General features: G+C 73.4%; 51 protein-coding genes and 2 riboswitches (2 of these 53 running past the window's edge). Of the genes, 30 read left to right on the top strand and 21 right to left on the bottom strand.

The features are described from left to right. From qcrB to AC1Z4A_RS07435, 3 genes are all read left to right on the top strand, one after another. A protein-coding gene (qcrB, locus tag AC1Z4A_RS07445) for a cytochrome bc1 complex cytochrome b subunit (protein WP_483677050.1) crosses the window boundary here: on the top strand, positions 1 to 1,248 show its 3' portion. It extends 378 nt beyond the left edge of the window; the window shows 1,248 of its 1,626 coding nt (coding positions 379-1,626); its start codon lies beyond the left edge, outside the window; the stop codon is at positions 1,246 to 1,248. Between the two features lie 174 nt (positions 1,249 to 1,422). Further along, positions 1,423 to 2,487, top strand: coding sequence for an anthranilate phosphoribosyltransferase (trpD, locus tag AC1Z4A_RS07440; RefSeq protein WP_483677049.1), 1,065 nt, complete (start codon positions 1,423 to 1,425; stop codon positions 2,485 to 2,487). A 190-nt stretch (positions 2,488 to 2,677) separates the two neighbouring features. Then, positions 2,678 to 2,794: riboswitch (SAM riboswitch) on the top strand. A 134-nt stretch (positions 2,795 to 2,928) separates the two neighbouring features. Next, a complete protein-coding gene (locus AC1Z4A_RS07435; RefSeq protein ID WP_483677048.1) occupies positions 2,929 to 4,275 on the top strand; it encodes an aminotransferase class V-fold PLP-dependent enzyme in 1,347 nt (448 codons plus the stop codon). A gap of 57 nt (positions 4,276 to 4,332) precedes the next feature. Here the strand turns inward: AC1Z4A_RS07435 and AC1Z4A_RS07430 are convergent, their stop codons facing one another. Continuing rightward, a complete protein-coding gene (locus tag AC1Z4A_RS07430; protein ID WP_483677047.1) occupies positions 4,333 to 4,614 on the bottom strand; it encodes an Lrp/AsnC ligand binding domain-containing protein in 282 nt (93 codons plus the stop codon). Further along, the gene (locus AC1Z4A_RS07425) at positions 4,611 to 5,330 is read right to left on the bottom strand and encodes a rhomboid family intramembrane serine protease (protein WP_483677046.1); all 720 of its coding nucleotides are present in this window, start codon (positions 5,328 to 5,330) and stop codon (positions 4,611 to 4,613) included. The genes AC1Z4A_RS07430 and AC1Z4A_RS07425 overlap by 4 nt, the downstream gene beginning before the upstream one ends. Positions 5,331 to 5,484: 154 nt before the next feature. Between AC1Z4A_RS07425 and AC1Z4A_RS07420 the strand changes: the two genes are divergently transcribed. From AC1Z4A_RS07420 to AC1Z4A_RS07400, 5 genes are all read left to right on the top strand, one after another. After that, positions 5,485 to 5,724 (top strand): hypothetical protein, encoded by a 240-nt coding sequence (locus tag AC1Z4A_RS07420; RefSeq protein ID WP_483677045.1) that lies wholly within the window; start codon positions 5,485 to 5,487, stop codon positions 5,722 to 5,724. A 23-nt stretch (positions 5,725 to 5,747) separates the two neighbouring features. Continuing rightward, positions 5,748 to 7,121: an NYN domain-containing protein gene (locus tag AC1Z4A_RS07415; protein ID WP_483683532.1), complete on the top strand. Its 1,374-nt coding sequence runs from the start codon at positions 5,748 to 5,750 to the stop codon at positions 7,119 to 7,121. A 254-nt stretch (positions 7,122 to 7,375) separates the two neighbouring features. Next, positions 7,376 to 8,461, top strand: coding sequence for a C40 family peptidase (locus AC1Z4A_RS07410; protein WP_483677044.1), 1,086 nt, complete (start codon positions 7,376 to 7,378; stop codon positions 8,459 to 8,461). Positions 8,462 to 8,699: 238 nt separating this feature from the next. Next, a complete protein-coding gene (locus AC1Z4A_RS07405; RefSeq protein ID WP_483677043.1) occupies positions 8,700 to 9,776 on the top strand; it encodes a C40 family peptidase in 1,077 nt (358 codons plus the stop codon). Between the two features lie 48 nt (positions 9,777 to 9,824). Continuing rightward, on the top strand, positions 9,825 to 11,069 hold the full coding sequence (locus tag AC1Z4A_RS07400; protein ID WP_483677042.1) for a hypothetical protein: 1,245 nt from the start codon (positions 9,825 to 9,827) through the stop codon (positions 11,067 to 11,069). 81 nt (positions 11,070 to 11,150) lie between these two features. Here the strand turns inward: AC1Z4A_RS07400 and AC1Z4A_RS07395 are convergent, their stop codons facing one another. Next, positions 11,151 to 12,392 (bottom strand): glycosyltransferase 87 family protein, encoded by a 1,242-nt coding sequence (locus tag AC1Z4A_RS07395; RefSeq protein ID WP_483677041.1) that lies wholly within the window; start codon positions 12,390 to 12,392, stop codon positions 11,151 to 11,153. Between the two features lie 135 nt (positions 12,393 to 12,527). Here AC1Z4A_RS07395 and AC1Z4A_RS07390 point away from each other — a divergent pair, with 135 nt between their 5' ends. Further along, the gene (locus tag AC1Z4A_RS07390) at positions 12,528 to 13,670 is read left to right on the top strand and encodes a glycosyltransferase family 4 protein (RefSeq protein WP_483677040.1); all 1,143 of its coding nucleotides are present in this window, start codon (positions 12,528 to 12,530) and stop codon (positions 13,668 to 13,670) included. A 105-nt stretch (positions 13,671 to 13,775) separates the two neighbouring features. Here AC1Z4A_RS07390 and AC1Z4A_RS07385 read toward each other — a convergent pair whose 3' ends face one another. Continuing rightward, positions 13,776 to 15,572, bottom strand: a complete 1,797-nt coding sequence (locus AC1Z4A_RS07385; RefSeq protein ID WP_483677039.1) for an AMP-dependent synthetase/ligase — start codon at positions 15,570 to 15,572, stop codon at positions 13,776 to 13,778. A 267-nt stretch (positions 15,573 to 15,839) separates the two neighbouring features. On the opposite strand from AC1Z4A_RS07385, the gene AC1Z4A_RS07380 reads away from it, so the two are divergent. From AC1Z4A_RS07380 to AC1Z4A_RS07355, 6 genes are all read left to right on the top strand, one after another. Then, complete coding sequence (locus tag AC1Z4A_RS07380) at positions 15,840 to 16,601, top strand: metallophosphoesterase family protein (protein WP_483677038.1); 762 nt, start codon at positions 15,840 to 15,842, stop codon at positions 16,599 to 16,601. 71 nt (positions 16,602 to 16,672) lie between these two features. After that, the gene (locus AC1Z4A_RS07375) at positions 16,673 to 17,122 is read left to right on the top strand and encodes an SRPBCC family protein (RefSeq protein WP_483677037.1); all 450 of its coding nucleotides are present in this window, start codon (positions 16,673 to 16,675) and stop codon (positions 17,120 to 17,122) included. 88 nt (positions 17,123 to 17,210) lie between these two features. After that, complete coding sequence (locus AC1Z4A_RS07370) at positions 17,211 to 18,449, top strand: ArsA family ATPase (protein ID WP_483677036.1); 1,239 nt, start codon at positions 17,211 to 17,213, stop codon at positions 18,447 to 18,449. A 56-nt stretch (positions 18,450 to 18,505) separates the two neighbouring features. After that, positions 18,506 to 18,982 carry a DUF5304 domain-containing protein gene (locus AC1Z4A_RS07365; protein ID WP_483677035.1) on the top strand — a complete coding sequence of 159 codons (477 nt, stop codon included), beginning with the start codon at positions 18,506 to 18,508 and terminating at the stop codon, positions 18,980 to 18,982. Positions 18,983 to 19,039: 57 nt separating this feature from the next. Beyond that, complete coding sequence (locus tag AC1Z4A_RS07360) at positions 19,040 to 19,981, top strand: ROK family glucokinase (protein ID WP_483677034.1); 942 nt, start codon at positions 19,040 to 19,042, stop codon at positions 19,979 to 19,981. A gap of 76 nt (positions 19,982 to 20,057) precedes the next feature. Continuing rightward, a complete protein-coding gene (locus AC1Z4A_RS07355) occupies positions 20,058 to 20,807 on the top strand; it encodes an endonuclease/exonuclease/phosphatase family protein (RefSeq protein ID WP_483683531.1) in 750 nt (249 codons plus the stop codon). Positions 20,808 to 21,101: 294 nt separating this feature from the next. Here AC1Z4A_RS07355 and AC1Z4A_RS07350 read toward each other — a convergent pair whose 3' ends face one another. Together AC1Z4A_RS07350 and AC1Z4A_RS07345 are read right to left on the bottom strand one after the other, a co-directional pair. After that, positions 21,102 to 21,638 carry a hypothetical protein gene (locus AC1Z4A_RS07350; protein WP_483677033.1) on the bottom strand — a complete coding sequence of 179 codons (537 nt, stop codon included), beginning with the start codon at positions 21,636 to 21,638 and terminating at the stop codon, positions 21,102 to 21,104. Further along, positions 21,631 to 22,404, bottom strand: coding sequence for an alpha/beta hydrolase (locus tag AC1Z4A_RS07345; RefSeq protein ID WP_483677032.1), 774 nt, complete (start codon positions 22,402 to 22,404; stop codon positions 21,631 to 21,633). The genes AC1Z4A_RS07350 and AC1Z4A_RS07345 overlap by 8 nt, the downstream gene beginning before the upstream one ends. A 136-nt stretch (positions 22,405 to 22,540) precedes the next feature. Here AC1Z4A_RS07345 and AC1Z4A_RS07340 point away from each other — a divergent pair, with 136 nt between their 5' ends. Genes AC1Z4A_RS07340 through AC1Z4A_RS07325 form a run of 4 tightly spaced genes read left to right on the top strand, consistent with a single transcriptional unit; the run spans position 22,541 to position 26,413 of the window. After that, a complete protein-coding gene (locus tag AC1Z4A_RS07340; protein WP_483683530.1) occupies positions 22,541 to 23,323 on the top strand; it encodes a lysophospholipid acyltransferase family protein in 783 nt (260 codons plus the stop codon). A gap of 25 nt (positions 23,324 to 23,348) precedes the next feature. Continuing rightward, positions 23,349 to 24,605 carry a MacS family sensor histidine kinase gene (gene macS / locus AC1Z4A_RS07335; protein WP_483677031.1) on the top strand — a complete coding sequence of 419 codons (1,257 nt, stop codon included), beginning with the start codon at positions 23,349 to 23,351 and terminating at the stop codon, positions 24,603 to 24,605. Positions 24,606 to 24,637: 32 nt separating this feature from the next. Then, positions 24,638 to 25,327: a response regulator gene (locus AC1Z4A_RS07330; RefSeq protein WP_483683529.1), complete on the top strand. Its 690-nt coding sequence runs from the start codon at positions 24,638 to 24,640 to the stop codon at positions 25,325 to 25,327. Between the two features lie 54 nt (positions 25,328 to 25,381). Then, entirely contained in the window at positions 25,382 to 26,413 is a 1,032-nt protein-coding gene (locus AC1Z4A_RS07325) for a 6-phosphofructokinase (RefSeq protein WP_483677030.1), read from the top strand. A gap of 200 nt (positions 26,414 to 26,613) precedes the next feature. Here AC1Z4A_RS07325 and AC1Z4A_RS07320 read toward each other — a convergent pair whose 3' ends face one another. Beyond that, positions 26,614 to 28,641, bottom strand: a complete 2,028-nt coding sequence (locus AC1Z4A_RS07320) for an anthranilate synthase family protein (RefSeq protein WP_483677029.1) — start codon at positions 28,639 to 28,641, stop codon at positions 26,614 to 26,616. Positions 28,642 to 28,935: 294 nt separating this feature from the next. Here AC1Z4A_RS07320 and AC1Z4A_RS07315 point away from each other — a divergent pair, with 294 nt between their 5' ends. Together AC1Z4A_RS07315 and AC1Z4A_RS07310 are read left to right on the top strand one after the other, a co-directional pair. Beyond that, positions 28,936 to 30,285 (top strand): class II 3-deoxy-7-phosphoheptulonate synthase, encoded by a 1,350-nt coding sequence (locus AC1Z4A_RS07315; protein WP_483677028.1) that lies wholly within the window; start codon positions 28,936 to 28,938, stop codon positions 30,283 to 30,285. 172 nt (positions 30,286 to 30,457) lie between these two features. After that, positions 30,458 to 30,739, top strand: a complete 282-nt coding sequence (locus tag AC1Z4A_RS07310; protein ID WP_483677027.1) for a (2Fe-2S)-binding protein — start codon at positions 30,458 to 30,460, stop codon at positions 30,737 to 30,739. 3 nt (positions 30,740 to 30,742) lie between these two features. Here the strand turns inward: AC1Z4A_RS07310 and bfr are convergent, their stop codons facing one another. Next, positions 30,743 to 31,231, bottom strand: coding sequence for a bacterioferritin (gene bfr, locus AC1Z4A_RS07305; protein ID WP_483677026.1), 489 nt, complete (start codon positions 31,229 to 31,231; stop codon positions 30,743 to 30,745). A gap of 186 nt (positions 31,232 to 31,417) precedes the next feature. Here bfr and AC1Z4A_RS07300 point away from each other — a divergent pair, with 186 nt between their 5' ends. After that, positions 31,418 to 32,050: a sulfite oxidase-like oxidoreductase gene (locus AC1Z4A_RS07300; protein ID WP_483677025.1), complete on the top strand. Its 633-nt coding sequence runs from the start codon at positions 31,418 to 31,420 to the stop codon at positions 32,048 to 32,050. Positions 32,051 to 32,276: 226 nt separating this feature from the next. Here AC1Z4A_RS07300 and AC1Z4A_RS07295 read toward each other — a convergent pair whose 3' ends face one another. From AC1Z4A_RS07295 to thiO, 5 genes are all read right to left on the bottom strand, one after another. After that, positions 32,277 to 33,185, bottom strand: coding sequence for a deoxyribonuclease IV (locus tag AC1Z4A_RS07295; protein WP_483677024.1), 909 nt, complete (start codon positions 33,183 to 33,185; stop codon positions 32,277 to 32,279). A gap of 7 nt (positions 33,186 to 33,192) precedes the next feature. Continuing rightward, positions 33,193 to 35,190, bottom strand: coding sequence for a Stk1 family PASTA domain-containing Ser/Thr kinase (gene pknB, locus AC1Z4A_RS07290; RefSeq protein ID WP_483677023.1), 1,998 nt, complete (start codon positions 35,188 to 35,190; stop codon positions 33,193 to 33,195). 225 nt (positions 35,191 to 35,415) lie between these two features. Next, the gene (locus AC1Z4A_RS07285) at positions 35,416 to 36,213 is read right to left on the bottom strand and encodes a thiazole synthase (protein ID WP_483677022.1); all 798 of its coding nucleotides are present in this window, start codon (positions 36,211 to 36,213) and stop codon (positions 35,416 to 35,418) included. Positions 36,214 to 36,222: 9 nt separating this feature from the next. Continuing rightward, positions 36,223 to 36,447 (bottom strand): sulfur carrier protein ThiS, encoded by a 225-nt coding sequence (gene thiS, locus AC1Z4A_RS07280; protein ID WP_483677021.1) that lies wholly within the window; start codon positions 36,445 to 36,447, stop codon positions 36,223 to 36,225. Continuing rightward, positions 36,444 to 37,637 carry a glycine oxidase ThiO gene (thiO, locus tag AC1Z4A_RS07275; RefSeq protein ID WP_483677020.1) on the bottom strand — a complete coding sequence of 398 codons (1,194 nt, stop codon included), beginning with the start codon at positions 37,635 to 37,637 and terminating at the stop codon, positions 36,444 to 36,446. The genes thiS and thiO overlap by 4 nt, the downstream gene beginning before the upstream one ends. Then, a riboswitch (TPP riboswitch) is annotated at positions 37,635 to 37,747 on the bottom strand. It overlaps the preceding gene by 3 nt. Before the next feature lie 216 nt (positions 37,748 to 37,963). On the opposite strand from thiO, the gene AC1Z4A_RS07270 reads away from it, so the two are divergent. The 5 genes from AC1Z4A_RS07270 (at position 37,964) to AC1Z4A_RS07250 (ending at position 42,596) form a co-directional block, all read left to right on the top strand. Further along, the gene (locus tag AC1Z4A_RS07270) at positions 37,964 to 39,190 is read left to right on the top strand and encodes an NAD(P)/FAD-dependent oxidoreductase (protein WP_483677019.1); all 1,227 of its coding nucleotides are present in this window, start codon (positions 37,964 to 37,966) and stop codon (positions 39,188 to 39,190) included. Positions 39,191 to 39,354: 164 nt separating this feature from the next. After that, positions 39,355 to 39,720: an Rv2175c family DNA-binding protein gene (locus AC1Z4A_RS07265; RefSeq protein ID WP_483677018.1), complete on the top strand. Its 366-nt coding sequence runs from the start codon at positions 39,355 to 39,357 to the stop codon at positions 39,718 to 39,720. A gap of 104 nt (positions 39,721 to 39,824) precedes the next feature. After that, positions 39,825 to 40,481 (top strand): thiamine phosphate synthase, encoded by a 657-nt coding sequence (gene thiE, locus AC1Z4A_RS07260; RefSeq protein WP_483677017.1) that lies wholly within the window; start codon positions 39,825 to 39,827, stop codon positions 40,479 to 40,481. Positions 40,482 to 40,631: 150 nt separating this feature from the next. Next, a complete protein-coding gene (gene metF / locus AC1Z4A_RS07255; protein ID WP_483677016.1) occupies positions 40,632 to 41,549 on the top strand; it encodes a methylenetetrahydrofolate reductase [NAD(P)H] in 918 nt (305 codons plus the stop codon). Positions 41,550 to 41,588: 39 nt separating this feature from the next. Further along, a complete protein-coding gene (locus AC1Z4A_RS07250; RefSeq protein ID WP_483677015.1) occupies positions 41,589 to 42,596 on the top strand; it encodes a hypothetical protein in 1,008 nt (335 codons plus the stop codon). 28 nt (positions 42,597 to 42,624) lie between these two features. On the opposite strand, the gene AC1Z4A_RS07245 is transcribed toward AC1Z4A_RS07250, so the two are convergent. The 4 genes from AC1Z4A_RS07245 to AC1Z4A_RS07230 all read right to left on the bottom strand — a co-directional run bounded on the left by AC1Z4A_RS07245 (position 42,625) and on the right by AC1Z4A_RS07230 (position 48,085). Further along, complete coding sequence (locus tag AC1Z4A_RS07245; protein ID WP_483677014.1) at positions 42,625 to 44,127, bottom strand: phytoene desaturase family protein; 1,503 nt, start codon at positions 44,125 to 44,127, stop codon at positions 42,625 to 42,627. A 373-nt stretch (positions 44,128 to 44,500) separates the two neighbouring features. Continuing rightward, positions 44,501 to 45,115 (bottom strand): TetR/AcrR family transcriptional regulator, encoded by a 615-nt coding sequence (locus AC1Z4A_RS07240; protein ID WP_483677013.1) that lies wholly within the window; start codon positions 45,113 to 45,115, stop codon positions 44,501 to 44,503. Between the two features lie 35 nt (positions 45,116 to 45,150). Next, positions 45,151 to 47,322 carry a YhgE/Pip family protein gene (locus AC1Z4A_RS07235; RefSeq protein WP_483677012.1) on the bottom strand — a complete coding sequence of 724 codons (2,172 nt, stop codon included), beginning with the start codon at positions 47,320 to 47,322 and terminating at the stop codon, positions 45,151 to 45,153. Continuing rightward, on the bottom strand, positions 47,294 to 48,085 hold the full coding sequence (locus AC1Z4A_RS07230; protein ID WP_483677011.1) for an ABC transporter ATP-binding protein: 792 nt from the start codon (positions 48,083 to 48,085) through the stop codon (positions 47,294 to 47,296). Before AC1Z4A_RS07230 ends, AC1Z4A_RS07235 begins: the two co-directional genes overlap by 29 nt. 207 nt (positions 48,086 to 48,292) lie before the next feature. Here AC1Z4A_RS07230 and AC1Z4A_RS07225 point away from each other — a divergent pair, with 207 nt between their 5' ends. Together AC1Z4A_RS07225 and AC1Z4A_RS07220 are read left to right on the top strand one after the other, a co-directional pair. Next, a complete protein-coding gene (locus AC1Z4A_RS07225; RefSeq protein WP_483677010.1) occupies positions 48,293 to 49,048 on the top strand; it encodes a class I SAM-dependent methyltransferase in 756 nt (251 codons plus the stop codon). A 272-nt stretch (positions 49,049 to 49,320) separates the two neighbouring features. After that, positions 49,321 to 49,713, top strand: a complete 393-nt coding sequence (locus AC1Z4A_RS07220; RefSeq protein ID WP_483677009.1) for a DUF3040 domain-containing protein — start codon at positions 49,321 to 49,323, stop codon at positions 49,711 to 49,713. A gap of 106 nt (positions 49,714 to 49,819) precedes the next feature. Here AC1Z4A_RS07220 and AC1Z4A_RS07215 read toward each other — a convergent pair whose 3' ends face one another. The 4 genes from AC1Z4A_RS07215 to AC1Z4A_RS07200 form a co-directional block, all read right to left on the bottom strand. Further along, the gene (locus AC1Z4A_RS07215) at positions 49,820 to 52,246 is read right to left on the bottom strand and encodes a transglutaminase TgpA family protein (protein WP_483677008.1); all 2,427 of its coding nucleotides are present in this window, start codon (positions 52,244 to 52,246) and stop codon (positions 49,820 to 49,822) included. Next, complete coding sequence (locus AC1Z4A_RS07210; RefSeq protein WP_483677007.1) at positions 52,243 to 53,622, bottom strand: DUF58 domain-containing protein; 1,380 nt, start codon at positions 53,620 to 53,622, stop codon at positions 52,243 to 52,245. The genes AC1Z4A_RS07215 and AC1Z4A_RS07210 overlap by 4 nt, the downstream gene beginning before the upstream one ends. Next, entirely contained in the window at positions 53,622 to 54,617 is a 996-nt protein-coding gene (locus tag AC1Z4A_RS07205; RefSeq protein ID WP_483677006.1) for an AAA family ATPase, read from the bottom strand. The genes AC1Z4A_RS07210 and AC1Z4A_RS07205 overlap by 1 nt, the downstream gene beginning before the upstream one ends. A gap of 163 nt (positions 54,618 to 54,780) precedes the next feature. Further along, entirely contained in the window at positions 54,781 to 55,329 is a 549-nt protein-coding gene (locus AC1Z4A_RS07200) for a beta-class carbonic anhydrase (RefSeq protein WP_483677005.1), read from the bottom strand. 447 nt (positions 55,330 to 55,776) lie between these two features. Between AC1Z4A_RS07200 and rsmH the strand changes: the two genes are divergently transcribed. After that, positions 55,777 to 56,005, top strand: partial view of a 16S rRNA (cytosine(1402)-N(4))-methyltransferase RsmH gene (gene rsmH / locus AC1Z4A_RS07195; RefSeq protein WP_483677004.1) — the 5' portion only. Its footprint extends 734 nt past the window's final position; only the first 229 of its 963 coding nucleotides appear in the window; it begins with the start codon at positions 55,777 to 55,779; the stop codon falls past the right edge of the window.

The raw sequence follows: 56,005 nt of genomic DNA, 5'->3' as shown, positions 1-56,005 counted from the left end.
GTGCACATGATGCGCGTCTTCTTCACCGGTGCGTTCCGCAAGCCGCGTGAGGTCAACTGGCTGTTCGGCTTCCTGCTGTTCGTCCTCGGCATGTTCACCGGCTTCACCGGTTACTCCCTGCCGGACGACCTGCTCTCCGGCACCGGTGTCCGGTTCATGGAGGGTGCGATCCTGTCGTTCCCGATCGTGGGCACGTACATCTCGATGTTCCTGTTCGGCGGCGAGTTCCCCGGCTCGGACTTCGTGCCGCGGTTCTTCTCGATCCACGTCCTGCTGCTGCCGGGCATCATGCTCGGCCTGCTGGTGGCGCACCTGATCCTGGTCTTCTACCACAAGCACACGCAGTTCCCCGGCCCCGGCCGGAAGAACGAGAACGTGGTCGGCATGCCGCTGCTGCCGGTCTACATGGCCAAGGCCGGAGGCTTCTTCTTCCTGGTCTTCGGTGTCATCGCGGCCATCGCGGCGATCGCCACGATCAACCCGATCTGGGCCATCGGCCCGTACCGTCCGGACCAGGTGTCCACCGGCGCCCAGCCCGACTGGTACATGGGCTTCGCCGAGGGTCTGATCCGTGTCATGCCGGGCTGGGAGATCAACGTCTGGGGCCACACGTTCGTCCTGGGCGTGTTCATCCCGATGATGATCTTCCCGGTGGTCCTCGCGGCCATCGCGGTCTACCCGTTCATCGAGTCCTGGGTCACCGGTGACAAGCGCGAGCACCACCTGCTCGACCGCCCGCGCAACGCCCCGACGCGCACCGCGTTCGGCGTGGCCTGGCTCACCGCCTACGGCGTGATGATGATCGGTGGTGGCAACGACCTGTGGGCGACCCACTTCCACCTGTCGATCAACGCCATCACCTGGTTCGTCCGCATCTCCTTCTTCGTCGGCCCGGTCCTCGCGTTCATCGCGACCCGCCGGATCTGCATGGGTCTGCAGCGCCGCGACAAGGACAAGGTGCTGCACGGCCGCGAGTCGGGCATCATCAAGCGCCTGCCGCACGGCGAGTTCGTCGAGGTCCACGAGCCGCTCTCGCAGGAGCAGCTGCACACCCTCACGGCGCACGAGCAGCCCAAGCCGCTCGAGCTGGAGCCCGAGGTCGACGAGAACGGCGTCGCCCGCAAGGCCGGTGCCGGCCAGAAGCTCCGCGTGAAGCTCTCGAAGGGCTTCTACGGCGAGGGGACGCACATCCCCAAGGCCACCGCGGAGGAGTACCACGAGATCACCAGCGGTCACGGTCACCACTGATCACGACACGGCTGATCTCCGCGCACTGATCACCAGACACTGATCGCCACGGCAAGAGCCCCGTCCAGCGCTTGGACGGGGCTCTTCGCCGTCCGCGATCTGGATAGGCTGGACGGGTATATCAGTGGACCCTCGCGCGTCCGTGCCGAGGGCCGACCACCAGGAGTGTGGACCATGAACGTTGCGACCCCGGCAGGCGGCGAGCGCTCGGTGGCCCCTTCCTGGCCCCGCCTCCTCGACGCCCTCCTCAACCGCGTGGACCTGACCGCGGACGACACCGCCTGGGCCATGGACCGGATCATGCGCGGCGAGGCCACCGACGCCCAGATCGCCGGCTTCGCGGTCGCGCTGCGGGCCAAGGGCGAGACCGTCGCCGAGATCTCCGGCCTGGTGCGGGCGATGTACGAGCACGCCAACCTGATCGAGGTGCCCGGCCCCAGCGTGGACATCGTCGGCACGGGCGGCGACGGCGCCAAGACGGTCAACATCTCCACCATGTCCTCGATCGTCGTGGCCGGGACGGGCGTGAAGGTCGTCAAGCACGGCAACCGCGCCTCCTCCTCCGCGAGCGGCGCCTCGGACGTCCTGGAGAAGCTGGGCGTCAACCTGGACCTGAAGCCGCACCGGGTGGTGGAGGTGGCCGAGGAGGCCGGCATCACCTTCTGCTTCGCGGTGAAGTTCCACCCCGCGCTGCGGCACGTGGCGGGGGCACGGCGCGAGTTGGGCATCCGTACGACCTTCAACGTGCTCGGCCCGCTGACCAACCCCGCGCGGGTGCGCGCCCAGGCGACCGGCGTCGCGGACGCCCGCATGGCGCCCATCCTGGCCGGGGTGCTCGCCGAGCGCGGCTCCTCGGCGCTGGTCTTCCGCGGCGACGACGGGCTGGACGAGCTGACCACGACGGCGACCTCGCGGGTGTGGATCGTCCGCGACGGCTCGGTGCGGGAGGAGCCCTTCGACCCCCGTGACGTGGGGATCCCCCTGGTCCCGGTGGACGCCCTGCGGGGTGCGGACGCCTCGTACAACGCGGATGTGGCGCGGCGGGTGCTGGGTGGGGAGACGGGGCCGGTGCGGGATGCGGTGCTGCTGAACTCGGCTGCGGCGTTGGTGGCGTTGGCGCCCACGGAGGCTCCACTGGTGGAGCAGATCACGGCTGCGATGGTCCGGGCGGCGGAGTCGATCGACTCGGGGGCGGCGCGGCGGGTGCTGGAGCGGTGGGTGGCGGCGAGCAACGCGTAGGGCGCGCCTGCGGCGGGCCTTTCCCCACCCCGCCCCTTCCCGTAAACGGGGGCTCTGCCCCCGGACCCCCGGTCCTCAAACTCCCCCAGCTACCGCTGGGAGGTGCCCCCAGACGGGCTGAAAATTCAGCCCGTCCGGCGTTTGAAATGAAACCCCCGCCCACCCCAACCTGTGCCATACTCCTCCGCAAGGTCACGAGTGACAGCGACACGGCCCCGGCCCGCTGTCCGGCAACCCTCCTTCCGTGGCGGGGTGCCCCGGGTGATGACCAGGTCGCAGGCAGCAGAGCCTGTGGCAAGCGCGGATCCCTCGCCAGGGATCCTGGTTGTCGAGGGAGAACTTCCGTGATGCAGCGAATGCGCTAGGGCTCCGAGAGCCCTTTTCCGTACACCCTTCACCCTTTACCCCCTTGAATTCGCCTGCCTCGTACGGGAGTTCGCCATGCCTGTCCTCACCCTCTCCCCGCTGCCCGTTCTGGGAAGCAATGTCCGCGTGCCGCTCGTCACCGGAGGCGAGGTGACGTACGCGGCGCTCGACTACGCCGCCAGCGCCCCGGCCCTGCAGCGCGTGTGGGACGACGTGGCCGCGTACGCGCCCTACTACGGCAGCGTGCACCGCGGCGCCGGGTACCTCTCGCAGCTCTCCACCGAACTCTTCGAGAACAGCCGGGCCGCCGTCGCGGAGTTCCTCGGCTGCCGCCCGGGCGACCAGGTCGTGTTCACCCGGTCCACCACCGACTCGCTCAACCTCCTCGCGGCCGTACTGCCCGCCGACTGCCAGGTGTTCGTCTTCGAGACCGAGCACCACGCCGCGCTGCTGCCCTGGCCCGCCGGCCGCGTCACCTGCCTGGACGCCCCGCGCTCGCCCCGGGCGGCGGTCGAGGCCCTGGAGCGGGCCCTGGCCGGCCGTGACCCCCACGGGCCCGCCCTGGTCTGTGTGACCGGTGCGTCCAACGTCACCGGCGAGCTGTGGCCCGTGCGCGAACTGGCCGCGGCCGCCCATGCCCACGGTGCGCGGATCGTGCTGGACGCTGCGCAGCTGGCGCCGCATCACCCGGTGGACATCGGGGAGTTGGACGTCGACTGGGTGGCCTTCTCGGGGCACAAGCTGTACGCGCCGTTCGGCTCCGGCGTCCTGGCCGGGCGCGCGGACTGGCTGCGGGCGGCGGAGCCGTACCTGGCGGGCGGGGGCGCGAGCCGCCGGGTCGCGCGGCGCGCCGGCGGGGGAGTGGACGTCGAGTGGCACGCCACCGCCGCGCGGCACGAGGCCGGTTCGCCCAACGTCATCGGCGCCTACGCCATCGCCTCCGCCTGCAAGGCGCTCGCCGAGGCGGGCTTCGGCCGGCTGGTCGAGCGCGAGCGGCGGCTGGTGGCGGAGGTCCGGGCCGGACTGGCCCGGGTGCCCGGGGTGCGGGTGCTGTCGCTGTTCGGCGACGACGCACCGCGCGTGGGCGTCATCTCCTTCGTCGTGGACGGCTGGAACAGCTCCCACTTCGCCGCCGCGCTGTCCGCCGAGTACGGCATCGGCGTCCGCGACGGCCTGTTCTGTGCGCACCCGCTGGTCCGCACGCTGCTGGGCGGGGACCGGGCGGAGCCGGGCGAGTGCGGGGCGCCCGACGAGGGGCAGTCGCTGAACGCCGTCCGGGTCAGCTTCGGCGCCGGGACGCCCGACGAGCACGTCGAGCGGTTCGTCCGGGCCGTCGGGGAGCTGGTGGCGAACGGCGCCCGGTGGCTCTACCGCACCGAGGGCGGCCGCTGCGTCCCGGACACCGCGGCCGTGGCGGGCTGAACCGCCGGATCGGGCCGGTCCGTTGCCGCCGTGCGGGCGTGCGGGCCGGCCGGTCCGTCAGCTGTCGAGGCCGATCGCGAACGCGGCCTCGAGGTCGTGGTGGGAGTAGGTGCGGAAGGCAATGTGGGTCTCCGTCGAGGCCACGCCCGGCACCTTGCTGATCCGGCCCGGGATGAGGTCCGCGAGGTCGTCGTGGCGGGCCACCCGCACCAGCGCGATCAGATCGGCCCCGCCGGTGACCGAGTAGACCTCGCTGACGCCCTCGATGGCGGCGATGGTCTCGGCGATCTCGGGAATCCGGTCCACGTCGGTCTTGATGAGCACGATCGAGGTGATCACGTCGCTTTGTCTCCTTCGGTGGACCTGGTTGCGCCCTTCACTTTAGCCGCACGGCTCCCGCACACCCAGGCGAAGCCGAAGCCGAGCGCGAAGCCCACGACGTGGGCGAGATAGGCGACCCCGGGCCGTCCCGCCGCCGTGCCGGCCGCCAGCCACTGGAGGACGAACCAGAACAGCAGCACGGCCCAGGCGGGCAGCCGCAGCGGCAGGAAGAAGAGGAACGGCAGGAGGCTGGTGACGCGCGCCCTGGGGAAGAGATAGAGGAACGCGCCGAGCACGCCGGAGACGGCGCCGGACGCCCCCACGAGCGTACGGCCGGAGTCGGCGTGCACGGCTGCGTAGCCGAGCAGGGCGAGACAGCCGGTCACGAGGTAGCACAGGGCGAAGGAGGAACGGCCCATGCGCGCCTCGGTCATTGCGCCGAAGACATAGAGGAAGAGCATGTTGCCCAGCAGGTGCAGCCAGTTGCCGTGGACGAACAGCGCCGTGAACGGGGTGCCGAGAGCCAGGGGGGAGCCCAGCCACAGCTCCCGCGGCACGACGCCCCAGCGCTCGAAGTAGGCGCTCTGGGCCGCCTGGAGCGCGGCCCCGGTGCCGTAGGCCGGGTTGAGGCCGGACATCGGCCCGACCAGGAAGACCGCGCCGCAGACGGCCAGGATTGTCCACGTCACCACGGGGGTGCCGGTTCTGCCCGGGTGCTCTGCGTTCTCGATCATGGCCAGATCATGGCGTACCGGGCGCAACCGGACCGGAGCGCCTCGCCGGGCGTTCGGCTACGGCCGGTGGCACCGCCCCGGGTGACCACCAGGCCGTAGGGTTACGGGGAGCACCTCGCAGACCGCAGACCACTCGACGAGGACGGACGACACGATGGGCGTACCCCAGCCGACTGCCGGCACCCGGTGGCGCTGCACGCTGTGCGGCAACCTGACGCGCTTCGACGTGACCCGGACGACCAGGTCCGTCGACTTCGTGCACCTGGATCTGGCCGGAGAGCCGACGGTTGAGGAGCGCGAGGTGGTCAGTGAGACGATCGAGTCGGTGCGGTGCCGTTGGTGCAACGCGGTCGACCAGATCGAGCTGGTGGACCGGCCGGGCGCACATGCCTGAAGAACGGGAGCGATGAAGCGGTGGTGGAGCACACGGGCGACGGCGTGGAGGCGGCCGGTGACGCCGGCGGGGCCGACGACGGCGTCAGCGAGGTGCTCGACCGCCCGTTGCCGGAGGGGATCCGGCGCAAGGTCATCGGGCTGGTCGCGGAGGCCTTCGGCGGTCTGACGGTCGCCGAACTCCCGGCCCAGCTGCGGCAGTACGCGCGGTTCACGCCCAGCCGGCGGGCCAAGTTCGCGGGCAACGCCATGGCGGCCGCGGTGGAGGGCGACCCCGCCTTCCGGCAGCGGATCTCCGCGCGGCTGCGCGAGCTGGAGTCCGAGCTGGTCGAGGCGCTGGACGCCGGTTCGCCGCCGGCCGCCGCGGACCCCGAGGACGTGGCGGCCATGGCCTTCGTGCTGCGGCCGGCGGGCTGGGTCAAGCTGGTCACGGCGGCCGGCGAGGAGGCCCAGCGGGCGAGCGCCGAGCGGGCCGGCGAGGAGACCCGGCGCGAGCTGGAGCGGCTGCACGAGGAGCTGGCGGCGGCACGGGCCGAGGCGAAGGCGGAGGCCGAGCGGGTCCGCGGCGAGCTGGACGCGGCCCGCCGGGAGGCCGAGTCGCTGCACCGCAAGCTGCGCAGTGCGCAGAGCGACGTGCGGCGCGGCGAGGCGGCGCTGCGCAAGGTGCAGGCGGAGCTGGAGGCCGTGCGCGCGGAGGCGGCCGCAGAGAAGGCGGCGGCCTCGGGCGAGACCCGGCGGTTCAAGGCGCGGCTGGCAGAGGCCGAGGCGGCCCTGGAGGCGAGCCGCCGGGCCGCCCGTGAGGGGCGCAGCGTGGAGGACGTGCGGCTGCGGCTGCTGCTGGACACGGTGCTGGACGCGGCGCAGGGGCTGCGGCGCGAGCTGGCGCTGCCCCCGGTGTCGGTGCCCCCGGCGGACACGGTGGACGCGGTGCGGCCGGGCACGATGACGCCCAAGGACATTGCGACGAGGGCACTGTCGGAGACCGATCCCGCCCTGCTCGACCAGCTGCTGGCGCTGCCTCAGGCGCATCTGGTCGTCGACGGCTACAACGTCACCAAGACCGGTTACCCGACGATGCCGCTGGACAAGCAGCGGCTGCGGCTGCTGGGCGGGCTGGCGATGCTCGCCGCACAGACGGGCGCGGAGGTGACCTGCGTCTTCGACGGCGCCGAGCTGGCCGCGCCGGTGCTGCTGGCACCGCCGCGCGGGGTGCGGGTGCTGTTCAGCAAGCCGGGTGTGACGGCCGACGAGCTGATCCGGCAGCTGGTCCGGGCGGAGCCGCCGGGCCGTCCGGTGGTGGTGGTCTCCACGGACCGCGAGGTGGCGGACGGCGTCGCCAAGGCGGGCGCGCGGCCGGTCGCATCGGCGCTGCTGCTCAAGCGACTTGCGCGCACCTGACCGGTACCCGGCTGTCCGGCTTGTGCCTATCCGACCGTCAAGTCCCCGCTACTGACCGTCGAGTATTGGCAAAGGATGCAACGGCCGGTGCAGATTTTTCGTCAGAGAATTTGAAAGGATCATATTCCGCTCACTAGGGTCGGGCCTCGAACCTTCGCGCGGTGATCATCCATTCGGGGTGGCGGTGAAGGTCCCGCCATGCGCGCGGAGTCCGGCGCGGCAGGCGGCCGAGAGATGAAAAGGAGCTTGTCTCCGTGGGGTCCCACCGTCGTCCCAAGCCGCCGTCCCGTTCCCGGGTGACCTTCCTGACCGCGACCGCCGCCGCGACCGTCGCGCTCTCGGCCCAGGCGGCGTACGCCGACGGCCCCCAGATGTCCAAGGCGGAAGCCAAGGACAAGGTCGACAAGCTCTACGAAGAGGCGGAGCAGGCCACCGAGAAGTACAACGGGGCCAAGGAGCAGAAGGACAAGCTGGAGAAGGAGGTCAGCGACCTCCAGGACAAGGTCTCACGCGGTCAGGAGGAGCTGAACAAGCTCCGCAACGCCCTCGGCGGGGTGGCCACGGCCCAGTACCGCAGCGGCTCCATAGACCCCACCCTCCAGCTGCTGCTCTCCTCCGACCCGGACAGCTACCTGGACAAGGCCTCCACGCTCAGCCAGCTGAGCGCCAAGCAGGCCGACGCGCTCCGGCTGATAGCCGACAAGCAGCGCACCCTCAAGCAGCAGCGCGAGGAGGCCGCCCGCAAGCTGGCCGACCTCGAGTCCACGCGCAAGGCCGCGGCCGAGCGCAAGGACGAGGTCCAGGGCAAGCTGGCCGAGGCCCAGCAGGTGCTCAACGGCTTCACCGAGAAGGAGCGCGCCGAGATCACCGGCGCGGACAAGAGCGCCGACGGCAGCAAGGGCGGGGACAGCGCGAGTAGCGGCAAGAGCGGCGGCAAGGCCGGCTCCGGCGGCGGCTCCTCCAGCCGCCCGAACATCCCCGCCGGTTCCGGCCGGGGTGCCGCCGCGCTGGCGGCGGCCGAGAGCCAGGAGGGCAAGCCGTACAGCTACGGCGCGACCGGGATGGACTCCTGGGACTGCTCCGGGCTCACGCAGTGGGCGTACGGGCAGGCGGGCGTCTCCCTCCCCCGGATCTCCCAGGACCAGGCCAACGCCGGCACCCGGATCTACGACCAGAGCCAGCTCAAGCCCGGCGACCTGGTGATCTTCTACGGCGACCAGCACCACGTGGGCCTCTATGCGGGCAACGGCCAGGTCTTCCACGCCCCGCGGACCGGTGCGTTCGTCCGCTACGAGGCCATGAGCAACATGCCCTTCCAGTTCGGCGTCCGCGTGGGCTGACGCCCCCGCCGCCCCGCCGCGCCACACCGCCCGTTCGGGCGAATCGCGGCGTCGCGCGCCGACTCCGCGCCCCGCCGGTGACCTGCGTCTCCGGTGGGGCGTCAGTTTTCCCACCCCGTAAGGTCTTTGAACGGAAGGTGAGCGCGCCGCTACTGTCTGCCGCGCGGTGCCCCGTCGGCGACCGCCCGTCAACCGGGTGGACAGGGCCCGCACACAGTGGAAGGAAGTGCGGCACCCCGTGGCGTCCCATCGCCGTCCGATGCATTCCGGTCTCACCCAGAGTGTCCGGGTCACCGTCCTGTCCGCCGCCGTGGCCACCGCCGCGGCCGCCTTCTCGGCGGCCCCGGCGACCGCCCGGCCCGGTGACACCGCCGAGGACGGCCACGGCTCCGGGACGGTGAAGGCACAGCTCGACCGGCTCTACGAACAGGCCGAGCGAGCCACCGAGCGCTTCAATGCGGCGGGCGAGCGGGCCGACGCCCTGAAGGAACAGGTGGAACAGGCCGCGGACCAGGTCGCGCGCGGCCAGGAGAAGGTCAACCGGATGCGTGCCGCGCTCGGCATGATCGCCACCGCCCAGTACCGCAACGGAGCCGTCGACCCGGCCCTCCAGCTGCTGCTCTCCTCCGACCCCGAGGGCTACCTCGACCGCGCCAGCACCCTCGACCGCGTCACCGGCCGCCAGGCCGAGCAGCTGCGTGCCCTCCTCACCGCGCAGCGCACGCTGCGCCAGCAGCGCCAGGAGGCCGCCCGCACGCTCGCGGAGCTGGAGGACAGCCGCAAGGCCGTCGAGCAGCACAAGCAGGAGGTCGAGCGGAAGCTGTCCGCAGCGCGCCGCCTGCTGAACGCCCTGCCGGAGCAGGACCGGGCGGAGTACGCCCGCGCCTCGCGCTCCGGCGAGCGATCCGGTGAGCGCTCCGGCGGCGGTCTGTTCCGGTCCGCCCTGCCGGACCTCTCCGCCCTCGGCTCCGGCCGCGGCGCGGCCGCGGCCATGGCGGTCCGCTCGGCGATCGGCTCCCCGTACGCCTGGGGGGCCACCGGGCCGGGCGCCTTCGACTGCTCGGGGCTGATGCAGTGGGCGTACGGGCGGGCCGGGGTCGGTCTGCCGCGTACCTCGCAGGCGCAGCGCAACGCGGGTCACCACGTCTCGCTGGCCGAGGCCCGGCCCGGCGACCTGGTGATCTACCGGGACGACGCCAGCCACGTGGGCATGTACGTGGGCAACGGCCAGGTCGTGCACGCCCCCTACCCGGGCGCCCGGGTGCGCTACGACCGCGCCGACATGATGCCGATCTCCTCCGTCACCCGGCCCTGACCGTGCCCTGACCCCGGCTCCGGGGCCCCCGGCTCGTACGATGCGGGCGTGACGGGCGGCTGGAGGCGGAGCGGGCGGCGGGCGGCATGCTGCCTGGCGGCCGTGCTGCTCGCCCTCCAGACCCTGGCCGGATGCGGCCCGTCCGGCGGCGGCGCGGATGCCGGGGAGACCAGCATGCAGCGGCTGCTGGACCGGTGGTCCGCCGCGGTCCGGGACCGGGACGAGAGCGCCTATCTGGCCGCCGTCGACCCGGAGGCCGCGGACTACCGGGCCGAGCGGCGCCGGGTCTTCGCGAGCCTGGCGGCCGTGCCGCTCGCCTCCTGGGAGTACCGGCTGGTCCGCACCGGGGGCTTCACCCCCGCGCCCGGCTCCGGCCGGCGGGTCGCCGCCCGGGCCGAACTCCGCTACCGGCTCGCCGGATACGACAGCGCGCCGGTCGCCGCCGGGATCCGGCTGACGCTGGTGGAGCGGGACGGCCGCTGGTACGTGGCCGGGCAGGACACCCGGGAGGGCGGCGCGCAGCTGTGGGAGCAGGGCGAGGTCACGGCCGTGCGCGGCCGGCACAGCCTGGTCCTCGGGGCCGGGCAGGACCGGGACCGGCTCCGGGCGCTGGCGGACCTCGCGGACCGGGCGGTGCCGGATGTGGCCGCCGCATGGCGGGGCGACTGGTCCGGCCGGGTCGTGGTGGAGATGCCCGCCTCGCTGGACCGCATGGCGGCGCTGCTGGGCGCGCCCGCGGCCGGCTACCGGGGCATCGCGGCCGTCACCACCGGGGAGGCGGGTGGCGCCGGGGCGGCGCCCGCGGACCGGATCATCGTCAATCCCGAGGCGTACGGGACGCTCGGCGACTTCGGCCGCCGGATCGTGCTCACGCACGAGACCGCCCATGTCGCCACGCGCGCGGCGACCTCGCCCGCCACGCCGCTGTGGCTCTCCGAGGGCTTCGCCGACTGGGCCGCCTACCGTGGCACCAGCCGCACGGCCCGCCAGGCGGCACCCGAACTGGCCGCTGCCGTGGCCTCCGGCCAGGCCCCGCAGTCGCTGCCGGAGGACGCGGACTTCGGCTTCACCGGGGAGGCGGGGCGGCTGGCGCGCGCGTACGAGGGGGGCTGGCTGGCGTGTCGGATGATCGCGGAGGAGTGGGGCGAGGAGAAGCTCGTGGCGTTCTACCGGGCGGTGGGGGCGCGGAAGGGGCGGGCGGGGGCGGTGGAGGGGGCGTTGCGGGAGGTGCTGGGGACGGATCTGTTGGGGTTGACGGCCAGGTGGCGGTCATACGTGGCCGGCGCCTTTTGATCCCCCACCCCGCCCCTTCCCGTAACCGGGGGGCTCCGCCTCCCGGACCCCCCGGTCCTCAAACGCCGGACGGGCTGGATTTCACCCCGGCACCAGTGCCGACTCCCGTTCCGCCGGCGGCTCCGGCTCCTCCGTTGCCGTGTGTCGCTCCGTCACCGTCTCGCGCCACAGCCGCGTGCACGACAGCAGCGTCGCCACCACCAGCAGCCCGTTCCGCAGCGTCAGTGTCGCCACCCCCAGCTTGTCGCTGGCGACCACGTGCGAGAACCAGATGGGGAATTCGAGCTGGGTCAGCGGTGTGGCCAGGAGCACCAGGAACACCGGGAGTCCCTGCCGGGGCGTACGCATCGTCACGCACACCGCGGCCAGGCCGATCAGCCACACCATGTACTGCGGGCTGATCACCCGGCTCGTCGTGGTGAACAGCAGCACCGCCGCGAACGCCGCGTCGTACAGCGTCGTCGGCGTGAAGCGGCGCGCCCGCACCCGCCACAGCAGCAGCCACGCGAAGGCGAGCACGCTCAGCCCCAGCGCCAGCGCGCTCACCGCGTGGACGTGCCGGCCGAGAAACTCCACCGAGCCGTAGTTCAGCCGCGCCTTGCCGTGCCAGCCGAAGTGCCGCGCCAGGTGGAAGACCAGCGAGCCCAGGGACTCCACCTCCGTGCCCCGGTCCCGCTGGAAGGTCAGGAAGGCCAGCGCCCCCGGCATCGCCGCCGCGAAGAACATCGTCAGCACCATCGCCGTGAGCACCGCCGAGCCCCACACCGAGCGGGTGCGGGCCCCGCGCGAGGTGCCCGCGAGCAGCAGCACGGGCCACACCTTCAGCAGCGCCCCGAGGCCCACCAGCGCCCCCGCCAGCCGGGTCCGGCGCCCGGCGGCCAGCAGGGCCGCGACCGCGACGGCCGTGACCATGACGTCGTAGCGGGCGTAGACGATCGGGCCCAGCAGCGGCACCCCGGCCACCCACACCCACACCCCCAGCGGGCTGCGCGTCCCGCCCCGCACCGCGTACAGGAGCAGGCCCATGACCGCGGCGTCCGCCAGGAAGCACATCACGAAGAACGCCGGGGCGTAGCCGAGGAAGGGCAGCAGCCCGGGTGCGAGTACGGCCAGCGCGGCGGCCGGCGGGTACTGCCACGTCACGTCGTCGTACGGGAAGATCCCGGTGCGCAGCACCCCGTACCAGCCCTGGTAGATCACCTCGATGTCGACGGAGACGTCCGAACCCGGCAGGACCCACACCCGGAACACGCACATCAGCAGAACGGCCCGGGTGACGGCCCACACCACGATCGAGAGCCGCAGACCTGTGCCCGACACCATTTCCCACCTCGCCACCACTCGCCGCACATGCGCCGTCACAGGAAGGAATGATGCCGGTCGAGGGGGCCGGTGCGCGACGACGTGGCGGGAAGCGGCGCGGACTGCGCCCGATCGCACCCGGTACTGTCGGCGGCGATGCACAAGACCCTGATCGTCACCAATGACTTCCCGCCGCGGCCCGGCGGCATCCAGGCGTTCCTGCACAACATGGCGCTGCGCCTGGACCCGGCGGGCATCGTGGTCTACGCCTCCACCTGGAAGCGGAGCCGCGAGGGCGTCGACGCCACCGCCCGCTTCGACGCGGAGCAGCCCTTCCCGGTCGTCCGGGACCGGACGACCATGCTGCTGCCCACGCCCCGGGTGACCCGGCGCGCCGTCTCCCTGCTGCGCGAGCACGGCTGCACCTCCGTGTGGTTCGGGGCCGCCGCGCCGCTGGGCCTGATGGCCCCGGCGCTGCGCCGGGCGGGCGCCCGGCGGCTGGTCGCCACCACGCACGGGCACGAGGCGGGCTGGGCCCAGCTGCCCGGCTCCCGGCAGCTGCTGCGGCGGATCGGCGAGGGCACCGACACGATCACCTATCTGGGTGAGTACACGCGGTCGCGGATCGCCTCCGCGCTGACGGACGAGGCGGCGGCCCGGATGGTGCAACTGCCGCCGGGCGTGGACGAGAAGACCTTCCACCCCGACTCGGGGGGCGATGCGGTCCGGGCCCGGCTGGGGCTGGCCGACCGGCCCGTGGTGGTCTGCGTCTCGCGGCTCGTGCCGCGCAAGGGACAGGACACGCTGATCGAGGCCATGCCGCGGATCCTCGCGGCCGTGCCGGACGCGGTGCTGCTGATAGTGGGCGGCGGGCCGTACGCCGCGGATCTGCAGAAGCTGGCCGCCGAGCGGGGCGTCGCACATGCCGTGCGCTTCACCGGGGCGGTTCCGTGGGAGGAGCTGCCCGCCCACTTCGGCGCCGGCGACGTCTTCGCGATGCCGTGCCGCACGCGCCGGGGCGGGCTGGACGTCGAAGGCCTCGGCATCGTCTACCTGGAGGCCTCGGCGACGGGGCTGCCGGTGGTGGCCGGGGACTCCGGGGGAGCGCCCGACGCGGTGCTGGAGGGGGAGACGGGGTACGTGGTGCGGGGCGGCTCCGCGGCGGAGACGGCGGACCGGATCGTGACGCTGCTCCGGGATCCGGAGCTTCGGCGGCGGATGGGGGAGCGGGGGCGGGAGTGGGTCGAGGAGCGGTGGCGGTGGGACCTGCTGGCGGAGCGGCTGCGGGGGCTGCTGTAGGGGGTTCCGTAACCGGGGGCTCCGCCCCCGGACCCCCGCTCCTCAAACGCCGGAGGGGCTGAAATTGCCCCCGGAACGGGGGCCTGGGGGCGGAGCCCCCAGTTCCTACCCGTGGTAGATCGCCTCGATCTCGTCCGCGAAGTCCTTCGCCACAACGCTCCGCTTGAGCTTCAGCGACGGCGTCACATGGCCGGAGGCCTCCGTGAACTGGGCCGGGAGGATGCGGAACTTCCGGACCGACTCCGCCTTGGAGACGGCCGCGTTCCCGTCGTCCACCGCCTTCTGGACGTCCGCCAGCAGATCCTCGTCGTCGGACAGCTCCGCCGCCGTCAGCCCGGCCGGCTTGCCGTGCTGTTCCAGCCAGCGGGGCAGGAAGTCCTCGTCCAGGGTGATGAGCGCGCCGACGAACGGGCGGCCGTCGCCCACCACCATGCACTCCGCGATCAGCGCATGCGCCCGGATGCGGTCCTCGATCACCGCGGGGGCGACGTTCTTGCCGCCGGCCGTGACGAGGATCTCCTTCTTGCGGCCGGTGATGCGCAGGAAGCCGTCCTCGTCGAGCGTGCCCAGGTCGCCGGTGTGGAACCAGCCGTCCGACAGCGCCTCCGACGTGGCCGCCTCGTTGTTCCAGTAGCCCGTGAACAGGTGCTCGCCGTGCAGCAGTACCTCGCCGTCGTCCGCGATCCGGACCACCGAGCCCGGCAGCGGCTGGCCGACCGTGCCGATGCGCGGCTTGTCCCACGGGTTGAAGGCGGTCGCGGCGCAGGACTCGGTGAGCCCGTAGCCCTCCAGGACCGTGAAGCCGATGCCCCGGTAGAAGTGGCCGAGCCGCTCGCCCAGCGGCGCGCCGCCGGAGATGGCGTGGGTGGCCCGGCCGCCCAGCACCGCGCGCAGCTTGCCGTAGACGAGCTTGTCGAAGACCTTGTGCTTGACCTTCAGGCCGAAGGACGGCCCGGCCGCGGTGTCCAGCGCCCGGCTGTAGGCGATCGCGGTGTCCGCCGCCTTGTCGAAGACCTTGCCCTTGCCGTCCGCCTGCGCCTTGGCCCGGGCCCCGTTGTAGACCTTCTCGAAGACCCGGGGCACGCCCAGCACCAGCGTCGGCCGGAAGCCCTGGAGGTCGTCGGTCAGATTGCGGATGTCGCTGACCAGGCCCAGCCGGATGGGGGCCATCACCGAGCCGATCTCGACCAGCCGGCCGAAGACGTGCGCGGCGGGCAGGAAGAGCAGCACGGAGGAGTCGCCCGTGCGGAACAGCGGCTTGAGCCGTTCGACCACGTTGCCGCACTCGGCGAAGAAGCTGCGGTGGGTCAGCACACAGCCCTTGGGGCGGCCCGTGGTGCCCGAGGTGTAGACGATGGTCGCGGGCGAGTCCGCGGTGGCCACCGAGCTGCGCTCGTCCACCTCCTGGTCCGTCACCGGCTCCCCGGCGGCGCGCAGCCGCTCCACGGCATCGCGCTCGATCTGCCAGATGTTGGCCAGCTCCGGGAGCCGGTCGCGCACGGACTCCACGGCCGCCTCGTGCGCCGGGGACTCCACCAGGCAGGCCACGGCCCCGGAGTCGCCGAGGATCCACTGGATCTGCTCGGGCGAGCTGGTCTCGTACACCGGCACGGTGACCGCGCCCGCGGTCCAGATGGCGAAGTCCAGCAGCGCCCACTCGTAGCGGGTGCGGGACAGCAGGCCGATCCGGTCGCCGGGCTTGATGCCCGCGGCCATCAGGCCCTTGGCCACGGAACGGACCTCGGCCAGGAATGCGGCCGCGGTGACGTCCTCCCAGCGGCCGTCCACCTTGCGGCCTATGACGGCGACATCAGGGTGCTGCGCGGCGTTCCTCCGGATGAGATCCGTGAGGTTTCCGTCGGCGGGGACCTCGTACAGGGCCGGAAGGCTGAACTCGCGCAAGACTGCTGCTCCTCGTCGGGCGCCGGCGCCGCCGCGTCTTCGAGGGGCGCTGCGTCGGCTGCGGTCCATGATCGGGCAGGGGACACAGGACTGCCCGGACGTTACCCACCGGTATGGCTTTCGAATAGGGGGTCGCGTCCAGATGTTCGCTGCGTCACATGCGGCGTGACCGCTCACCGCACCCTAGCCTCCCGTCCGGGTAACCCGGAAGTAACCGCAGGTAGGGGGGCCTTCCGGGCACCTGTCGCACGCCCTAGGGTGATCCGTATGCGAGTCCATGTGGTCAGCGATGTGCACGGCAACGCCGAGGGCCTGGCCCGGGCGGGAGACGGTGCCGACGCCCTCGTCTGCCTGGGGGACCTGGTCCTCTTCCTCGACTACGCCGACCACTCGCGCGGCATCTTCCCCGAGCTGTTCGGCGTCGAGGCCGCCGACCGCATCGTCGAGCTGCGCACTGCCCGCCGCTTCGAGGAGGCCCGCGAGCTGTCCCGCGGGCTCTGGGCGGGCATCGACCGCAAGGCCGCCGTCGAGGCGGCCGTCCGCAAGCAGTACGCGGAACTCTTCGCCGCCTTCCCCACCCCCACCTACGCCACCTACGGCAACGTCGACATCCCGCCCCTCTGGCCGGAATACGCCCGCGACGGCATCACCGTCCTCGACGGCGAGCGGGTCGAGATCGGCGGGCTGGTCTTCGGCTTCGTGGGCGGTGGCCTGAGATCGCCCATGCGCACCCCGTACGAGATCGACGACGAGACGTACGCGGCCAAGCTCGCCGCCCTCGGCCGGGTCGACGTCCTCTGCTCGCACATCCCGCCCGACGTGCCCGAACTCTGCTACGACACGGTGGCCCGCCGCTTCGAGCGCGGCAGCCCCGCCCTGCTCGAGACGATCCGCGCCACCCGGCCCAGGTACGCGCTTTTCGGCCACGTCCACCAGCCTCTGGCGCGCCGGATGCGCATCGGCGCCACCGAGTGCGTCAACGTCGGCCACTTTGCATCCACTGCGGAACCCTGGGTGCTGGAGTGGTGACGCGCGGCCCGAGGTAGCCTTCACCGGCAGACATTTCGAGGCCGCGGATCCGGTACGGAGGAGCCACGCAGATGGCGGAACACACCAGCTCGAGCATCACGATCGAGGCGACCCCGGCCCAGGTCATGTCGGTGATCGCCGACTTCGGCCGGTACCCGGAGTGGACGGGGGAGGTCGAGAAGGCCGAGGTGCTGGAGCAGGACGAGCAGGGCCGCGCCGCCAAGGTGCGCCTGGTCCTGGACGCGGGCGCCATCAAGGACGACCACACCCTGGCCTACCGCTGGCCCTCCGCGAACGTCGTCGAGTGGTCCCTGGTCAAGTCCCAGATGCTGCGCCAGCTCGACGGCTCGTACAGCCTGGAGGCCGTGGCCGGCGGCAAGCACACCGAGGTGACGTACACGCTCACCGTCGACGTGAAGATCCCGATGCTGGGGATGATCAAGCGCAAGGCGGAGAAGGTCATCATCGACCGCGCGCTCGAAGGGCTCAAGAACCGCGTGGAGAGCACCGCCACCGCCTGAGCCGTCTCCCGAACGTCTCCCGAACCACCTCCGGACGCCCGGTCCGGCGACCCCGGACGACCTTGAACCACGCCCCGGAGGCTCCACCTTGCGCACGGTCCTCGTCACCGGTCCCGGCGGCGCGGGCCGCACCACCGTCGCGGCGGCCACGGCACTCGCCGCCGCCCGCGACGGCCTGCGCGTCCTGCTGCTCACCTGCGACCGCGGCCCGGCCCCCGACGCGGTGCTCGGTACCGCGCTGAGCGCCGAGGGGGCCGACGAGGGCCCGGGGACGGCGCTGCCCTGGGCGCCGCCCGTCGAGGCGGCCCCCGGGCTGCGGGTCGCCCGGGTGGCCCCCGGCCCGCACTTCCGCGGCCTGGCCCGGGACCTCCAGGACCGCGGCACCTCCGTCTTCGACATGCTCGGCGCCACGCCCCTCGACCCCGAGGAGCTGACCGAGCTGCCCGGCGCCGAGCAGCTGGCGACCCTCGCCGCCCTGCGCGCCGCCCACGCCGACCCGGCCCACGGCGACCTCCTCGTCGTCGACATGCCGCCCGTGCACGAGACCGTGCGCCTGCTGGCCCTGCCCGAGCAGCTGCAGCGGTACCTGCGCCGGCTGCTGCCCCCCGAGCGGCAGGCGGCCCGCGCTCTGCGGCCGATGCTCGCCCAGCTCGCCGGTGTCCCCATGCCCGCCCGGAAGCTCTACGAGACCGTGGAGCGCTGGCAGGAGGAACTGGCCGCCGTGCAGAGCGTGATCGAGGCCGGCGGCACCACCGTCCGCCTGGTCGCCGAGCCCGGCCCGCTCGGCCACGAGGTGCTGCGCACCGCCCGCGCCGGGCTCGCCCTCCAGGGCTGCCGGATCGATTCGCTGGTGGCGAACCGGCTGCTGCCGGACGCCCCCGCCGACCCCTGGCTCGCCGGGCTCGCCGGGGAGCAGCGGGCCGCGCACCAGGCCCTGAGCGCCGAGTGCCTCGCCGACGGGGTCACCGTGCGCGACCTCCCGCACCTCGGCCGGGCCCCGCGCGGCCTCGCGGACCTGGAAGCCCTGGCCGCCCGGGCCGCCCTGCCCCGCGAGCCGCACCCGCCCGCCGGGCCCTGGACCGTCGAGGACCGGCTCGCCGACGACGGCCTGCTCGTCTGGCGGATTCCGCTGCCCGGCGCGGAGCGCGACACCCTGGGCCTGGTCCGCCGGGGCGACGAACTGCTCGTCGCCGTCGGCCCGTTCCGCCGCGTCCTGCCACTGCCGTCGGCGCTGCGCAGGTGCACCGTCTCCGGTGCCGGGCTGCGCGACGGCGAGCTGTGCGTGCGCTTCGTGCCCGACCCCGGTCTGTGGCCGCGGACCCCGTGAACGGGCCCCTGTCGTTCGGGTAACGTCGAAGGAAAGTCCAGCTGCAGGAGTCCGTCATGAGCGATGCCACCGAGCGCCCCGGACCGGCGCCCGACCCCGACGCCTGGGAGCGGGCCTGCGCCGAGGACCTGGCCGCCGAGCAGGCCCGCCGGCGCGCGCACGAGCGGGAGCCCGGCAGCGCCGCCGAGGAGCTGCGCAAGCTGGTCGACGCCGTCGCCGACAAGGTCTCCGCCTTCCAGCTGCCCGCCGCCGCGGCGGGCGCCCAGGACGCCGTGCAGCAGCTGATCTCCCAGGCCAGAGCCGCCGTCGAGCCGGTCATCGAGCGCAACCCCGAGGTCTTCGACCACCTCGCCGCCGCAGGCTCCGAGCTGCTGGCCGCCTACCGCGCGGCGGTCCACGGCCAGGAGGCGCGCTGGACCCGCGGCGAGCCCGGCCCCGGCCCCGGCTCCGCCGATCCTTCCGGCCCCGCCGATCCCCCTGGGCCGCGCAAGGGCGAGGGTGCGGGCGGATCCGAACGCATCGACCTCGACTGATCCCGGCCTCCGGTACGGTTAGCCACGGCGGGGTTCGAGCGAAAAACTGAGGGACACATGGGACTCACCATCGGCGTCGACATCGGCGGCACGAAGATCGCGGCCGGCGTGGTCGACGAAGAGGGCTCGATCCTCGCGACGTGCAAGGTGCCGACCCCGGCCACCCCCGAGGGCGTCATCGACGCCATCGCGGACGCCGTCCGCACGGTCAGCGAGGGCTTCGACGTCGAGGCCGTCGGCATCGGTGCCGCCGGCTACGTGGACGACAAGCGGGCCACCGTCCTCTTCGCCCCCAACATCAACTGGCGGCACGAGGCGCTCAAGGACAAGGTCGAGCAGCGCGTGGGCCTCCCGGTCGTCGTCGAGAACGACGCCAACGCCGCCGCCTGGGGCGAGTACCGCTTCGGCGCCGGCCAGGGCCACGAGGACGTCATCTGCATCACCCTCGGCACCGGCCTCGGCGGCGGCATCATCATCGGCAACAAGCTGCGCCGCGGCCGCTTCGGCGTGGCCGCCGAATTCGGCCACATCCGGGTCGTCCCCGACGGCCTGCTGTGCGGCTGCGGCAGCCAGGGCTGCTGGGAGCAGTACGCCTCCGGCCGCGCCCTCGTCCGCTACGCCAGGCAGCGCGCCCAGGCCACCCCGGAGAACGCCGAGATCCTCCTCGGCCTCGGCGACGGCACCCCCGAGGGCATCGAGGGCAAGCACATCAGCGACGCCGCCCGCCAGGGCGACCCGGTGGCCATCGACTCCTTCCGCGAGCTGGCCCGCTGGGCCGGCGCGGGCCTGGCCGACCTCGCCTCGCTCTTCGACCCGTCGGCGTTCATCGTCGGCGGCGGCGTCTCGGACGAGGGCGACCTGGTCCTCGACCCGATCCGCAAGTCCTTCCGCCGCTGGCTCGTTGGCGGCCAGTGGCGCCCCCACGCGCAGGTGCTCGCCGCCCAGCTGGGCGGCAAGGCCGGCCTGGTGGGCGCGGCCGACCTGGCCCGACAGGGGTAACCGGCGGCCGTACGTACCCGCGGTGGCGGTGGCGTCTCTCCCGTAGCGGCGGAAAGAGGTGAACGGCGTGAACGGCGTGCTGCACGACCTTCCGGCGTCCACTACGGAGCCCGACGGCTCCGCCGTGGTCCGCGTACTGAGCTACAACGTCCGCTCGATGCGGGACGACGTCGCCGCCCTGGCCCGGGTCATCCGGGCCTGCGCGCCCGACGTCGTCTGCGTGCAGGAGGCGCCGCGCTTCTTCCGCTGGCGCAAAAAGGCCGCCCGGCTCGCCCACGAGTCGGAGCTGGTGCACGTCACCGGCGGGGCCACCACCTCCGGCCCGATGCTTCTCGCCTCGCTCCGTGCGCACGTCGAGCGCACGGACGAGGTGCTGCTGCCCCGCAGGCCCGGGCTGCACCAGCGGGGCCTCGCCACCGCCGTCCTGCGCTTCGGCCGGGCGCGGCTGGGGGTGGTCAGCTGCCACCTGAGCATCGACGCGGACGAGCGGTACGCCCAGGGGCGCCTGGTCCTCGCGAAGCTCGCCTCGCTGGACGTCGCGCACACGGTGCTGGCGGGCGACCTCAACGACCGCCCCGACGGCCGCACCTTCGGCCTGCTGGCCGGGACGCTCCAGGACTGCTGGGCGGTCGCGCCGTGGGGGCGGGAGCACACGACGCGGCTCGGTGATCCGCTGCAGCGGATCGATGCGGTCTTTGCGAACAAGGGGGTGGGGGTGCTGGGGTGCGGTGTGCCGATGGGCCTGCCGGGGCTGTCCGAGACGGACCTGCGGTCGGCGACGGACCACTTGCCGGTACTGGCAGCACTCCGGGTGCCGGCTGGGTAGGGGGGTGTTCTTTCCCCTACCCGCCCCTTCCCGAAACTGGGGCTGTGCCCCAGACCCCGGACCGCGCTGCGCGCGCCACGCGGCGGAGCCGCAAATAGAGCGCAGCCTCAAACGCCGGACGGGCTGAATTTGCTCCCGTTCCGGGGAAAATTCAGCCCCTCCGGCGTTTGAGGAGCGGGGGTCCGGGGGCGGAGCCCCCGAGTCCTGCCCCCGCGCGGAGCGCGAGGGGCCCCGGGGTCTGGGGCGCAGCCCCAGTTTCGGGAAGGGGCGGGGCTGGGGAGAGGAAACCGCGGTCTAAACCACCGCGCCGCGTCCCGGATCGTCGTCGTCCTCGTCGCCGCCGTCCTTCATCCGCAGGACCAGCGTCGCGAAGCCGCCCAGGAAGCCGCCCACCCCCAGCGTGGTGATCCACCACGTCAGCTCCTGCCGCAGCAGCACCATCACGAGCAGCAGCAACGGGCCACCCAGCACCGCGATCCACGCGAAGCGCGACGTCACGTCGCCCGTCGGCAGGGGCGGCGGCTCCGGCGGAACGAAGTGGCCCTCGTCCGGTTCGTCGTCGCTGTCGTCCGCCGCGGAGGGGGTGCCCCAGTCCCGGGGGCCGACGCCCGGCGCGTAGACGACGAAGCCGCCCGGCCGCTGCGGGGCGGCGGCATCCTCCGGGGCAGCATCGCCGGAGTCGGAGTCGGACTCGTCCCCGGACGCAGGCCAGCGCCCCTTCTCCGGATCCGGCTGCTCGCCGTACGCGGCGACCAACTCCGCCCAGGCCCGGTCCTCGTCCAGCGGATCGCGGTCGCGATCCCGGTCGCGGTCCGCGTCCCGCTCAGCCACGGGAGACCGCCTCCGGCGCGGACGCGGAGAGCCGGCCGATGAAGGCGTACGTCTCCTCGAAGATCGCCGGAGCGTCGTGGTCCAGCGTCGCCACGTGGTAACTGCGCTCCAGGAGCCGCTCGGTGACGTCCAGCGACGAGACGCGGGCGAGGATGCGCGCCGAGTCGGCCGGCGGCACGACGTGGTCCTGGGGGCTGTGCATCAGCAGCAACGGCTGGGTGACCTGCGGCAGTTCGGAGTCCAGCCGCTGCAGGAACCGCCGGAAGGAGTGCGCCGCCTGCAGCGGCACCCGGTCGTAGCCGACCTCCGCCCCGTCCGGCTTGGCGATGTCACTGGCGATGCCCTTGGTCGTACGGACCACGTGGCGCATCACCGGCAGCGCCTTGGCCGCCAGGCCGTGCACCTTGTTGGCCGGGTTCACCAGGACGATGCCGGAGATCGCGTCGCCATGCTTCGCCGCCAGCCGCAGCGTGAGCGCACCGCCCATCGACAGGCCGCACACGAAGACCCGGGAGCACCGCTCGCGCAGCGCCCGCAGCTCGCGGTCGACCTCCGCGTACCAGTCCTGCCAGCCGGTGATCGCCATGTCCTGCCAGCAGGTGCCGTGCCCGGGCAGCAGCGGCAGCGAGACCGTCAGACCGCGATCCGCGAGATAATCGGCCCAGGGACGGACGGACTGCGGGGAGCCGGTGAAGCCGTGACACACGAGGACGCCGACCTCTCCGCCGTCGTGGCGGAACGGCTCGGCACCGGGGAGGAGCGGCACCGGATTCTCCGATCGATGGTGCGGGACGACAAATACGAGGGGCTGGCCCTCAGCCTACGCGGAGCGCCGCACGGCGGGTAGGCAGGTTAAGGTCTCCTCGTCACACACAGGAGGTTCTCGGTTGTTCTACGGCGCAATGAAGCTGTCCATCGGCGGGTCGCTGAAGCTTGCCTTCCGGCCGTGGGTGGAGGGCTTGGAGAACGTACCGGCCGAGGGGCCCGCGATTCTGGCGAGCAACCACCTGTCCTTCTCGGACTCCTTCTTCCTGCCCGCGGTGCTCGATCGCAAGATCACCTTCATCGCGAAGCAGGAGTACTTCACCTCCCCCGGAGTCAAGGGAAAGCTGACGGCGGCCTTCTTCAAGGGCGTCGGCCAGCTCCCGGTCGACCGCTCGGGGGCGCGCGGGGCCGGTGAGGCCGCGATCAAGAGCGGCATCGAGGTGCTCGAGCGCGGTGAGCTGTTCGGCATCTACCCGGAGGGCACCCGCTCTCCCGACGGCCGCCTGTACCGCGGCAAGCCGGGCGGGCTCGCCCGGGTGGCGCTGGCCACGGGTGCGCCCGTGATCCCGGTCGCGATGATCGACACGGAGAAGATCCAGCCGCCCGGCAAGATCGTGCCCAAGCTGATGCGGCCGGGCATCCGGATCGGCAAGCCGCTGGACTTCAGCCGCTACCACGGCATGGACGGCGACCGCTTCATCCTCCGCTCGGTGACCGACGAGGTCATGTACGAGATCATGAAGCTCTCCGGCCAGGAGTACGTCGACATCTACGCCACCGCCGCCAAGCGGCAGATCGCCGAGGAGGCGAAGCGGAAGGCCGAGGAGGAGAAGGCGGCGAAGGCTGCCGGACTCGACAAGGCGGACACCGAGGCGGACGCGAACGCGGACACGAAGGCGGAGGACGAGCCCGGGGCGTAGCCGCCCCGGCAGGGGGGGGCGGTCCATGACACAGCGCACCGGGCGCCCGCGTGCCGTGCGGATGTCGGTGGAGCTGCCGCTGTGGCGCGCCGTCACCGGCTACCGCATCCTGACACTCGGCTACGCGCTGGCCCTGTTCTTCATCAACTACCACGAGTACGCCCATCCGCTCGGTGCCGCGCTCTACATGGGCGTACTCACCCTGTGGATGCTGCTGACCTGGAACCGGGTCTCCGCGCCCGAGCGCTGCACCAGGGCCTTCCTCATCGCCGATCTGACGATCGCGCTCACCGGAGTCCTGCTCAGCGCCGTCGTCGACACCGCCGAGCGCATCGACGGAGGCGCGGCCACCCTGCCGTCCATCTGGACCGGCGGCGCCGTACTGGGCCTCGCGATCAAGGGCGGCTGGCGCTGGGCGGCGGTCGGCTCCACGCTCGTGGCCGCCGCCAACCTCGTCGAGCGCGGCCACCCGGCCCGGGACACCGTGCACAACGTGGTCCTCGTCTGGGTCTCCAGCATCGCCATCGGCTACATCGTCGAGGTCGCCCGGGCCAGTGAGCGCACGCTCGCCCGCGCCATCCGCATGGAGGCCGCCACCCGCGAGCGCGAGCGCCTGGCCCGCGACATCCACGACGGCGTCCTCCAGGTGCTGGCCATGGTCCAGCGCCGGGGCGCCGCCATCGGCGGCGAGGCGGCCGAGCTGGGCCGGATGGCCGGCGAGCAGGAGATCGCCCTGCGCAGCCTGGTCGCGGGCGGCCTCGTGCCCCCACAGCGCTCCGCCGAGCAGCTCGCCGAGGACGCGGAGCTGGTGCGGGCCGTGGCCCCCGGCCCCGCCGCCGTCGCCCTGCGGGGCTGGGAGGCGCCTCCGTCCCCCGCCGGCCCCTGCGACGTGCGGGCCCTGCTGGCGCCGTACGAGGGCGCCGCCGTCACCTTCGCCGCGCCCGGCACGCCCGTGCTGCTGGAGGCCGCCGCGGCGACGGAGCTGGCGGCCGCCGTCGGCGCCGCCCTGGACAATGTGGCCAAGCACGCCGGAGGGGGTGCGCGGGCCTGGATCCTGGTCGAGGACGAGCCGCACGAGGTGATCGTCACCGTCCGGGACGACGGCCCGGGCATCCCTGAGGGCCGGCTGGCCGACGCCGAGCGGGAGGGGCGCATGGGCGTCGCCCTGTCCATCCGCGGACGGCTGCGGGACCTGGGCGGCACGGCCGAGCTGGTGTCGGTGCCGGGCCAGGGCACAGAGGTCGAACTGAGGGTCCCACGGGGGAGCGAGGACAAGCGATGAGCACGGAGACGGCGGAGACGGCGGAGACGTCAATGGCGGAAGCGGCTGAAGCAGCGGCGGCGCAGCCGGTGCGGGTCATGGTGGTCGACGACCACCCCATGTGGCGCGACGCCGTCGCCCGCGACCTGGCCGGCGCCGGGTACGACGTGGTGGCCACGGCCGGCGACGGCCCCCAGGCGGTGCGCCGCGCCAGGGCCGCCGCCCCCGACGTGCTGGTGCTGGACCTCAACCTCCCCGGCCTGCCCGGCGTGGCCGTGTGCAAGGAACTGGTCGCCGAGCGGCCCGCGCTGCGCGTCCTGGTGCTCTCCGCCAGCGGCGAGCACGCCGACGTCCTGGAGGCCGTCAAGTCCGGCGCCACGGGCTATCTGCTCAAGTCGGCCAGCACGGAGGAGCTGCTGGACGCCGTCCGCCGCACCGCCGCGGGCGACCCCGTCTTCACCCCCGGGCTGGCCGGCCTGGTCCTCGGCGAGTACCGCAGGCTCGCCGCCGAACCCGCCACGGCCGCCCCCGACGAGCCCAAGGCGCCGCAGCTCACCGACCGCGAGACGGAGGTCCTGCGGCTCGTCGCCAAGGGGCTGTCCTACAAGCAGATTGCAGAGCGGCTGGTTATTTCCCACCGCACGGTGCAGAACCATGTTCAGAACACCTTGGGCAAGCTCCAGTTGCACAACCGGGTGGAGCTGGTCCGCTACGCGCTAGAGCGAGGTCTCGACGACGCCTGACCGCCCTCCGCGGCCGGGCGTACCGGCTGTACCGGCGGAAGGAAGGTGTCTGTCATGCGGATCGGAGTGCTCACCGGCGGCGGGGACTGCCCGGGGCTCAACGCGGTCATCCGCGCCGTCGTCCGCAAGGGCGTCCAGGACTACGACCACCAGTTCATCGGCTTCAAGGACGGCTGGCGCGGACCGCTGCACGGCACGGTCACGGCCCTGGACATCCCGGCCGTGCGGGGCATCCTGCCGCGCGGCGGGACCGTTCTCGGATCCTCGCGGACCAACCCCCTCAAGGAGCCGGACGGGGTCCGCCGCATCAAGGAGAGCCTCGCCAAGTACGAGGTGGACGCGCTCATCGCCATCGGCGGCGAGGACACGCTGGGCGTGGCCCACCGGCTGGGCGCCGAGTACGGCATCCGCTGCGTCGGCGTCCCCAAGACCATCGACAACGACCTGTCCGCCACGGACTACACCTTCGGCTTCGACACCGCCGTCAACATCGCCACCGAGGCCATCGACCGCCTCCACACCACGGCCGAGTCGCACATGCGCGTCCTGGTCGTCGAGGTCATGGGCCGGCACGCGGGCTGGATCGCCCTGCACACCGGCCTGGCCGGCGGCGCCAACGTCATCCTCGTCCCCGAGCAGCGCTTCGACCTCGACGAGGTCTGCGCCTGGGTGACCTCCCGCTTCCGGGCCAGCTATGCCCCGATCGTCGTGGTGGCCGAGGGGGCCATGCCGAAGGACGGCGACCTCATCCTCAAGGGCGCCGCCGCACACGACTCCTTCGGCCACGTCCGGCTGTCCGGGGTGGGGGAGTGGCTCGCGAAGGAGATCGAGGCGCGTACGGGCAAGGAGGCCCGGACCACGGTGCTGGGGCATGTGCAGCGGGGCGGCACGCCCAGCGCGTTCGACCGGTGGCTGGCCACGCGGTTCGGGCTGCATGCGATCGACGCGGTGCGGGACGGGGACTTCGGGAAGATGGTCGCGCTCCGGGGTACGGACATCGTCCGGGTGCCGCTTGCCGAGGCCACGGCGCGGTTGAAGACCGTTCCGGTCGAGGTCTACGAGGAGGCGAAGGTCTTCTTCGGCTGAGCGCCGCGGGGGTTTCCCCCACCCCGCCCCTTCCCGGCTGTATCGATTTGCGGCTCCGCCGCGCGGCCTCAAACGCCGGACGGGCTGAATTTCAGCCCGTCCGGCGTTTGAGGACACCGCGCGAAGCGCGGTCCGGGGTCTGGGGCGAAGCCCCAGTTTCGGGAAGGGGCGGGGTGGGGAAAGAAAACCACCGCGTCGGGTCAGACGCGTACGGACGCCAGCAAATCCGCCACGATCCGCGCCCCGTTCAGGGTGAGCACCGACTCCGGGTGGAACTGGAGGCCTGCGACGCCGGGCCCGCGCAGCGCGTGCACCTCGCCCGTCACGGGATGCCGGGCCAGCTCGACCCCGTCAACCGCCGCCCCCCGCGCGGCAACCGCGGTGAACGTGTTGTAGAAGCCCACCACCTCCTCCCTCCCGAAGAAGTCGATCCGCTCCTGCGCCCCCTGGAACGGCACTTCCTTCCGGACGATCTCCAGCCCCAGCTCCGCCGCGATCAGCTCGTGCCCCAGGCACACCCCCAGCAGACCCTGGCGGTGGCCGCCCAGCAGCTCCGCCGCCAGCCCGCGCAGCAGCCGCATCTTCGGATCGGCCGTGTCCGAGGGGTTGCCCGGGCCGGGGCCCAGCACCACGGGACCCTCGTGCGCCAGCGCAGCCTCCCGCAGCCCGGGGGTGTCGTAGCGCCGCACCGTCACCGCCAGCCCCGAGGTGCGCAGCAAGTGGGCCAGCATGGCCGTGAAGGTGTCCTCGCCGTCGACGACCAGCGCGTGCCCGGTCAGCGCTCCGGTGGACCCGGGCGTCTGCATCCGCAGCCAGAACGGGGCCAGGTCCGCGCGCCGGGCGTCCAGCGCCGCCCGTACCCGCAGATCGTCCCCGAGCCGTACCGGCGGGGCGGCCGCCGGACGTACCGGGCCGCGCCGCACGCCCAGGGCGGCCAGCACCCCGGCCGCCTTGGCATGGGTCTCGGCGACCTCGCCGTGCGGGTCGGAGTGGCGCACGAGCGTGGCGCCGACCCCGACCCGCAGCCGGCCGCGCCGGTCGATGTCGGCGGTGCGGATGAGGATGGGGGAGTCCAGGGTGCGGACGCCGCCCGCGTCCCGGCCGATCAGGGCCAGCGCGCCCGCGTAGTAGCCGCGCCCGTGGGGCTCGTACCGCTCGATGACCCGGCAGGCGTTCTGCACCGGGGACCCGGTGACGGTCGCCGCGAACATCGTCTCGCGCAGCACCTCGCGGACGTCCAGCGAGGAGCGTCCCCGCAGCTCGTACTCGGTGTGCGCGAGGTGGGACATCTCCCGCAGCCGGGGGCCGACGACGACGCCGCCCCTGTCGCCGACGGTGCACATCATCTTCAGCTCCTCGTCCACGACCATGGACAGCTCCTCCACCTCCTTGCGGTCGTGGAGGAAGTCCAGCAGCCCGTCCGCGGTGGGGCCCGCCGCCGGGTAGCGGTAGGTGCCGCTGATCGGGTTCATGACGACGGTGCCGCCGGCCATCCGCACGTGCACCTCCGGGCTGGCGCCCACCAGCGTGCGCTCGGGCGTGTGCACCACGTACGTCCAGTAGGCGCCGCGCTCGCCGGACAGCAGCCGCCGGAACAGGGCCAGCGCGTCCGCCGCCTGGAAGCCGTGGATCTCGCCCTCGAAGGTGCGCCGGATGACGAAGTTGGCGCCCTCGCCCCGGCCGATCTCGTCCTCGACGACCCGCCGGACGATCCCGGCGTACTCCTCGTCGGTCACGTCGAAGGCGCCGCCCTCCACCCTGACCTCGTGCCGGGGCAGTGCGTCCAGGACGTCGGCGAGCGGCAGGTCGTGGGCCTCGTCGGGGCGCAGGACGAGCAGGGGGGTGCCGTCGTCGCGGACGTCGAAGCCGCGCTCGCGGATCTGCCGGAAGGGGACGAGGGCCAGGGCGTCGTGGGCCGGTCCGCCGTGCGCGGGCGGCCCGTCGGGCAGCGGGATGCCGGCCAGTTGCGCGACCTCGCCGACCGGGCCGAGCAGCAGCTCGACGACGTCCTCCCGGTGTCCCGGGGTGCGGCGGTGGAGCAGGGCGAAGGGCGGGCAGCCGGCGGCGGTCAGCCGGGCGAGGAGCGCGGCCGTGCGCTCCGCCGTGCCGTCCGGGACGCCGTCCGTGGTGTCGTCCAGGGTGTCGTTCCGGCTTCCGTCCGGTGCGGTGTTCGCGGCGTCGTCCGTGGTGTCGTTCGTGGTGTGGGTCGTGGTGTGGTTCGCGGACATCCGGGGTCTTCCTTCCTGAGCGGGAGGAACGGCCCCGGGCTGGGTCCTTCACCAGCGCCGAAGGCCGCCCCTCGGGGCGGCCTTCGCGAGCGTTCTGCGGTACGCGCGATCAGTGGGCCGCCGGAGGGACGGTCCACCACCAGTTCTGGTTGCAGGTCTCGAGCACGTACACGTCCGGCAAGTTACCGGACGAGCCGGGCCTTCGGCAGGTAATTCACAAAGTTGTATCTCAGGATTTGTCTCACACTGCGGTCTCGCTGCTGAACGGGCACCCCGACCCCGTAGTGTTGACGTGTGACCGTGAACGCTGAATCCCACGCCGGTGGCCACACCTGGCGCTCCCTGCCCGCGGCGCAGCAGCCTGACTGGCCGGACCATGAGGCTCTGCGCGATGTGATCGCCGAGCTCGAGTCCTATCCACCTCTCGTCTTCGCCGGCGAGTGCGACCAGCTGCGTCAGCGTCTGGGAGCCGTTGCGCGCGGCGAGGCGTTCCTGCTCCAGGGCGGTGACTGCGCGGAGGCCTTCGACGCCGTCGGTGCCGACCAGATCCGCAACAAGCTCAAGACCCTCCTCCAGATGGGCGCGGTGCTCACCTACGCCGGGTCCGTGCCCGTCGTGAAGGTCGGCCGCATCGCCGGCCAGTACAGCAAGCCGCGCTCCAAGCCGACCGAGACCCGCGACGGCGTGACCCTGCCGACCTACCGCGGCGACTCCGTCAACGGCTTCGCCTTCACGCCCGAGGCCCGCACCCCGGACCCGCAGCGGCTGAAGCGGATGTACCAGGCCTCGGCCTCCACGCTGAACCTGGTGCGTGCCTTCACCACCGGCGGTTACGCGGACCTGCGTCAGGTGCACGCCTGGAACCAGGACTTCGTGCGCTCGTCGCCGTCCGGCCAGCGCTACGAGCAGCTCGCCCGCGAGATCGACCGGGCGATGAACTTCATGAACGCCTGCGGGGTGGACCCGGAGGAGTTCAAGACGGTCGAGTTCTTCGCCTCCCACGAGGCGCTGATCCTGGACTACGAGTCCGCGCTGACCCGCGTGGACTCGCGCACCGGGCAGCTGTACGACGTCTCGGGCCACATGGTCTGGATCGGTGAGCGCACCCGGCAGCTGGACGGGGCTCACATCGAGTTCGCCTCGAAGATCCGCAACCCGATCGGCGTGAAGCTCGGCCCGACGACCACGGCCGACGAGGCGCTGACCCTCATCGAGCGGCTCGACCCGGACCGCGAGCCGGGCCGGCTGACGTTCATCACCCGGATGGGCGCGGGCAAGGTCCGCGACAAGCTCCCCGCCCTGGTGGAGAAGGTCACGGCCTCCGGCGCCCAGGTCGTCTGGGTCTGCGACCCGATGCACGGCAACACCTTCGAGGCCGCCTCGGGTCACAAGACGCGGCGCTTCGACGACGTGCTGGACGAGGTCAAGGGCTTCTTCGAGGTCCACAAGGGCCTGGGCACCCACCCGGGCGGCATCCACGTGGAGCTGACCGGCGACGACGTCACGGAGTGCGTGGGCGGCGGCGACGAGATCTTCGTCGACGACCTGCACCAGCGCTACGAGACGGCCTGCGACCCCCGCCTCAATCGCAGCCAGTCCCTGGACCTGGCGTTCCTGGTCGCGGAGATGTACCGGGACCAGTAAGCGGCAGGGGCTGTCCCCGCACCGTGCGCGCCGTGGGGCGCGGATCACTTCGGATCCGCGCCCCACGGCGTTGTTTTTCGGCCGCCGGGCCGGGTAAGGTAAGGGTAACCTTATTGATCGCGAATGGTGATCAATTCGATCAGTTCCCTCGGACCGGCAAGGCGGTGACCGCGTGTACGTCTGCTCGTGCTTCGGCATCACGGAGCAGCAGGTGCGCGAGCACGCGGACAAGGGGGCGTGCACGCCCCGCAAGATCGCCTCCGCCTGCAAGGCCGGCACCGACTGCGGCAGCTGCGTCCGGCGCATCCAGGCGCTGCTCGGCCGGGGCGAGTGCCCGCGTCGCGAGCTGGCCGACCGGGGTGAGGACGACGTGCTGGCCTCCGATGTGACGCTGCTGGCGGCGCCCCCGGCGTCCTCCGTGTCCGCGGCCCCCTCGGGGACCGTCGCGGCCTGAGGCCTATGCGCTCTGCCCGTTCTCCTGCTCGATGAACTGGGCGAGGTAGAGCGGCTCACCGAGCTTCTCGATCAGCTCCAGCTGGGTGTCGAGGTAGTCGATGTGGTCCTCCTCGTCCGCGAGGATCGACTCGAAGATGTTGGCCGAGGTGATGTCGCCCTTGGCCCGCATGACCTCCACGCCCCGCCGCAGGCGGTCGATGGCCTCGACCTCCACCTGCCGGTCGGCCTGGAACATCTCGGTGATCGTCTGGCCGATCCGGACGTGGAAGAGCCGCTGGTAGTTGGGCAGCCCCTCCAGGAAGATGATCCGGTCGGTCAGGACCTCCGCGTGCCGCATCTCGTCGAAGGACTCGGCGCGGGTGTGCTGGGCGATCTTGGTCCAGCCCTTGTGCTCCTGCAGCTTCGCGTGCAGGAAGTACTGGTTGATGGCGGTCAGCTCGGCAGTCAGCTGCTCATTCAGGAACTCGATGACCTCGGGGTCGCCCTGCATCGCAGAGGCTCCTTCCTGGGGGCACCTCCCGCGGCCGTCCGGGCCTGCGGGGAGGATGACTGGCAGGTTGCGCGCATCCTTGCACCGCCCCTCGAAACCGTCCAGTAAGTGCACACTTAGTGGGAGTTGCCCCGATACCGCAACCCCTGGTCATCGGCACCCCCGAAGGTCTGACACCATTGAGCCATGGGGCCCTCGAAAAACACCGAAAGCCGCGAAGGGGAGCATCTTCAGCTGCCTCCGGGGCAGCGGCTTCAGCGCGGATGGCCGGTGACGCACTACGGCCCGGTCCCGAAGTTCAAGCCGGACCGGTGGGAGTTCCGTGTCTTCGGGGCGACCGCCGACGGTGACAAGCACTGCTGGAACCACGACGAGTTCTCCGCCCTGCCGTACACGACCGTGGTGGCGGATCTGCACTGCGTCACGAAGTACAGCATGCTCGGTGCGGAATGGGGTGGGGTTTCGGCCCGTACGATCCTCGAACTCGCCCCGCCGGCACCGGAGGCCACCCATGTGATGGTGTGGGCCGAGTACGGTTTCAGCTCAAATCTCCGGCTCTCGGACTTCACCGCCGAGAAGACGATGTTCGCCACCCACAAGGACGGCGAGCTGCTCACCGCGGAGCACGGCTTTCCCGTACGGCTGGTGGTGCCGCACCTGTATGCCTGGAAGGGGCCCAAATGGGTGCGCGGCGTGGAGTACATGACCGCGGACCGGCGGGGCTTCTGGGAGGAACGCGGCTACCACAACATCGGTGATCCGTGGCGGGAGCAGCGCTACTCGTACCAGGAGCAGCCGGGCGAGGGCCCGGAGCTGTAGGGGCGCCCCCGGGCCCGGGAGGGCGCTAGGCCCTGTCGTCAAAATCCCGCCTGCCCCGCGGCGTCTGGCACGCACTCCCCCAGCTACCGCTGGGAGGTGCCCCCACGCCGCGTTGTCGGTCGTCGGCGCAGCCCGCTGCGCTCTCCTCCCTCCGCCTTGCGATCGCACGCACCAGACGCCGCGGGGCCCGCCCTCCGGGCGGACGGCGCTATTTTGACGACAGGGCCTAGGGCAGGGAATCCCGCAGGTCCTTCAGCCGTGCCACGTCCGCCGCATGGCCCTCCGGGCCGCCCGGCGTCTCGATCGTCAGCGGCACCCCCGCCGTCTCCGGGTGCCGGAACAGCTGCCCGAACGGCTCCAGGCCGATGTGACCGGAACCGATGTTCTCGTGCCGGTCCTTGTGGGCGCCGACGACGTCCTTGGAGTCATTGGCGTGAATCAGCCCCAGCCGACCCTCGCCCACCACGGCCACCAGCTCGTCGAGGGCCTGCTTCATCCCGCCGATCCCGGCCAGGTCGTGCCCGGCCGCGAACAGGTGGCAGGTGTCCAGGCAGACGCCGAGCCGAGGGTGGTGCTCCAGCGCGCCGAAGTACGGGCCGAGGTCCGCCACCAGTGAGCAGAGCGAGGCGCCCTGGCCCGCGGTCGGCTCCAGCAGCAGCCGGGGGCCGTCCTCGGGCAGCTCCTCGAGCAGCGGCAGCAGCCGCTCGTGCACCTGGGCCAGCGCCTCGCGGCGGTGCCGGCCGCCGGTCGCGGAACCGGTGTGCACCACGACGCCGCGGGCGCCGATCTCCCCGCCCCGGCGCAGCGAGTGCCGCAGCGACTCCACGGACAGCTCCGCCGTCGCCGCGGTGTGCGAGCCGAAGTTGATCAGGTAGGGGGCGTGCACGTACACGGGCAGCCCATCGGCGGCGCAGCCGGCGCGGAACTCCTCGTCCTGCCGCGGGTTGCCGGGCGGGGTCGCCCAGCCGCGGGGGTTGGCGACGAAGACCTGTACGGCCTCGGCGCCCATCCGGCGCGCGTACGGCAGGCCGACCTTGGCGAGCCCGCCGGCCACGGGGATGTGCCCGCCGACGGGGTTGCGGTCCCGGCCGGGGAGCGCGGAGGTGGTGGCGGGGGTGGGGGACGTCCGGTTCATGGCGTGCTCAGAACCCGCTCTTCAGCCGGATGACGATGGTGTCGCCCTTGGCGGCCTGGTCGCCGCCGCGGACGGACTGGGCGTCGACGGAGTCCTGCGGGAAGAAGAAGGGCTTGTCGACCTTGACCTTGAAGCCCGCGGCCTTCAGGGTCCGCTTGGCGTCGGCCTCACTCTTTCCGGTGACGTCCGGGACGATGGCCATCTCCTTGCCCTTGGAGACTGTGACCGTGACGGCGTCGCCCTCGGCGGCCTGGGTGCCCCGGGCCGGGGACTGCTGGGCGACGGCGCCCTTGTCCCGGTCGGAGTAGACCTGGTTGTCGTCGACCTTGATGTCCAGGCCCGCGTCCCGCAGCACGGCGGTCGCGGCCGTCACGGACAGCCCGGTCACGTCCGGCACGTTCACCGGCTTGCCCTTGCTGACGACCAGCGCCACGGCAGAGCCCGGCCGGAGCTGGGTGCCCGGCCCCGGGTCGGTGGAGAGCACCGAGCCCTTGGGCGTCTCGCTGCTGAACTGCTGGGTGACGTCCCCGGCCGTCAGCCCCAGGCCCTCGATCTTGCGCTTGGCGTCGTCGAGCGGCATGCCGACCAGGTTCGGCACCTCGGCCTTCTCCGGGCCGCGCGAGATGGTGATGGTCACGGTGCCGGTGTTGCGGATGCGCTCGCCGGGCTTGGGGTCGGTGGAGATGACGTGGCCGCGCTCGACCGTGTCGCTGAACGCCTGCTTGACCTTCACGCCGAGCCCGGACTTGTCCAGCGTGCCCGTCGCCTTGTCCTGCGTCATGTCCAGGACGGCGGGCACCGAGGTGAACTGGCCGGAGTTGATGTACCAGACGCCCGCGCCGCCGAGGACGACCAGCAGCGCGGCGGCCACCGCGATCGCCCAGCGCCGGGACAGCCGCGCGGGCCACCGGGGCGCGGCGGCCGGTGCATGGCCGGGCGCCGCGGGAGGCAGCGGGGGCGCGGGCGGGTGCTCCAGCCGGGTGGTGCGGTTGAGCAGCTCCTCCTCGGCGCGGGGCGGCATCGGCCGCGACACGGCCGGGCGGGGGATGACGCTGGTGCGGTCCTCGGAGCCGACGGAGCCGACGGAGCCGACAGGGCCGGCGGAGCCGGCCGGGGTGGAGGCGGACGCGCCCGGCGGGACGGCGTCCAGCTGCGCGTCCGGCAGCGCGGCGCGGGCCGCGCGGACCCGGCCCAGCAGGGCGGCCGCGTCGGCCGGGCGCAGCTGCGGGTCGCGGGCGGTGGCGGCGGCCACCAGGGCGTCCAGCTCGGGGGCGAGCCCCGGCACGGCGGCCGACGGGGGCGGCACGTCCTCGTGGAGGTGCTGGTAGAGCACCTGGGCGGGGGTGCCGCCGGTGTGCGGCTTGGCGCCGGTGAGCATCTCGTAGAGGACGACGCCGCAGGCGTAGACGTCCGCGCGGGTGTCGGCGGTGCCGTGCTCGATCTGCTCGGGGGCGAGGTAGGACACCGTGCCCAGCACCGAGCCGGTGCTCGTGCTGGTGTTGGTGTCCACGGCCCGCACCAGCCCGAAGTCGGCGACCTTGACCCGGCCGTCGTCGCCGATCAGCACGTTCTCGGGCTTCATGTCGCGGTGGATGAGCCCCGCCAGGTGCGCGGCGCCCAGCGCGGCGAGCATGGGCTCCAGGATGTCCAGGGCGGCGCGCGGGTGCAGGGCGCCGCGCTCGCGCAGGACGTCCCGGAGCGTGCACCCGGCCACGTACTCCATGGCCAGGTAGACGTACTGCCCGTCGGTGCCCTGGTCGTAGACGCCGACCACATTGGGGTGGTCGAGGCGGGCCACGGACTTGGCCTCGCGGATGAAACGTTCCACGAAGGCGTTGTCGGCGGCGAGGGACGGGTGCATCACCTTGAGGGCGAGCACCCGGTCGAGCCGGGTGTCCATGGCGCGGTAGACCGTGGCCATGCCGCCCACGGCGATCCGCGTCTCGATGCGGTAGCGGCCGTCGAGCAGGTGATCGACGAGGGGGTCGGGCAAGGTCGTGTCCACGGCACACGAGTCTACGAGCCGAGTCGGGCGGGGCCGTACGGCGTGGGGCTCGCGCGCATGTTTGAAGCGGAACGGTGACAGGGGGTGGGCCGGGGGTTGTTTTTCCCCGATCCCGCCCCTTCCCGAAGTAACCGATATGCGGCTCCGCCGCAGGGCGGGGGCTCCGCCCCCAGGCCCCCGCTCCTCAAACGCCGGAGGGGCTGAATTGGTTGGGTGGGGAAAGCCTCACACGAACGCCGGGCGCTCCGGGTCCAGGGCCGCGCGGCCCGCCATCGTCGACGACGCCTCCGCGAAGTGGCGGCGCGGGATGCGCCCGGCCCGGTGGGCCAGCCGGCCCGCCTCCACCGCGTGCCGCATCGCCTCCGCCATCAGCACCGGCTCCTGCGCCCGCGTCACCGCCGAGGCGAGCATCACCGCCGCGCACCCCAGCTCCATGGCCAGCGCCGCATCGGACGCGGTGCCCGCGCCCGCGTCCAGGATCACCGGGACGGTGGCCCGCTCGGTGATCAGCTGGAAGTTGTGCGGATTGCGGATGCCCAGCCCGGAGCCGATGGGCGCGCCCAGCGGCATGATCGCCGCACAGCCGACGTCCTCCAGCTTGCGGGCCAGGACGGGGTCGTCGTTGGTGTACGGCAGCACCGTGAAGCCGTCGTCCACCAGGATCTCCGCGGCGTCCAGCAGCTCGATCGGGTCGGGCAGCAGGGTGCGCTCGTCGGCGATCACCTCCAGCTTGACCCAGTCCGTGCCGAGCGCCTCGCGGGCCAGCCGGGCGGTGAGGACGGCCTCGCCTGCGGTGAAGCAGCCCGCCGTGTTCGGCAGCACCCGGATGCCGTGCTTCTCCAGGACGGAGAGCACCGAGCCGCGCACGGTCGCGTCGAGGCGGCGCATCGCGACCGTGGTCAGCTCCGTGCCGGAGGCCAGCAGGGCGCGCTCCAGCACGTCCAGGCTGGGGGCGCCGCCGGTGCCCATGATCAGGCGCGAGGTGAACGGGGTGTCCGCGATGGTGAGCAGATCGTCTGCCATCTGTGCTGATCAGCCTCCCTGAACCGCGGTGAGCACCTCGACCCGGTCGCCGTCGCCGAGCGCCGTGAGCGGCCACCGGCCGCGCGGTACGACCGCCTCGTTGACGGCCGCGGCGACGCCGCCGCGGGCGGGGGTGAGCGCCGACACGAGCCCGTCGAGCGTCGTCCCCGCGGGCACGACGCGGCGTTCTCCGTTGACGCTGATGGTGTGGGTGACGACATCGCTGCCGGTCATGCGGACTGCTCCTGAAGTGCGGGGGTGAAGCGTCGGGGGGAGAAGGGGCGGGCCACCTCGGGCAGCCGGCCGGTGGTGAGCACCTCGGCCATCACCTCGCCCGTGAGCGGGGTGAGCAGCACGCCGTTGCGGTGGTGCCCGGTGGCCGTGAGCAGGCCGGGCAGCAGCGTCGGTCCGAGCAGCGGGGCGTTGTCGGGGGAGCCGGGCCGCAGCCCGGCGCGGGCCTCCACCAGGGGCAGCTCGGTGATGCCGGGCACCAGCTCGTGGGCGTCGCGCAGCAGCTCGTAGACGCCGCCCGCGGTGACGGTGGTGTCCCAGCCCAGCTCCTCCGTCGTGGCGCCGAGGACCAGCTCGCCGTTCTCGCGCGGCACCAGGTACACAGGGCCGCCGCGCACCACCGCCCGGACGGTGCGGGACAGGAAGGGCCGGTACGCGTCCGGGACGCGCAGCCGCAGGATCTGGCCCTTGACCGGGCGGACCGGCGGCACCGCGTGCTCGGGCAGGCCCGCGAGCCGTCCGCTGTGGCTGCCCGCGGCCAGCACGGTCTGCCCGGCGTCGACGCGGGTGCCGTCGGCGAGTTCGGCCCCGGTGGCCCGGTCCCCGGCCAGCAGCGCCCGTACGGCCTCCGAGCGGTGGAAGTGCACTCCGGTGCGCTCGCAGGCGGTCAGCAGCGCGCCGGCCAGTCTGCGCGGGTCGGTCTGGTGGTCGCCGTCCACCCGCAGTCCGCCGCGCACGCCCGGCGCGAGCATCGGCTCCAGGCGGCGGCACTCGCGCCCGGACAGCCACTGGGAGTCCAGGCCGGACCGCAGCTGGAGCTGGTGCAGCTCCCGCAGGTGGGCCCGGTCGTCGGCGTCGAGGGCGACCGCCAGGGTGCCGCAGGCGCGGTAGCCGGTCTCCCGGCCGCTGGCCTCCTCCAGCTCGGCCGTGAAGGCCGGGTAGCGGCGCGCGGAGGCGAGGTTGAGGGCCAGCAGGCCCTGCTCGCCGTAGTGCAGCTCGGTCACGGCGGCCAGCATCCCGGCCGCCACCTGGGCCGCGCCGCCGCCGGGCGCGGGGTCGGCGACCGCGGTGCGCAGCCCGCGCTGGGCGGCCCGCCAGGCGGTGACCAGGCCGATGATCCCGCCGCCGATGACCAGGACGTCGTACGTGTGGTGTGTGTGGGTTCGATGCGCTGGGGTTCGATGCGCGTGCACGATGCTCCAGCCCCTCCCTTCGCCGGCATGACCCGGATCAGGTTCGTACGGTCGGAGGCCGTCCAGCCTCCCTCTCAGCCCGGTGCGTCCGGGCTCCCGCGAGTGCTTGCAGCGGCCACCCTAGTACGCCCCGAGGACGGGCAGGAAGGGCGGCCGGGCCGGGGTGACGGCCATGTGGCCCTCCGCGCGCGTTCGAGCGCCGGCGGTTCGCCGGCGGTTCGTCGACCGTTTGCCGACCGGAGACCGTCAAACATCGTGACGCTGTGTCAGAGGTCTCCCCACCCGGTGCTCCGACAGACGCAGGCCGCCGCCCTAGAGTTGATCGGGTGAGCGAGCAGACGAACACCTCCAGTGACCGGCGCGTCGTCATCGTCGGCGCGGGGATGGCCGGCGTGCAGACCGCGGTCGCCCTGCGCGAGCAGGGCTGGCGCGGCGCGATCTCCCTGCTGGGCGCCGAGCCCCACCAGCCGTACGACCGCCCCCCGCTTTCCAAGGCCGTCCTCCTCGGCAAGGCCGAGGGCTCCGCCTTCGAGGTGGACTTCGACTCGCTCGGCATCGACCTGCGGCTGGGCGTGGAGGCCACCGGCCTGCGGCCTGCCGAGCACCTGCTGGACACCGCGGCCGGCCCGGTGCCGTACGACGTGCTGGTCGTCGCCACCGGCGCGGAGCCCGTGGGCCTGCCCGGCAGCGAGGGCGTGCCCGGCGTCCACGTGCTGCGCACCGTGGACGACGCGGAGCGGCTGCGCCCGCTCCTCGCCGAGCAGCGCGACATCGTCGCGGTCGGGGCCGGCTGGATCGGCGCCGAGGTCGCGACGGCCGCGCGGGAGGCGGGCTGCCGGGTGACCGTCGTCGAGGCCGCCGACCGGCCGCTGGCGGGCGCCCTGCCCGCCGAGGTCGCCGCCCACATGGCCGGCTGGTACGGGCACAGCGGCGCCCGGCTGCTCACCGGCACCGCCGTGGCCTCCGTGGAGCCGGGCGCGGTGGTGCTGGCCGACGGGACGCGGCTGTCCGCGGACGCGGTGATCGTGGGCATCGGGGCGCGGCCCGCCACCGGCTGGCTGGCCGGCTCGGGCGTCGAGCTGGCCGCGGACCGCTCCGTCGCCGCCGACGACCGGCTGCGCGCCTCCGTCCCGGACGTCTACGCGGTCGGCGACTGCGCCTCCTTCCCCTCCGCCCGCTACGGCGAGCGGCTGCTGGTGCACCACTGGGACAACGCCCTCCAGGGCCCGCGGACCGTCGCCGCCAACATCGTCCACGGCCCGGGCGGGGCGCCGGTGTACGACCCGGTGCCGTACTTCTGGTCCGAGCAGTTCGGCCGCTTCGTGCAGTACGCGGGGCACCACTCGGACGCGGACGAGCTGGTCTGGCGCGGCGACCCGGACAGCGCAGCCTGGTCGGTGTGCTGGCTCCGGGCGGGCGTCCTGGTGGCCCTCCTGGCCGTGGGCCGGCCGCGGGACCTCGCTCAGGGGCGGAAGCTCATCGAGCAGGGCGCGGCCGTGGACCGGGTCCGGGCGGCGGACCCCTCGGTGCCGCTGAAGTCCGCGGTGCTCTAGGAAGTCCGCGTTGCTCCAGCCGCCGCGTGCCCCGGTCGGGCGTGTCCGACGGGGTGCGCAGGGGGGCCGCGAGGGGCCGGTGGGGTGACCTCCGGCCCGGCTCGGACCCCGGCTCGGGTCAACCCGGCTACCGGCTGTCAGTCCCAGATGGCAGGCTTGTCCCCGTGACCGAGATTGACGCAAAGATCGATGCTCTCGTCCCCGCCTGGCACAACCTCCCCGACATCGCCGAAAAGCTCGGCGTCGAGGTGACGCGCGTCCGGCAGCTGGTCAAGGAAGGCCAGCTGATCGCGGTGCGCCGCGGCGAGAACCGAGTGCTCATGGTGCCCGCCGACTTCATCGGCGAGGGCAAGGTGGTCAAGGGCCTCGCCGGGACCTTGACGCTGCTGCGGGACGACGGCTTCAGCGACGAAGAAATGCTGGAGTGGCTGTTCACCCCGGACCCCACCCTGCCCGGCACCCCTGCGCAGGCCCTGCGCGAGAATCGCGGCACGGAGGTGAAGCGCCGCGCCCAGGCGCTCGCCGTCTGACCCGCGGCACCGCCGCGGCCCAGTGAACACCGTCCGGCGTACGGGCCGGGGACGCCGTATAGGCTGCCCCGGCCCGTACGCCGCCGACCCGGGGGAGATACCCGATGCCCGCCACCGCACGCCAGCGGCTCGCCGACGCGCGGCTGTACCTGTGCACCGACGCCCGCAAGCGCCAGGGCGACCTGCCCGAGTTCCTGGACGCCGTGCTGGCCGCCGGGGTGGACATCGTCCAGCTGCGGGACAAGGGCATGGAGGCGGGGGAGGAGCTGGAGCACCTCGCCGTCTTCGCCGACGCCGCCCGCCGCCACGGCAGGCTCCTCGCGGTCAACGACCGGGCGGACGTCGCGCACGCCGCCGCCTCGGACGTGCTGCACCTGGGGCAGGGCGACCTGCCCGTGCCCGCCGCGCGGGCGATCCTCGGCGCGGACGTGCTGATCGGCCGCTCCACGCACGCGGAGGACGAGGTGGCCGCCGCGGCCGCCGAGCCCGGCGTGGACTACTTCTGCACCGGCCCCTGCTGGCCCACCCCGACCAAGCCGGGCCGCTACGCCCCGGGCCTGTCCCTGGTGCGCTACGCGGCCGCCCTGCAGCCCGAGCGGCCCTGGTTCGCGATCGGCGGGATCGACGCCGGCAACCTGGACGAGGTGCTGGAGGCGGGTGCCCGCCGCGTCGTGGTGGTCCGCGCCATCACGGAGGCCACGGACCCGGGCGAGGCCGCGGCCCATCTGGCGAAGCGCCTCCGCGAGCACGCGGCGCGCTAGCGGCGCACCGGCCGAGAGGGCCGGAATCCCCGGGGGCCGTCCGGGGAAGCCGTCCGAGGAATGAGACACCTCGTGGACGGCGTCCGGGCGAACGGGACAAATGGCAATTGTGGGTTGGGACCCCGCCCCACCGCTGGTTAACTTGCCGGTATGGCCCTTGGCACTGCCTCCACCAGGACAGACCATGCGCTCACCGTGCGTGAGCTGCTCGCCTCCGGCGAGCGTTCCTACTCCTTCGAGTTCGCCGCGCCCAGGTCGGAAAAGGGCGAACGCACGCTCTGGAACGCCATCCGACGCATCGAAGCCGTCGGTCCCACCTTCGTCTCCGTGACCTACGGCGCCGGCGGCTCCTCCCGGGAGGGCACCGTCCGCGCCACGGAACGGATCGCCACGGACACCACGCTCACCCCCGTGGCCCACCTGACGGCGGTCAACCACTCCGTCGCCGAACTCCGCAATGTCATCGGCCAGTACGCCGACGTCGGCATCCGCAACATGCTCGCGCTCCGCGGCGATCCGCCCGGCGACCCCATGGGCGAGTGGGTCCGCCACCCCGACGGCGTCGGTCACGCCGTCGAGCTGGTCCGGCTGATCAAGGAATCCGGCGACTTCTGCGTGGGCGTCGCGGCCTTCCCGGAGATGCACCCGCGCTCCTCGGACTGGGAGACGGACATCCGGCACTTCGTCGACAAATGCCGGGCGGGCGCGGACTTCGCGATCACCCAGATGTTCTTCTGTCCCGAGGACTATCTCCGGCTGCGGGACCGCGTTGCGGCCGCAGGTTGCGACACTCCGATCATTCCGGAAATCATGCCGGTCACCAATGTGCGCCAGATCGAACGGTTCGCACAGCTCAGCAACGCCGCTTTCCCGCCGGACCTCGCGGAGAGGATCCTCGCGGTGAAGGGCGACGCGGCCGCTGTACGCTCGGTCGGGATCGAGTACGCAACGGACCTGTGTGCCCGGTTGATGGCCGAGGAGATTCCCGGGCTCCACTTCATTACCCTGAACCACTCCACGGCCACGTTGGAAATCTACGAGAATCTGGGACTGCATCAGCGGTCCTGACGGCCGGCCGGTGAACGGCGGCCGACGAGAGGGGCGTTAATGGGCTGGACGGTCCTCTACATCGCGTTCGGTGTCGTCGCGCTCTGGCTGCTCGGCGAGGTGCTGCTGCAGTACAAGGCGCGGCTGCGCTGGCGGCTCCTCGCCTTCGTCGGCTTCCTCGGGGTGGTCGCGGGCGTGGTCGTCCCGTCCGTGGCCGTCATCGTCGTGGGCGCGATCGCCTTCGGCGTGGGCCAGACCTTTGTGACACTCTCCTTCCGCCGCGGCTTCTCCCGGGGCTGGGCCATCCGCCGCACCGGCGAGGACGGCGGCAAGGAAGCGGACCGGGGCGCGCGCAGGACCAAGTCCAAGCCCAAGGGCAGCGGCAGGGGCAGGGGTGCGGCAGCGGACGGCGGAAAGCCGCGGGCCGGGCGCCGCCGCAAGTCCGAGCGGCCCGCCCGCACCGCCTCCGACGTCACCCTGCCGGTCTCCGGGGACGGCGCCCTCCCGCCCGTGCCCGGCGCCGGCGCCGACCGCCCGGACCTGATGCCCAACGTGCCCCAGCAGCCCACCTCGGAGCCCGTGCACCCCGCCGGCTACGACGGCACGGGCGGCAGCGGCTACCAGCCCGCCGTGGACCCCGCCGCCGAGACGTCCGTCTTCGGCGCGTACGACGGCTACGCCGCCGCCCAGCCCGCCGAGGCCGCCGGAGCCCCGGCCCAGGGCGGCTACGCCGGGCAGTTCGACTACGGCCAGGGCCAGTACGCGTCGTACTCCGACCCGTACATCGGCAACCGCTCCCCGGCCTACGAGCAGTACGACGCCTACGGGCAGCAGCAGCCGTACGCGCAGCAGCAGTACGGCTCCGGGTCCTACGGCTCCGGCAGCTACGCCCCGCAGTACGACATCGACACGCCTCCCGGCGGTGTGTGGGTTCCGCAGCAGCGAGACGGTGATGGCGCGGCCGGAGCGCCCGGCGGCGTCGGCAACGCGCCGCAGGGCCAGCAGCCGCCCTACCCGCCGCAGCAGCCCGGCCAGGGCTACGACGAGCAGCAGCGCTACCGCTACTGAGGCCGGCGCCGGGGGCCGGCGGCGCGGCTCACTGGGAGCCGCGCCAGTCCGCCCCCTCCACGATCAGCCCGGCGACCAGCGCCCCCGACATCCCTGCGTGGGCGAGCCCGCCACCGGGGTGGGCAAAGCCGCCCACGAGGTACAGACCGGGCAGCCGCGTGGCATTGGCGGGGCGCAGGAACGCGCCCTCGGCACCGGCCAGTACGGGCGCGGGCACCCCGCCGCCCTCGGCCCCGGTGGCCGCCTCCGTGTCGGCCGGAGTGCGCACCTCCCGCCACAGCACCCGGTCGCGCAGCCCCGGCACCGCGGCCCCGGCCGCTTCGACCATGCGGTCCGCGAACTCCTCGGCCGTCCCGGCGCCGGTCCAGTCCACGCTGCCGTGCGGCGCGACCGTCGCGGTGAGCGTCATCGCCTCGTGCGCGTCGTCGGGGCAGGCGCCGGGGTCGTCCGGCCGCAGGACGGTCACCGTCGGCCGGTAGCCGGAGGTGCCGTGCCCGCCGCCGAAGACGGCGTCCAGTTCCGCCGCACGGTCGCCGTGCACCACCGTGCGGTGCGCCGTGCCGTCCGGGCGGGCCCCGGAGAGGGCCAGGAACACGCTGAACCTGCCCGGCGGAACGGGCTGCCGGGGCGCTTCGGCCGCGTCCGGCGCGAGCACCTCCAGGCGGCCGGGCGAGACGCCCGCCACCACCATGTCGGCCTCGGCCACGCTCCCGTCGGCCAGCCGCACCCCGGCCGCCCGGCCGTCCTTCTCCACCAGGCCCGTGGCCTCGGCGCCGAAGACGAACTCCACGCGCCGGGCCGCACAGCGCTCGTACAGGGCGTCCGCGAGGCCGCGCAGCCCCCCGGCGACGTACCAGCTGCCGAAGGTCTGCTCCATGTACGGCAGCACCGTCGCGCTCGCGGGGGCGCGGCGCGGGTCGAGCCCGTACGCCAGGGCGTGGCTCTCCAGGAGGGCCACCAGCCGCGGGTCCTTCAACTCCCGTTCGGCAACGGCCGCCAGCGTGAGCGGCCCGCCCCGGCGCCGGAACAGCCCGCGGCGGGGCGGCGCCGGATAGGGGTCACGGCCCAGGCCGGGCACCCGGTCGGCGTGCAGTGGCTCCTCCAGGAGCGGCCGCCGAGTGGCGTCCCACACCTCGCGGCCCCGGTTGACCAGCTCGCTCCAGCGCTCGCCCGCCCCGGCGCCGACCGCGGCGTCCAGCGCGGCCACGACACCGGCCCGGGAGGCGTTGGGCAGCGAGACGTCCGTGCCGTCGGCGAAGACGTGCCGGCTCGCCGGGTCGACCTGGGTGAGCGAAAGGGTCTGCTCCAGGGACTCCTTGCCGGTCTTGACGAACAGATCGCGGTAGACGGCGGGCAGGTGCAGCAGCCCCGGCCCGGTGTCGAAGACGAAGCCGTCGCGCTCGAGCCGGGCGACGGCGCCGCCGTGCGTCGCCGCGCGCTCGTAGACCGTCACCCGGTGCCCTGCGACGGCCAGCCGGGCGGCGGCGGCCATGGCGCCCATTCCGGCGCCGATTACTGCGATCCGTGCCATGCGCCGAGCCTATCCGGCGGGGGTAAATCCAGCCCCTCCGGCGTTTGAGGAGCGGGGGTCCGGGGGCGGAGCCCCCGCCCTGCGGCGGAGCCGCATATCGGTTACTTCGGGAAGGGGCGGGATCGGGGAACAACCACCCCCTCTGAGTACGCGTACTCAGACGCCGAGATGAGTACGAGCACGGATGAGCTGCACCCGGCCGGCAGGGAAGAGTGGTGGTCGCGGAAAGGATGCGGCACCGGCACCGCCGACACGGGGTGGCGGAACGGTGCGGCATCCCGATGCGACCGGGGGACAACGAGGGGGGACGGGGGAACACTGTGCCGGTGCGGGCCGAGGGGGATCGGTCCGCACCGGCACAGTGGACACCCCCTCAGCCCCCGGCGCCGCTCACCCGCCCCTGCAACAGCCGCGACAACGCCGAGTGCACCTCGTCGATCGACCGCTCCGGCTGGAACGACTGCCAGTCCAGCGCCGCCACCAGCACCATGCCGAACAGCGCGGACGCGGTGAGCGGAATGTCGATCTCCGGGCTCAGCTCCCCCTCCGCGACGGCCTCCCGCAGCACGGACTCGATCACTGCGATGGCCTTCTGCCGCACCTGCATCAGCGTCGACTGCCAGGCCCGGTTGGTGCGCCACAGCTCGGCCACGTACAGCTGGGTGAGCGAGGGATAGCGTGTGATGAAGTCCAGCCCGGCCCGGATCATCGCGTCCAGGGCGTCGACGCGGCTGCCCCCGCGCTCGGCGGTCTCGTCGGCGGCGGCCTGGAGCGAGGCGGTGAGCAGCTCGATGCCGTGGCGCAGCAACTCCTCGAAGAGCACGGTCTTGCTGGCGAAGTTGTAGTAGACCGTGCCCTTCGCCACCCCCGCCCGCTCGGCGATCTCGTCCACCGTGGTGGAGGAGAATCCCTGCTCGGCGATGAGGGTGACCGCCGCCTCGAAAAGCTTCCGCCTGGTGTTCTGACGGCGTGTACTGCTGCTGTCCATGAGGGTGATTCTCCCTGTACCCGTCGTGTGCGCGCTCACAGACTCAGCTCCGGGTGCAGCCGGTCCACCGACCAGACCTGCTTGCCGCGCGCGGCCCAGGCGGTCAGCGCGAGCGCACCCGCGGTGAACGCGGCCAGCACGCCGCACGCCTGCCACACCGGGCCGAGCCCGCCGCCCGTGATCAGGTGCCGCAGCCCCTCGACGACGTAGCTCATCGGCAGGAAGGGGTGGAGGGCATTGAAGAACCCCGGACTGGTCTGCACGGGATACGTGCCGCCCGCCGAGGTCAGCTGGAGCATCAGCAGGGCGAGGACCAGGATCCGGCCCGCGGGCCCGAAGCGGGCGTTGAGCCACTGCACGATCGCCGCGAAGCAGGCGGTCACCAGGACGAGGAAGCCGACCGTGCCCGCGGCGCGGGCCATGTGCAGCCCGAGTGCCCAGTGCAGCACGGCCAGCAGCGCACCGGTCTGCAGCACCCCGACCGCGACGACCGGCAGCCACCCGGCGACGGCGATGCGCCAGGCCGGGGCCCCGGCGGCCAGGGCGCGCCGGTTGAGGGGCTGGATCAGCATGTAGGCGACCATCGCGCCGACCCACAGGGACAGCGGGATGAAGTAGGGGGCGAAGCCGGTGCCGTAGTTGGGCGCCTTGTGGAGGGCCTGGGAGGCCAGCCTGACGGGGTCGGCCATCACCTCGGTACGGGCGTCCCGGTCCTTCTTGCCGTAGTCGGGAATCCTGGCCACGCCGTCGTGCAGGCCACCGGCCAGCTGTGCGGAGCCGTCGGACAGCTTGAACATGCCGTCCTGGAGGTCGCCTGCGCCCTCGCGCAACCGGCCGATGCCGCCGTCGAGATCGGCGGCCCCCTGCCGGGCGGTGCCCAGCCCGGCGTGCAGCCGCCCCGCCCCGGTGTGCAGGCGGCCCGCGCCGTCGGCGACCTTCCGGGCGCCGTCGTTGAGGGCGTTGACGTCGCGCACCGCGCCGTCGATGTCCCGGGCGAGGTCCGGGGCCTCCGCGGCGAGCCGCAGGGCGTACGAGCGGAGGGTGTCCAGCTGCCCGGGAAGCCGGTCCAGTTCGCCGTTCTTGTTCTGCATCAGGGTGTTGAGCTTCGCGGCGCCGTCGGCGGACTGCTCTGCCGCAAACACGGCCTTCTTGAGGGCGGGGCAGAAGTCCGGGGTGCCGGTGCCGGTGCCAGTACCCGTGCCGGTGGCGGTGGTGGTGGCGGCGGTGGCGCACAACTTCCCGTACGCCGCCGCCAGGTCGTCCGCACCGCGCCTGCTGCCCGTGGCGAGCACCGCGGTGGTGGCGGGGGAGGGCAGGTCGTCCAGGTGGTCCCGGAGGGTCTTCGCCTCCTTGGCCACGTCGCGCGCGGTGTCCCCGATCTCCCGGGCGTGCTCCTTGACGAACGTGCCGTCCTTGTCCGCCGCCTCGTTGACCTTGTCGGCCAGCCGCTGGGTGCCGGCCGCGACTTTCTCCGCGCCCGTCGCCAGCTCTCCCGAGCCCGAGTCCAGGGTGCCCGCGCCGGAGTGGAGTCCGGCCACGCCGTCCTCCAGGTCGCCGCTGCCGTGCTTGGCCCGGTTCAGGCCGTCCTTGAGGGCCCCGGCCCCCTGCTCGGCCTTGCCCAGGCCCTCGCCGAGCCGGTCGGCGCCGTTCGCCGCCTGCTGCGTCTTGTCGTGGAGGCCGGAGAAGGAGACGAAGATCTTGTCGTAGAAGGAGCGCGACGTCCTGCGGGACGCGGTGGCGCGGACCTCGGAGAAGACCGTGCGGGAGATCTGCCCCACGATGTAGTTGTTGGAGTCGTTCGTACGGACCTGGAGCGCACCGGCCTCCGGGCTCCCGCCCGAGCTGGAGGCGATCCGCTCGCTGAAGTCGGCGGGAATGGTCAGCGAGAGGTAGTAACGGCCCTTCTCGACGCCCTTGCGGGCCTCGTCGGCGCCGGTCTCGTGCCACGCGAACGACTTGCTGCCGCGCAGCCCTTCGGCGATGGTGTCGCCCGCGGTCAGCCGCTCTCCGTCCACGGTGGTGCCCCGGTCGGCGTTGACGAGCGCCACGGGCACCTTGTCGAGCCGTCCGTACGGATCCCAGAACGACCACAGGTACAGGGCGCCGTAGAGCAGCGGCAGCAGCAGGAGCGCGACGAGCGCGGCGCGGGGGAGCCTGCCCCGCCCGAACCGCCGTAGCTCAAGCGCGGCCAGTTTCGGCGAGCGCATCCGCCGCTCCCTTCGGGTCGTGCTTCGGCTCGTGCTTCGGGTCGTGCGCGTCCGCGGGGCGCGGGTATGGGACGGTCGGGACCACGAGCGCGTCGCCGGGTGCCTCGGCGCAGACGGCGAGCACGGTCGTGCCCGCTCCGGCGAGCGACCGCAGCAGCGCCCAGGTCCGCTCGCGCTCGGCGGCGGAGAGCTTGAGGTCGGTGTCGTCCACGGCGAGCAGCCGCGGCCGGCCGATCAGGGCGAGGGCAACCGAGAGCCGCAGCGCCTCGGGCCGCCCCAGTGCCCGTACGGGCGTGCCGCCGCCCCTGGGCAGGGCGTCCACGTCGAGCCCTGCGGCGGTCAGCGCCGCCTCGATCCGGGCCGCGGTCGGGTCGGGTGCCCCGGCGCGGGGGCGGACCAGGCCGCGCAGCGGGCCGCCGAACCTGCGCTCCAGCAGGGCGCGTTCGCGCAGGTGCTCCTCGACGGTCAGGGCGGCGTCGAGTTCCGCGACGCCCGGGACGTGGGCGAGCCCGCTCACCCGCCGGACGGCCGCCATCCGGCGGGGCAGCGGGAGGCCGGCGACCTCGGCGCGGCCGGCGGTGGGGCGCATCCGGCCGGTGAGCGTGAGCAGCAGAGAGGTGCGGCCCGAGCCGGAGGGACCGGCGACGGCCATGAGCGAGCCCGGTGGCGCGGCGACGTCCACATCGCGGAAGACCCAGCCGCGCGGGCCCCTGACACCGAGGCCCTCGGCCGTGATCGCGGCTCCGTACGGGGTGCTGTCCACGCGACCTCCCACTCTCGGACAACTCTCCGACAACCCTCGGACGGCGATTCCGAGCGTCTTGAACTGACCGGTCAGTGCAAAAAGTATGGCGCACCGTGTCCGGCCTCCGTCAAGCCGGGCCCGCGGGCCCATTAGGCTGGGGCCGCCTACGTCCAGTCATTCCGCCGCCGTCCAGCGGCGGCGGCACGCGCCGAGGAGCCAGCCGCCGTGTCAGACCCCCAGCGCCCCCGGGCATCCCTCCGTACCGCCGTGGTCTGGGAGGTCCTGCGGGACGCCCTGGACCGCCGGGTCAAGGCCGCCGGGCGGGACGCCCTGGAGGTCCTCGACACCGGGGGCGGCTCCGGCAAGTTCGCGGTGCCGCTGGCCCGCCTCGGCCACCGGGTGACTGTCGTCGACCCCAGCCCCAACGCGCTGTTCGCGCTGGAGCGCCGGGCCGCCGAGGCCGGGGTCGCCGACCTCGTGCACGGCGTCCAGGGCGATGCGCACGGCCTGTTCGACGTCGCCGAGCGCGGCGGCTACGACGTGGTGCTGTGCCACGGCGTGCTGGAGTACGTCGAGGACCCCGCCGAGAGCGTGCGCAACGCCGTCGCGGCCCTCCGTCCCTCCGGCACCCTCAGCCTGCTCGCCGCCGGGCTCGGCGGTGCCGTGCTCGCCCGGGCGCTCTCCGGGCACTTCACCGAGGCCCGCCAGGCCCTCACCGACCCCTCCGGGCACTGGGGCGCGGGCGACCCGGTCACCCGCCGCTTCACCGCCGGGCAGCTGACCGAACTCGTCGATGGCGCGGGCCTGGACGTCACCGCCGTCCACGGCGTGCGCGTCTTCGCCGACTTGGTGCCCGGCGTGCTGGTCGACGCCGAGCCCGACGCCTTGGACGCGCTGCTGCGGCTGGAGGCCGCCGCGGCCGAGCTGCCGGCCTTCCACTCGGTGGCCACCCAGCTGCACGTCCTGGCCGAGCGCGACTGATCCCGGACCTGATCCGGACCTGATCCCGGGCCCTGATCGCGGACCGGAACACGGCCCACCCGATCAGGCCGTTCGCCCCGTATGATCGGGGGACACCGTCCGGCATGGCGGATCGGCGGAGAGGGAATGTACGTCCCGACGGGATCGATCGCCACGCCGGGCCCGGTGGCCGAATTGGCGCAGAGGGGCGGGTTTCACGGGGGCGATTCCCTGCCTATCCTGAAAGGGTCGCACCCCGGTCGCCCCCCGCGACCGACGAGTAGGAGGACTCCGTGCCGCTCTCGGAGCACGAGCAGCGCATGCTCGAGCAGATGGAGCGAGCGCTGTACGCCGAAGACCCCAAGTTCGCGACAGCGCTCGAGGGCAGCGGCCTGCGTACGTACACCCGGCGACGGGTCTACCAGGCGGTCGCGGGTTTTCTGGTGGGCATCGCGCTCCTCATGGCCGGAATGGTCGCCCAGCGCATCTGGATCAGCGTGGCGGGCTTCCTGGTCATGCTGGCGTGCGCCGTACTCGCGGTGACGGGGTGGCGCAAGGCGCCGAGGCCCGGGGCACAGCGGGGGCCCGGGGGCGGGATGGCCCGGCGTCAGGCCGGCCGCCGCCGCTCCATGATGGACCGCATCGAGCAGCGCTGGCAGCGCCGCCGAGACGAGCAGGGCCACTAGCCCGTATTGCAGCCAAACGCCGGACGGGCTGGATTTCCAGCCCGTCCGGCGTTTGAGGACACGGGGTCTGGGGCGCAGCCCCCCCTGCGGCGGAGCCGCATATCGGTTACTTCGGGAAGGGGCGGGACTGGGGAAAGACCCTCCGGGCCACCCGCACCCGCGCCGCCCGCAGGCGGCCCCGCACCCCCGCCCACCGGCGCGCCAGCGCCCACCGCACTCGCACCGCCGACCGCGGCGCCAGCAGCGCCCGCACCCGCACCCCCCGCGTCGCCGAGCCCCGCAGGCCGGCCCGTACCAGCTCCGCCTCGGCCGCCGGGTCGCAGGCCGGCCGGGGCCGGGGCGCGTACAGCACCTGCTCGACCGCCGAGGCCAGCCGCTCCGCGGCCGCGGCCGCGGAGCCGTCCAGCCGGGCCGCGCGGACCACGCGCTCCGCCGCCATCCTGGGGCTCAGCGAGTCGTCGGGCGGGACGCCGTGGTCCCACGCGGAGTCGGTCGCCTCGCGCCAGGCGGCCAGCGTCCGCTCGGCGGGGTCCCGGGGATCCCGGGCGGCACCCGGCCCCAGCCGCCGGGCCCGCACCCTCCTGCGCCAGAGCAGCGGCAGCAGAGGAAGGCCGAGCACGGCCAGCGCGACGGCCACGATGCCGGCGATTCCGGCCGCCGGGAGGCCCCCGCCGGAGGAGCCGCCGTCCGCCCGCGACACGGCACCGGGGCAGGCGTCCAGCTTCTTCTGCTGCGGGGTGCAGTCGGCGCCCGCCGAGGGCGCCGCCGACGGAGCCCGCGTACGGCTCGGCAGCGGGGCGGGCACCCCGGGATCCGACGGGGCGGGCGTCTCCGCGAGCGAGTAGTCGGGCTGGGTACCCCGGCTGGGCGTGGGCTCGAAGCGGGTCCAGCCGGCGCCCTCGAAGTACAGCTCGGGCCAGGCGTGGGCGTCCTTGGACCCCACCGACATCGAACCGTCCGTCTGCGGCGCGCCCGCCGTGAAGCCGACCGCCACCCGGGCCGGGATGCCCAGCGTCCGCGCCATGGCCGCCATGGAGAACGAGAAGTGGATGCAGAAGCCCCGCTTCTCCTCCAGGAAGCGCGCGATGGCGTTGGTGCCGCTGCCCGACCGCACCTCGGTGTCGTACCGGAAGCCGCCGCTCGAGGAGAACCACTCCTGGAGCTTGACCGCCTGCTCGTAGGCGTTCGCGGAACCGGCCGTCACCTTGCGGGCTGTCTCGGCCACGACCGCGGGCATCGCCGCGGGCACGGCCGTGTACTCGCGCAGCAGCTCCCCGGGCGGCGCGGGCGCGGCCGCGAGCTGCGCGGCGGTGGGCACCACCTGCAGGCTCGAGACCTGGTAGTGCAGGCCCTTGGTGGTCTGCCCGTGGTCGCCGACGAGCGTCCGGCCTGCGGGCTCGTACCGCCACTGGCCCGAGACGCTCACCCGGTCCGCCGGGTAGGGCATGGGCAGGTAGTTCTGCCCATAGGCGGGGGCGGCCGAGAAGGAGGTGTCGATCTGCTCCCGGCGGGTCTCCGGGGCCAGCCCGGCGGGCGTGGGCAGTGGGTCGGGCACATCGGTGATGCGGCGCTCCGAGGCACGCCAGGACGCGCCGTCGAACCGGTCGAGGGCGACGATGCGCAGGTACAGCTCCTGGGTGGCGTTCGCGGACGTGCGGTACCGCAGCACCTCCCGGTTCTGCGGCTGGTTGAGGCTGTTCTGCAGCGACACCAGGGGGTTGACCGCCGAGATGGTGCCGCCCCCCTGGCCGCCCGGGCCGTCGCCCCGGCCGCCCGGCTGCAGCAACCCGCCGTCGATGGAGGGGAGCAGGGCCGGTATCGCCAGGGCGACCCCGAGCACGAGGACGCCGATCCGGCGGCCGGTCCGCACCGGGGCGACGGCGGGGCCGCCCGCCGCGACGGCGAACCCGTCGGCTGCCGCGCCCGGTCCGGACGCGGCACCGCCGAAGACCCTGCCCCAGCGCGAGAGCCGGTCGCGGCCCTCGGCCAGGAGCAGCAGCAGATAGCCGGCGGCCGCGGTCAGGAACCACAGCCAGTCGGCGCCGCCCCGGGCGATCCCGGCGCCGACGGAGTACAGCGCGAGCAGCGGCAGCCCGGCCGGTGCGGCGCTGCGCAGGGTGACCGCCAGCGCGTCCACCACCAGCCCGATCAGCAGTACCCCGCCGACCAGCAGCAGCCGGATGGCCGTGGTCGTGGGTGCCGGGATGGCGTACCGCCCGACGTCGTCCGCGCCCTCCCGCAGCAACTGCCCGAATTCGACCAGGACATCGGGGCCGGGCAGCACCCAGGCGATCGCCTGCTGCCGGGCGAAGACCACCGTGAGCAGCAGCAGCGTCACCAGCGCCTGGAGGGCGACCGTCAGCGGCCGGGCCAGCGGCACCCGGCGGGCCACCGCCCCGACGGACGCCTGAACGGCCAGCAGCAGCGCGGCCTGCACGATCCAGGTGGACCGGTCGACCAGGGGCAGTAGCGCGCAGGCCGCCGCCAGCGTCGCCAGCACACTGCACACCGACAGCCGTGCGTGCCCGCTCATGCCCGGCCGCCCACGGTCGTGGCCGGGCCCGGCACGGCGCCCTGCGTCTCGAACCGGCCGGCCGGGCCGGCGAGCCGCCAGAGCTCGGGCAGTGCGGCGCCCGGGCCGACGAGCAGGGCCGTCCAGCCCGCCTCGCGCAGCACGCGCACCCCCTCCTGGCCGGGGGACCGCGGGTCGTACTGCCCCGGGGAGCCCGCCCAGGCGTCCTGGTCCAGGACGAAGGCGACCGCCGTGCCGCTGCGCTGCCGCATGCGCGCGGCCACCACGGCCTGCTGCTCGTCCAGTTCGCCGAAGAACGCCACCAGCAGCCCCCCGCTGCCTCCGCGCAGCATGTCGTAGGCCGGGGAGAGCCCGGCCCCCTCGGAGTGGTCCACCACCGCGAGGGTGTCCAGCAACAGCCCGGCGGCATCCGCCCCTTCGGCCCCGGAGCCGAAGCGGCCGCCGGTGCTCTCCGGCCCCGGCACCGTGCTCCCGGTGTCGGTCAGCAGCCGCACCGAGAAGCCCCGCTCCAGCAGGTGCACCGCCGTGGAGGCGGCCCCGGCCACCGCCCACTCGAAGGGCGAGCCGGGCCCCGCGCCGTCGAAGGCGTCGAACCGGGTGTCCAGCAGCACCGTGCAGTGGGCGCGCCGCGGCTGCTCCTCCCGGCGCACCATCAGCTCGCCGTGCCGCGCGGTGGAGCGCCAGTGCACCCGGCGCAGGTCGTCGCCGTAGCGGTAGGTGCGCGGAATGACGTCGTCGTCACCGGCCAGGGCGAGCGAGCGCTGCCGGCCGTCGCCGTGGCCCGCCGCCTCGCCGCCCAGCCGGACCGCGGGCAGCGGCTCGACGCGCGGCACCACGGTCAGGGTGTCGTGGGCGCCGAAGCTCCGGGTCAGCTCGCACATCCCGAACGGGTCCGTCAGCCGCAGCTGGAGCGGCCCCAGCGGATAGCGGCCGCGCAGCTCGGCGCGGACCCGGTAGGACACCTCGCGCCGGCCGCCCGGCTCCATCCGGTCCAGGACGAACCGCGGACGCGGGCCCAGCACATAGGGCACCCGGTCCTGGAGCATGAGCAGGCCGGTGGGCAGCCGCGAGACGTTGTCGACGCGCAGGCTCACCCGGGCCTCCGCCGAGGCAGCCACCCGGGCGGGCGCCAGCATCCTGCTGCCGGTGACCCGGTGCCGCGTCAGGTGCAGCACGATCACGCACACCAGGGGCAGGGCGGTCAGCAGCAGCCCCACCCTCAGCAGCTCCTCCTGGCCCAGCACGTACGAACAGGCGACGGCGGCGACGCCCGCCGCAAGGAACGAGCGGCCGCGGGTGGTCAGCCCGCCGAACGCCGTCCACAGACTTCCCTCGGCCCCCTGCGGGCCGGGCTCCTGCGGTCCCCCGGAAGCCATCACATTCCCCTGGCGCCCGGCGGTCGGCCGTAGGGGTCGGACACCGGCACGCGCTGGAGGATGTCCAGGACGACCTGCTCGGACGTGCGCCGGTTCAGCTGTGCCTGTGCGGTCGGCAGCAGCCGGTGCGCCAGCACCGCCACCGCCAGCGAGCGCACGTCGTCGGGCAGGGCGAACTCGCGGCCCGCCAGCGCCGCGGCGGCCTTGGCCGCCCGCAGCAGGTGCAGCGTCGCCCGGGGCGACGCACCGAGTCTCAGCTCCGGGTGCTGCCGGGTGGCGGCGACCAGGTCGACGGCGTATCGCCGGACGGGCTCGGCGACGTGGACCGTGCGGACCGCGTCGACCAGCTTGACGATCTCGTGGGCGTGGGCGACGGGCTGGAGGTCGTCCAGCGGGGACGGGCCGGCGTGCACGTCGAGCATGCGCAGCTCGGCCTCCGGACTCGGATAGCCCATCGACACGCGGGCCATGAAGCGGTCGCGCTGCGCCTCGGGCAGCGGGTAGGTGCCCTCCATCTCGACCGGGTTCTGCGTGGCCACCACCATGAAGGGGGAGGGGAGTTCGTAGCTGTGGCCGTCGATGGTGACCTGCCGCTCCTCCATGGACTCCAGCAGCGCCGACTGGGTCTTGGGGGAGGCGCGGTTGATCTCGTCGCCGATCACGACCTGGGCGAAGATCGCGCCGGGCTTGAACTCGAACTCCCGCCGCTGCTGGTCGTAGACGCTCACGCCGGTGATGTCGGACGGCAGCAGGTCCGGGGTGAACTGGATGCGCCGCACCGAGCAGTCCACGGACTTGGCCAGGGCCTTGGCGAGCATCGTCTTGCCCACCCCGGGCACGTCCTCGATCAGCAGGTGCCCCTCCGCCAGCAGCACGGTCAGCGCGAGCCGTACGACCTCGGGCTTGCCCTCGATCACGCTCTCCACCGACCTGCGGACGCGCTCCGCCGTCGCCGTCAGATCGGTCAGGCCCGCTCGTTCGTCATAGGTCGTCACCCGGTACCCTCCTCGGCCCTCTTCGCCAGGGCCGCGGTCCGAACGGCTCCGGACCGGCCCACCCCACAACACGGGACACCGCGCTCGCGGCGGCGCCTTGCGTGCATTCTCGCCGCCCGCGCGGTGTCCCGTCACCGCCTGTGGATAACTCCTCCGTAGCCGGTCAGGGCCGCGGGTCGATCTCCCGCAGCCTGCCTGTCGCCACGTCGAAGACGAAGCCGCGCACATCGTCGCGGTAGGGCAGGAACGGCGAGGTGCGCACGCGCTGCATGGACTGGCGCACGTCCTGGTCGAGGTCCTTGAACGCCTCCACCGCCCACGCCGGCCGCTGGCCGACCTCCGCCTCGATCTCGTGCCGGAAGTCCTCGGTGAGGTCCAGCAGGCCGCAGCCGGTGTGGTGGATGAGCACGACCGACCTGGTGCCCAGCGCCCGCTGGCTGATCGTCAGGGAGCGGATGATGTCGTCGGTCACCACGCCGCCCGCGTTGCGGATGGTGTGGCAGTCGCCGAGCTCCAGGCCCAGCGCGGCGTGCAGGTCGAGACGGGCGTCCATGCAGGCGACGACCGCCACCTTGAGCACCGGCCGGGCGTCCATGCCCGGATCGGTGAACGCGTCGGCGTACTCCGCGTTGGCTGCCACCAGACGGTCGGTGACCGTGGGCTCGCTGCGGCCTGGCTCGGGACTCTCGGGCTGAGGCGCGGGTATCGGCATGGGTACGACGGTAGTCGGCCAAGAGCGCGAAGGCTCCCTCTGCAGGTGGGCAAATCCTGGTCAACACCGCGCCTTGTGAGGTATGCCACAAGGGGCGCCACCCGGCCGCCCGGCCGCGGCCGAACGGGTGAACGCACCGCCGGGGCGTGCCGCTCCGGGGGTGATCCCCGTCGACCGGCGCCCCGTCGCACTCCTATGGCGGGACGCGCATGGCGGTTGGTTGACCGAGGGGACGAGTGGACTAAAGTGACGCGAAGTGGGAGGCGTGACGCTCCCCTTGGATCCGAAGAAACACCCGTGCGCGCCGCGCACGCACCCCTCGGCCTCCTCCCGCTCCCCGGTCGCCCCGACGCCTCTTCCCCGGCGCCGGACCGGCCACTTCCCCTTCGAGCGGGCGGGGACCCGGCGGTGCGTCGCGCCCGCGCCTCCCCGTTCTCAGAAGGGCGCATGAGCAGCAACGCGCGACACGTCCCCGTCATGCTCCAGCGCTGTCTGGACATGCTCGCCCCCGCACTCGCCGAGCCCGGCGCGGTCGTCGTCGACTGCACCCTCGGCGCGGGCGGCCACAGCGAGGCGCTGCTGAAGCGGTTCCCCGAGGTCCGGCTCGTCGCCCTGGACCGCGACCCCACGGCCCTGAAGCTCGCCGGCGAGCGCCTCGCCCCCTACGGCGACCGCG

The organism is Streptomyces sp. 17_S59, assembly GCF_056930295.1.
This window is presented reverse-complemented; position numbering and strand designations above follow the sequence as displayed.

Coding starts and splice junctions, on each gene's coding strand:
- trpD (WP_483677049.1), top strand. CDS start 1,423: ATGAACGTTGCGACCCCGGCAGGCGGCGAGCGCTCGGTGGCCCCTTCC.
- AC1Z4A_RS07435 (WP_483677048.1), top strand. CDS start 2,929: ATGCCTGTCCTCACCCTCTCCCCGCTGCCCGTTCTGGGAAGCAATGTC.
- AC1Z4A_RS07425 (WP_483677046.1), bottom strand. CDS start 5,330: ATGATCGAGAACGCAGAGCACCCGGGCAGAACCGGCACCCCCGTGGTG.
- AC1Z4A_RS07420 (WP_483677045.1), top strand. CDS start 5,485: ATGGGCGTACCCCAGCCGACTGCCGGCACCCGGTGGCGCTGCACGCTG.
- AC1Z4A_RS07395 (WP_483677041.1), bottom strand. CDS start 12,392: ATGGTGTCGGGCACAGGTCTGCGGCTCTCGATCGTGGTGTGGGCCGTC.
- AC1Z4A_RS07390 (WP_483677040.1), top strand. CDS start 12,528: ATGCACAAGACCCTGATCGTCACCAATGACTTCCCGCCGCGGCCCGGC.
- AC1Z4A_RS07380 (WP_483677038.1), top strand. CDS start 15,840: ATGCGAGTCCATGTGGTCAGCGATGTGCACGGCAACGCCGAGGGCCTG.
- AC1Z4A_RS07375 (WP_483677037.1), top strand. CDS start 16,673: ATGGCGGAACACACCAGCTCGAGCATCACGATCGAGGCGACCCCGGCC.
- AC1Z4A_RS07365 (WP_483677035.1), top strand. CDS start 18,506: ATGAGCGATGCCACCGAGCGCCCCGGACCGGCGCCCGACCCCGACGCC.
- AC1Z4A_RS07360 (WP_483677034.1), top strand. CDS start 19,040: ATGGGACTCACCATCGGCGTCGACATCGGCGGCACGAAGATCGCGGCC.
- AC1Z4A_RS07340 (WP_483683530.1), top strand. CDS start 22,541: ATGAAGCTGTCCATCGGCGGGTCGCTGAAGCTTGCCTTCCGGCCGTGG.
- macS (WP_483677031.1), top strand. CDS start 23,349: ATGACACAGCGCACCGGGCGCCCGCGTGCCGTGCGGATGTCGGTGGAG.
- AC1Z4A_RS07330 (WP_483683529.1), top strand. CDS start 24,638: ATGGCGGAAGCGGCTGAAGCAGCGGCGGCGCAGCCGGTGCGGGTCATG.
- AC1Z4A_RS07325 (WP_483677030.1), top strand. CDS start 25,382: ATGCGGATCGGAGTGCTCACCGGCGGCGGGGACTGCCCGGGGCTCAAC.
- AC1Z4A_RS07320 (WP_483677029.1), bottom strand. CDS start 28,641: ATGTCCGCGAACCACACCACGACCCACACCACGAACGACACCACGGAC.
- bfr (WP_483677026.1), bottom strand. CDS start 31,231: ATGCAGGGCGACCCCGAGGTCATCGAGTTCCTGAATGAGCAGCTGACT.
- AC1Z4A_RS07300 (WP_483677025.1), top strand. CDS start 31,418: ATGGGGCCCTCGAAAAACACCGAAAGCCGCGAAGGGGAGCATCTTCAG.
- AC1Z4A_RS07295 (WP_483677024.1), bottom strand. CDS start 33,185: ATGAACCGGACGTCCCCCACCCCCGCCACCACCTCCGCGCTCCCCGGC.
- AC1Z4A_RS07285 (WP_483677022.1), bottom strand. CDS start 36,213: ATGGCAGACGATCTGCTCACCATCGCGGACACCCCGTTCACCTCGCGC.
- thiS (WP_483677021.1), bottom strand. CDS start 36,447: ATGACCGGCAGCGATGTCGTCACCCACACCATCAGCGTCAACGGAGAA.
- thiE (WP_483677017.1), top strand. CDS start 39,825: ATGCCCGCCACCGCACGCCAGCGGCTCGCCGACGCGCGGCTGTACCTG.
- metF (WP_483677016.1), top strand. CDS start 40,632: ATGGCCCTTGGCACTGCCTCCACCAGGACAGACCATGCGCTCACCGTG.
- AC1Z4A_RS07250 (WP_483677015.1), top strand. CDS start 41,589: ATGGGCTGGACGGTCCTCTACATCGCGTTCGGTGTCGTCGCGCTCTGG.
- AC1Z4A_RS07245 (WP_483677014.1), bottom strand. CDS start 44,127: ATGGCACGGATCGCAGTAATCGGCGCCGGAATGGGCGCCATGGCCGCC.
- AC1Z4A_RS07240 (WP_483677013.1), bottom strand. CDS start 45,115: ATGGACAGCAGCAGTACACGCCGTCAGAACACCAGGCGGAAGCTTTTC.
- AC1Z4A_RS07235 (WP_483677012.1), bottom strand. CDS start 47,322: ATGCGCTCGCCGAAACTGGCCGCGCTTGAGCTACGGCGGTTCGGGCGG.
- AC1Z4A_RS07215 (WP_483677008.1), bottom strand. CDS start 52,246: ATGAGCGGGCACGCACGGCTGTCGGTGTGCAGTGTGCTGGCGACGCTG.
- AC1Z4A_RS07210 (WP_483677007.1), bottom strand. CDS start 53,622: ATGGCTTCCGGGGGACCGCAGGAGCCCGGCCCGCAGGGGGCCGAGGGA.
- AC1Z4A_RS07200 (WP_483677005.1), bottom strand. CDS start 55,329: ATGCCGATACCCGCGCCTCAGCCCGAGAGTCCCGAGCCAGGCCGCAGC.